At 42.6% G+C, this 41,788-nt stretch carries 31 protein-coding genes and 1 pseudogene; 6 read left to right on the top strand and 26 right to left on the bottom strand.

The window, feature by feature from the left end; all coding sequences use genetic code 11:
- Both F993_RS14060 and F993_RS14065 read right to left on the bottom strand, forming a co-directional pair.
- On the bottom strand, positions 1-8,309 hold an 8,309-nt coding region (locus tag F993_RS14060), incomplete at its 3' end, for a two-partner secretion domain-containing protein (RefSeq protein WP_004653203.1).
- A gap of 58 nt (positions 8,310-8,367) precedes the next feature.
- The gene (locus tag F993_RS14065) at positions 8,368-10,074 is read right to left on the bottom strand and encodes a ShlB/FhaC/HecB family hemolysin secretion/activation protein (RefSeq protein ID WP_004653202.1); all 1,707 of its coding nucleotides are present in this window, start codon (positions 10,072-10,074) and stop codon (positions 8,368-8,370) included.
- A gap of 448 nt (positions 10,075-10,522) precedes the next feature.
- On the opposite strand from F993_RS14065, the gene F993_RS14070 reads away from it, so the two are divergent.
- From F993_RS14070 to F993_RS14080, 3 genes are read left to right on the top strand one after another with little or no spacing between them, the layout of a single operon-like run.
- Positions 10,523-11,914: a GntP family permease gene (locus tag F993_RS14070; RefSeq protein WP_004653200.1), complete on the top strand. Its 1,392-nt coding sequence runs from the start codon at positions 10,523-10,525 to the stop codon at positions 11,912-11,914.
- Between the two features lie 37 nt (positions 11,915-11,951).
- The gene (locus tag F993_RS14075; protein ID WP_004653199.1) at positions 11,952-13,115 is read left to right on the top strand and encodes an iron-containing alcohol dehydrogenase; all 1,164 of its coding nucleotides are present in this window, start codon (positions 11,952-11,954) and stop codon (positions 13,113-13,115) included.
- Positions 13,116-13,151: 36 nt separating this feature from the next.
- On the top strand, positions 13,152-14,648 hold the full coding sequence (locus F993_RS14080) for a CoA-acylating methylmalonate-semialdehyde dehydrogenase (protein ID WP_004653198.1): 1,497 nt from the start codon (positions 13,152-13,154) through the stop codon (positions 14,646-14,648).
- A 43-nt stretch (positions 14,649-14,691) separates the two neighbouring features.
- Here F993_RS14080 and F993_RS14085 read toward each other — a convergent pair whose 3' ends face one another.
- Positions 14,692-15,441, bottom strand: a complete 750-nt coding sequence (locus F993_RS14085; RefSeq protein ID WP_004653197.1) for an IclR family transcriptional regulator — start codon at positions 15,439-15,441, stop codon at positions 14,692-14,694.
- Between the two features lie 272 nt (positions 15,442-15,713).
- Between F993_RS14085 and F993_RS14090 the strand changes: the two genes are divergently transcribed.
- Positions 15,714-17,384 (top strand): FMN-binding glutamate synthase family protein, encoded by a 1,671-nt coding sequence (locus F993_RS14090; protein ID WP_004653196.1) that lies wholly within the window; start codon positions 15,714-15,716, stop codon positions 17,382-17,384.
- A 30-nt stretch (positions 17,385-17,414) separates the two neighbouring features.
- Here F993_RS14090 and F993_RS14095 read toward each other — a convergent pair whose 3' ends face one another.
- From F993_RS14095 to F993_RS14110, 4 genes are read right to left on the bottom strand one after another with little or no spacing between them, the layout of a single operon-like run.
- A complete protein-coding gene (locus F993_RS14095; RefSeq protein ID WP_004653195.1) occupies positions 17,415-18,443 on the bottom strand; it encodes an alpha/beta hydrolase in 1,029 nt (342 codons plus the stop codon).
- On the bottom strand, positions 18,443-19,579 hold the full coding sequence (locus tag F993_RS14100) for a YdcF family protein (protein ID WP_004653194.1): 1,137 nt from the start codon (positions 19,577-19,579) through the stop codon (positions 18,443-18,445). Before F993_RS14100 ends, F993_RS14095 begins: the two co-directional genes overlap by 1 nt.
- Positions 19,580-19,587: 8 nt before the next feature.
- Positions 19,588-20,622 (bottom strand): UDP-N-acetylmuramate dehydrogenase, encoded by a 1,035-nt coding sequence (murB, locus tag F993_RS14105; RefSeq protein ID WP_004653193.1) that lies wholly within the window; start codon positions 20,620-20,622, stop codon positions 19,588-19,590.
- Positions 20,623-20,638: 16 nt separating this feature from the next.
- Positions 20,639-21,151, bottom strand: a complete 513-nt coding sequence (locus F993_RS14110; protein WP_004653192.1) for a low molecular weight protein-tyrosine-phosphatase — start codon at positions 21,149-21,151, stop codon at positions 20,639-20,641.
- A 118-nt stretch (positions 21,152-21,269) separates the two neighbouring features.
- On the opposite strand from F993_RS14110, the gene F993_RS14115 reads away from it, so the two are divergent.
- Positions 21,270-22,430 carry an iron-containing alcohol dehydrogenase gene (locus tag F993_RS14115; RefSeq protein ID WP_004653191.1) on the top strand — a complete coding sequence of 387 codons (1,161 nt, stop codon included), beginning with the start codon at positions 21,270-21,272 and terminating at the stop codon, positions 22,428-22,430.
- Entirely contained in the window at positions 22,427-22,861 is a 435-nt protein-coding gene (locus F993_RS14120; RefSeq protein WP_004653190.1) for an acyl-CoA thioesterase, read from the top strand. The genes F993_RS14115 and F993_RS14120 overlap by 4 nt, the downstream gene beginning before the upstream one ends.
- 76 nt (positions 22,862-22,937) lie before the next feature.
- Here the strand turns inward: F993_RS14120 and F993_RS14125 are convergent, their stop codons facing one another.
- The 19 genes and pseudogenes from F993_RS14125 to F993_RS20665 all read right to left on the bottom strand — a co-directional run.
- Positions 22,938-23,519, bottom strand: coding sequence for a TerD family protein (locus tag F993_RS14125; protein WP_004653188.1), 582 nt, complete (start codon positions 23,517-23,519; stop codon positions 22,938-22,940).
- A 41-nt stretch (positions 23,520-23,560) separates the two neighbouring features.
- The gene (locus F993_RS14130; RefSeq protein ID WP_004653187.1) at positions 23,561-24,280 is read right to left on the bottom strand and encodes a TIGR00266 family protein; all 720 of its coding nucleotides are present in this window, start codon (positions 24,278-24,280) and stop codon (positions 23,561-23,563) included.
- Positions 24,281-24,292: 12 nt separating this feature from the next.
- Positions 24,293-25,591, bottom strand: coding sequence for a VWA domain-containing protein (locus F993_RS14135; protein WP_004653186.1), 1,299 nt, complete (start codon positions 25,589-25,591; stop codon positions 24,293-24,295).
- Between the two features lie 79 nt (positions 25,592-25,670).
- The gene (locus tag F993_RS14140) at positions 25,671-26,246 is read right to left on the bottom strand and encodes a TerD family protein (protein WP_004653185.1); all 576 of its coding nucleotides are present in this window, start codon (positions 26,244-26,246) and stop codon (positions 25,671-25,673) included.
- An 87-nt stretch (positions 26,247-26,333) separates the two neighbouring features.
- Positions 26,334-27,404, bottom strand: a complete 1,071-nt coding sequence (locus F993_RS14145) for a DUF475 domain-containing protein (protein ID WP_004653184.1) — start codon at positions 27,402-27,404, stop codon at positions 26,334-26,336.
- Between the two features lie 59 nt (positions 27,405-27,463).
- Positions 27,464-28,042, bottom strand: a complete 579-nt coding sequence (locus F993_RS14150) for a TerD family protein (protein ID WP_004653183.1) — start codon at positions 28,040-28,042, stop codon at positions 27,464-27,466.
- A 103-nt stretch (positions 28,043-28,145) separates the two neighbouring features.
- The gene (locus tag F993_RS14155; protein WP_004653182.1) at positions 28,146-29,345 is read right to left on the bottom strand and encodes a TerD family protein; all 1,200 of its coding nucleotides are present in this window, start codon (positions 29,343-29,345) and stop codon (positions 28,146-28,148) included.
- Positions 29,346-29,370: 25 nt separating this feature from the next.
- Complete coding sequence (locus tag F993_RS14160; RefSeq protein ID WP_004653181.1) at positions 29,371-30,252, bottom strand: HpcH/HpaI aldolase/citrate lyase family protein; 882 nt, start codon at positions 30,250-30,252, stop codon at positions 29,371-29,373.
- Positions 30,253-30,256: 4 nt separating this feature from the next.
- Positions 30,257-31,408 carry a cysteine protease StiP gene (gene stiP, locus F993_RS14165; protein ID WP_004653180.1) on the bottom strand — a complete coding sequence of 384 codons (1,152 nt, stop codon included), beginning with the start codon at positions 31,406-31,408 and terminating at the stop codon, positions 30,257-30,259.
- The gene (locus F993_RS14170; protein WP_004653179.1) at positions 31,392-32,213 is read right to left on the bottom strand and encodes an HAD family hydrolase; all 822 of its coding nucleotides are present in this window, start codon (positions 32,211-32,213) and stop codon (positions 31,392-31,394) included. The genes stiP and F993_RS14170 overlap by 17 nt, the downstream gene beginning before the upstream one ends.
- On the bottom strand, positions 32,206-33,345 hold the full coding sequence (locus F993_RS14175) for a phosphoribosyltransferase domain-containing protein (protein ID WP_004653177.1): 1,140 nt from the start codon (positions 33,343-33,345) through the stop codon (positions 32,206-32,208). The genes F993_RS14170 and F993_RS14175 overlap by 8 nt, the downstream gene beginning before the upstream one ends.
- A 42-nt stretch (positions 33,346-33,387) precedes the next feature.
- Positions 33,388-34,440: an ATP-grasp domain-containing protein gene (locus F993_RS14180; protein ID WP_004653176.1), complete on the bottom strand. Its 1,053-nt coding sequence runs from the start codon at positions 34,438-34,440 to the stop codon at positions 33,388-33,390.
- Complete coding sequence (locus tag F993_RS14185; protein ID WP_004653175.1) at positions 34,437-35,966, bottom strand: helix-hairpin-helix domain-containing protein; 1,530 nt, start codon at positions 35,964-35,966, stop codon at positions 34,437-34,439. Before F993_RS14185 ends, F993_RS14180 begins: the two co-directional genes overlap by 4 nt.
- Positions 35,959-37,767 carry a PP2C family serine/threonine-protein phosphatase gene (locus F993_RS14190; protein WP_004653174.1) on the bottom strand — a complete coding sequence of 603 codons (1,809 nt, stop codon included), beginning with the start codon at positions 37,765-37,767 and terminating at the stop codon, positions 35,959-35,961. The genes F993_RS14185 and F993_RS14190 overlap by 8 nt, the downstream gene beginning before the upstream one ends.
- 21 nt (positions 37,768-37,788) lie before the next feature.
- Entirely contained in the window at positions 37,789-38,847 is a 1,059-nt protein-coding gene (locus tag F993_RS14195; RefSeq protein ID WP_004653173.1) for a TerY-C metal binding domain-containing protein, read from the bottom strand.
- Between the two features lie 34 nt (positions 38,848-38,881).
- Positions 38,882-39,517, bottom strand: coding sequence for a vWA domain-containing protein (locus F993_RS14200; protein WP_004653172.1), 636 nt, complete (start codon positions 39,515-39,517; stop codon positions 38,882-38,884).
- Between the two features lie 37 nt (positions 39,518-39,554).
- The gene (locus F993_RS14205) at positions 39,555-40,196 is read right to left on the bottom strand and encodes a TerD family protein (RefSeq protein WP_004653171.1); all 642 of its coding nucleotides are present in this window, start codon (positions 40,194-40,196) and stop codon (positions 39,555-39,557) included.
- Positions 40,197-40,230: 34 nt separating this feature from the next.
- Positions 40,231-40,869 (bottom strand): vWA domain-containing protein, encoded by a 639-nt coding sequence (locus F993_RS14210; protein ID WP_004653169.1) that lies wholly within the window; start codon positions 40,867-40,869, stop codon positions 40,231-40,233.
- A gap of 109 nt (positions 40,870-40,978) precedes the next feature.
- Positions 40,979-41,788: pseudogene (locus tag F993_RS20665) on the bottom strand (DNA polymerase III subunit gamma/tau); the annotation flags it as partial.

Genomic DNA, 41,788 nt, shown 5'->3' with positions numbered 1-41,788 from the left:
ATCGTAACCTGACCTTCTACATTCTGCTGTTTGCTCTTATAGCTTGCCTTGTCTTGCAAACTCTCGATATTCAGCGCTTTGGCATCGACTTGTACCGCCTTACCTTGAACTTGACCACCGATAATATTCGTCGCATTACCACTGCTGATACTGGTTAGGCTGTCTTTGGAACCAACATGACTATTAACATAACTGGTTTCAGTCCCATTACCATTTCCCTTACCTAAATTTCCACCCGCAGTTACACCAAGTGCCAAACCATTCGAGCCATAACTTACAGCCACACCCGCGTTCCAGCCTGCGCTCTTGTTGCCAGATTCTTCCTTGCTATTTTGTTCAGCCGCTTTGATATTTACATTCTGATCAGCCGCCAAATGTGTGCCTTTCAAGCCCATCACATCAGAGCCAATAATATTGATATTGGAGTCTTTACCTGCACCAGTGGCTACAATATTGGTCTTGCCACCTGCAGAAACCGTACTCTGATTCGCAGTGTTGCTTTCTGAACGATTAAACTCAGTATTCTTTTGCTCGCCGTAAGTGATACTTACACTCACATTGGCTGATTGTGCCAGATTGGCTGCACTTGTCGCAGCATCTTTGAGTTGTGCTAGTGTTTGACCCGCTTTATAAGCATCAAATCCAGCATTGGCTGCGGCCATCGCATTGACGCGATCATTTTTACTTTGGCCAACCTGTTTACTACTCTCCAATGCTGTTTGAACAGCTGAGACAACTGGTACATTCACAGCAAGGGTTAAACCCTTTTGTTCCATCTCATGTTTATACTGACTGGTACTTTGCTCTTTAGCCGCTTCAATCGTGACTTGCTGCGCCAAGATATTGACATCACCCTGTTGAGAAGAAACCGTACTACCTGTTTGCTGATAATTTTTACCGGCCACAATATTGGTATTACCGTTAAGGCTGCCAACCATTGAGCCACTATTGGTATGCTGGGTTTGTTCCTGTTCAGTTTTCTCTTTTTTAGAACCAATACTGATACCAAAACCACCACCAGAAATCAAACCCGATTTCTTGGTTTGGGTGTTGTGAATATTCAGATAGTTACTGTCTGCACCCTTGATTTCAATATTTTCTTTGGCTTGAATTTGAGTCAACTCATCCGATACCACCTCACTGCCTTGAATCTTGATATTCTTGGCATCAAGAATGACTTGCTTTCCATCTACCGTACTTGCAACAGCTTCATTTGCAACATCTTTAATATAATTTTGTGTGGTCTTTTTCTTTAAGAAACCTTTCTTTTTGGTTTCATCAGCATGCTCATAACTGCTGCTCTTACGACCCTCTTTGATGGTTAAATCTTCGCTGGCACTAACTAAAGTCTTGCCTTGCTCACTACTGAGCTGCGAACCTGTAATATCAATATTTTTGCCAGTTAGCGTCAAATCACCTTTCGATTGAATCTGATTACCCACATCCTGCTTTTGCGTACCAAAATCAAAATTCTTTTTATTGGTATAGCTATTGGTAACACGTTCAGTTTGCAACGTGTTCAGTGAGACATCTCCCTGTGTTTGGATCACACTTGAACCATTACTATTAATGATATCAGCAGCTTTTAGGCTGGTATTTCCACCCACACGGATATTTAGTGTATTTTTCAACGCATCGCTATTCTGACCATTGCCAACATAAATACCCGCTTTACGATCAATCTTGGTAAAGCCAAACTCATTTTGACCTGATTTATTGCTGTTACTGCTCAGGGTGCTGCTATGATTAAAGTTGCCACCAATCTCCATGCTAAGCGCATCTTTGGCAACAATCTGGCTGCCGATATTGTTCAGATCTTTTTTGGTACTGATCCCAATACGGTTCGCCTCTAAACGACCGTTCAGTTGATTGATGCTATTGGCATTGATCTTTAAGGCTTCACGGCCTGCAATGGTGGCACTGTTCAGCACGTCACCTTGCATATCCAACTGCACTTGGTCTGCGGCAATTAAAGTCCCGTCACCTTTTAAATCACCCACCTGAGATTTGACATAGACCTGCGGAACCAACGCTTTAGTCGTACTGCCATCTGGCAAATGAATGGTTTTCTCTTCCAGCCAGACAATATCACTGGTCAACTGCGCGATCTGGGCTGAGGTCAGGGCAATACCCGGTGTGAGATTAAACTGCTTGGCAAAAGTCAGTCCATTGTTCATCAAGGCTTTGTATTGCTCTTCATCATTGCCATAGCCTGACAAGAAACGGCGACCCGTCAATTGCGCAATCTGATCTTGTACCAGACGCTGCTCATAATAACCATCGCCCAGACGTTTTTGTTGTTTCGCAGGGTCAAGGCCGAGTGCATTCAACATATGGTCTGATGACAGCCATTTTTTGTAATTGCTAAAGGCTGGGTCAGTTTCTACCAAAAAGCCTGCCTGACTGTCTTTGGTTTGGATAAATAATGCATTACTCGGCAAGCGAATGCTTTTCTGCTGAACCGTACGGACTTCATAGCCTGTTGAAGTCTCGGTCTGCCCTAGGGTCTGTTGCGATGCATCCTGTTGTTTGGCAGCATCAACATTGTTCGAACCGTTCTGGTTGTCCTGATTGACAGGCTGGCCAGATTTAGCATCAATCTGCTTTTGTTCAGTTTGCTGCTGTTGCAGTTCAACTTTCCCAGCTTGCTGCGAAGCCTGAATATCTGTCTCAGCTTGTGTTGGCTCTACTGCTTTGATTTGGTGGGTCGGTGTACCAATGACCTGATCCCCACCATAGAGACCACTCAGTACAAAAGGTTCTGTTTCATCGGCAGGATTAAATCCGATTTGGGTCTTTCTGCCCGAATCATAGAACCATCTTATTGGATTCTTAAACTTCGTGGTTTTATTGGCCGTGTATGCTTTATTCTCAATACTTGTGCCTTGAACCGTTAAGGTTTTGGCCGCCAAAATCTGACTCTGATCATTCAGCACATGCTCCGCATTGATCAACATATTGCCGCCACTGATAATCTGCCCTGGGGTGCTGCTGATCACTTCTGGCACATAGGTTTCTTTATCGTATTCAAAGATGTTATAGGTTCTTAAGCGACGGCCATCTTTGAGTAACATCCACAAAAAGTTACCTTGTTTCTGGAATTCAACAATATCCTCTGAAACATCAATCCCCGGCTGGCGGTTATCCTCATAACCATGAACCTTGACCGATGACTCTAAAATCGCAGCATCCTTAACTTCAAAGTTTTCATTGATGTTCTCTATGCGTTTGGCATCAAGCTGCATATCCCCTTGAGATTCGATGGTTGCACTACGGTTATTGATCAGGTCGGCTTTGCCCTGTGCCTGATAATTGTCATCCAGTGAGCCGCCTATTTTGAGCTGTCCCATACTCAGAATCCAAGCATTGTCTTTGGAAACAGCATTGACCGCACCGCCAGCCTGATTATTCAGTGTGCCGATCCCGAGGTGCATATCACCACGTGAAGCAATCACGGCGCCTACACCGTCAAGGTTGCTTTTGTTATCGAGTGTTTGTGCCTGTATCGCAACATGGTCACCATAAATCCGTGCCCCATCATTATGAAGCTGCTGTGCCTGAATATGCGTCAGTCCAGCATTGATCAATCCTTGGTTATGGACTTTATTCTGCGCGATAAGATGCAGTTCGGCGCTGTTGATGCTTGCGTCTTTTTGATTCAGGATATTCTGTGCATTCAGATGTAGTTGCTTGCCTGCACTGATTTCAGATTGGTTAATAATGTCTTTTTCGCTACTGAGTTTCAAAGTGCCATTGGCTTTCAGCTCACTGTCTTTATGCTGGGTGTAATTTTGCTTCAAGCTGATCTCGGCATCACCCAGACTGATGATTTTACCTTGGTTAATCAGTTCATTGGCCTGAATGTTGAGTTGTTGCTGCGCCAATAACTCACCCACAGTATTATCAACATTCAGGCTTTGTTCGGCTTGATCGATATTGAGTTGACCAAGACTGGAAATACTGCCTTGCTGGTTATTTAACTGGCTTTGAATGCTTAAATTTGCCTGCTCACTGGCACGGATGGCACCTGCTTGGTTATTCAGTTCTTGGGCATTTAACTGAATATTTTTCGCATCCAGACCACCAATCACATCTTTGACATTGTTATCGCGGTTATCAATACGTTGTGCCTGTATTGCTAGCTGATCACCCGCCACAATATGGCTTGCACTGCCACTGTTATTGACCTGATCCACCTTGATTTGCACATTTTTCAGTGCTTGTATCTGACCTTGGTTGTTCAACACCCCAGCCGGATTTTTCTGTTCAATCAGCAGATCAGTCTGACTGCTCACTTGCCCAGACTGATTTTCGAGCTGTTGCGCCTGTATCGTGGTCTTGCCCGCAGACGCAATTAAACCACTTTGGTTCTGTAACTGCTGAATATTGTTGAGCTGTAATGTGCCCTGACTGAGAATTCCCCCTTTGTCGCCTGAATCCTGATTGATCAAATCATGATTTTGCGTATCAATTTGCAGGGTGCTTTCCGCCTGAATCAAACCCGCCTTGTTATTCACTGCTCCAGTTTGCAAATCCACGTGTTTCGACAGAATACGTCCGCTGGCATTTTCTAAATTTTGTTGTTGGGTATCGACACGCAATTGTTCTTGTGCCAGCATTTGCCCAGCTTGGTTATCCAAGCCTTGCGCCACCACATTTAGCGTTTTCGCCGCTGAGATTTCACCACTGTTATTCTGTACTTGCCCTTGTGCTTGAAGCTGAGTATCGCCTTGTTCGGCACGGATAATGCCAGACTGGTTATTCAGTGCACCGCTACGAATATCCAGCTGATTTTTTGCCGCCAGAATCCCTTGCTGATTATTCAGTTCCGCCTGTGTCTGTACCGTCATGTCAGTTGCGGCATAGATCGTGCCAAACTGGTTATCTACACGGCCTGCCGTCAGGTTAATCTTGTTTTTACTCTGAATCAGACCTGTTTGATTGCCGAGCTGTTGCGCTTTGAGATCGATCGTATCCGCCGCGTAAATCTCGCCAGCTTGGTTTTGTAGCTGTTGCTGAACCGTTAAATTTAATGCGCCTTGTTCTGCACGAATCCGCCCCGAGCTGTTGTCCAGTGTTTGCGCCTTGATTTCGGCTTGCTTGGCAATGATTAGACCCGATTGGTTATTGACTTGTCCCGTAGCATTTAAGCCCAACTGATCTTTGCTATACAGTGTGCCTTGTTCATTATTGAGATCGGTCACACTCAAAGCTACTGACCCGTTACTTAGCACTTTACCAGACTGATTATTCAAGCTGTCTGCCTTGATGCTGCTGTTACCAGCCGCACTGATCTCGCCTTCACGGTTATTGAGCTCTTTGTTCACCGTGAGCTGTAAACGGCCATCTTCGGCGCTTTGTAGCATTTGCCCTTTTTGATGGCTCAAACTGTCGGCACGCAATTCAATATTTTTGGCAGAGGTAGTTGCACGATCAAGATTGGCCGAACCTAATTCAAGTTGCATATTGCCATTGCTTTGGATCTTGCCATCCTGCGCGTGCAGGTCTTGTGCCGTGATCTTGAGTTGCTGATCTCCTGCATGCAGGATCGCACCTGCAACCGAACTCAGATTTTGGGTTTTAATTGTCGTGTTTGCTGCATTGCTGATGATTTGTCCAGCATCGTTATCAATCCTTTCAGCAATATCCAGTACCAAATCGTTCTTGCCCGTATGCTGAATCAGGCCTTTATTGTTATTGAGTTTTGAGGTGTTGAGCTGAATATCGGCCGCACTGTATTGACCTTCCTGATTGTCAGTACTGTTGGTTGCCTTTAAGCTGAGTTGCTGTTCTGCAAGTAACTTCGCCTGACGGGTGGTTAATTCGCTTGTCTCAACCTTGATATTCTTGGCTTGAACTTCACTGCCATTCAGGTCGGCACGGCGACTCGCATTGAGACTCACTTGGGTACCCGCCAAAAGCTTGCCTGCAATCTGCGCCTGCTCCGCGCTAATCTCCAGTGTTGCAGCATCATTATTCAGCTTGCCATCTGGGCTTAAGCCTGCTGCCCAAACACTGTCTGCATTGCTCTGGATCTGCTCGGCTTGAACTTTAACTTGATTCTGTGCCGCAAGCTGGCCATGTTGTTGTAATTGGCTGACCTTCAGTTTCGCCGAGTCACCCGCATAGATTTGTCCTGTATTTTGCAATTGCTGGCTTTGAATCTTCAGGTTTTTGGCGGCAATGATATTGCCTGCCGTATCCTTACGACTGCCGTTGTCAATCTGTGAGGTGTTGAGGTTTAAATCTTTTTGACTTTGAAGCGTGCCGCTTTGATTATTGATCTGTTGAGATTCAATAGTTAACTGTTGCCCTAAAATTTGACCTGCGCTGTTATCAAGTTGATCCGCTTTGATCGCAACATCGTGCTTGGTCGAGGCAATTACACCTTTCTGGTTATTCAGTTGCTCCGATTGCAGCTCGACATTGTTCACTGCCAGTAATTTACCCTCTTGGTTATTGATCGTCTTGCTATCAATCTTCAGTGCCTGTTCACTTTGAATACTGCCCGCTTGGTTATTTAACTGTTGTGAACGAATCTCTAGTGCTTGAACTGCATTTAACTGGCCTTTCTGATTATTGACATTGCTGGCTTGAATATCAATCTGGTTGGCAGAGAGCTTACCCCCTTGGTTCTCAAATACCTGCCCCGTAAATTTCAACTCAGGCAGTTGTAACTCACCGCCAGTATTATTGATCTTGTCCGTAACCTTCAAAGCCGTGTCATTATTGTTGCTGATTTTACCGCTTTGGTTATTCAGTTGATTTTCGACCAGAATAACGCCATCAGCGAATGTCTTTGGAACGATGTCTTTAGGTTGAATGACTTCAACTGTACTGGCATCCTGCGCGCTACTGTTCTGTCCCGGATTTTTAACAGTTGGTGGAGCTGTATTGCCGTTTTCTGAACCATTATTGCCATTTGAACTGTCTTGTAGCGCACGACCGATATGTCCTTGCTGGTTGTCCAGCGTCTTGGCCGTGATGTTGAGTTTTGATCCGCCGACTTGTTCAATTTGGCCCTTTTCATTACTTAAGTTTTTGGCCCTTAACTCCAATCGTCCAGCATTGATCACACCTTGGTTGTTATTGATATTGCCTTGGGCATCGAGCTTGATTTCATCCTGACTAGCAATCAGACCCGCATTTTTAATGTCCGTGGCCTGTAACTGAATCTGATTTTGAGTACTACTGATATTGCCTGTATTTTCAATATTCTGTGCCTTAAGTTCAATCTGATCTTTGGCCGCAACAAGATTACCTTGATTAATCAGATCCCCGTTGGCATTGAGCTTTAGTGTCGATTCGGTACTGCTGATCGAACCTGCATTGCGTACTCCCAGACCACGCTCAGTCCCCACCAAGAAAATCTTGCCTGCATACATGCCGCCCAATTTTCCGACATCCAATGCAAAGCCTGACGAATTACTTGCTGAACCATTCGCAATTGGGTTTGGCGTATATTGTGGTGTGTTTTGGTCTTTGACTTGAATATCATTTTGGCCTAACACGACATTGAGTTCTTTGGCATATAATCCGGCATTCACTTTCAATGCCTGCGCATAGACATCGGTAAATGGGGTCAAACTTCCATTGAGACCTCTGCCCTCAATAGTGACTTGTCCTTCACGCACCCGAAATGACTCAAGATAGCCTTGATTCATTACGGCTTGACCCGTCGTCAAACTAAAGCGATCAGCATTGATCACGCCGCAGCCATCACAGACCAAACCTGACGGATTGGCAATCACCACCTGTGCCGACTTGCCTGCAACCTCAAGGTAGCCCCTAAGCTGGCTTGGGTTACTACTGTTGACCTCATTGAGAATAACTTTAGCTTCACCTCTGGCAAGATTGGCGTTACCTTGCACCCAACCGCCAATCTGAGTTAGCGTGTTATTACGTGCATTATTCAGGATTGCACCTTCCTGCCCCACATCAAATTGCGTGTAGGTATTACGCGATACGCCACCAGCACTTGGGGTCTGAATATTGACCTGTACCGTACCATTAGCAGAATTGAGAATTTGTGGTTGTTGATTATTTGGTGCTGAACGGTCTGCAATAATTTGGGTATTGGCAATACTGCTTAATGGCATGATATAGACCACTGCGCCCAGCATACTGATTACGGCAAAATTCAGAGGATTCAGTTTTTTATAAGAATGGACTGATGGTGTCGCAGGCGCATCGGGTGCGACAGCACCACTTTGACCTGCTGTTTTAGTTCTGCTTTTTACAATTTCTGCAACCGCAATAAATAGACCACGTGCTTGGCTAAAAATAACGCGATATCGATTCTTATTCATACCTAAATACCCAATCTTTATTTATTTAATTAATTCAAAAAACAACCAAAAGTGTGGACTAGTACATCCAGTTCACACTGAAACCTGTCGTAAAATCATCGGTTTTAAAATATTCTGGTTTTTTCAACGGCGCACCGACAAAAGCGTCGTAGCTGACTGACTTAAACACCTGTCCACGCAAGCCCACAACTACACCTAACAAACTAGTGCCAACCAATGGGTTGGGTTGATACGCAGTGGTTCCACTCACTTCACCATAATCAATGCCGCTGTACCACTGCATTGGAAGTTTCGCAATTGAGCCGCTCAGTTCATTGCGAACCAAAAAGCCATTATCAGCCATCAGGGTTTGTTCACCATCAAAACCACGTACTGTGTAACGGTTACCAATCGAGAAGCGGTCTTGCGGTGTCAGTGCTTTGCTGCTGTGTTGCATGCGCCACTCAGCCAAATATTGTAAGTTCTGCTGGCCGACTTGAAATGGCACTTGCAAACTGGCATTGGCCTGTAAAATACCGACACGGGTATATGCTTCGTTAAATTGTTCTTCTGGTGCACGCATCGCACTAAATGCACCCGTACCTCGTTTATAAGTGACATTACCTGTCAGCGTGGCATTGGCTAAATATTCACTATGATCTAAGCTGGCTTTCCAGCCTGCGGTTTTTCGACGCTGCACTTCCACTTCAACATCATTGATAAAGTTCTGCGACTCACGATACCAACCACCAACACTCGCAGAAGTCTTCCGTTTGGCATCTCGGTACAACACACGGGATAGATCAGCGCCAATTAACTTACTTTTACCGCTATAGTTATAACTTTGGTTCGCACCAGCAACCGTCTGGTTATAATTGGATTGGCTATAACTGGTATTCAATAACCAGTATTGATAGGGAATGCTATAACTGAGGTAGAAGCCATCTGTACCTCGTTTACCAGAGTCACCACCACCTAAGTCGTGATTATAACTGCCATAAAACAGGTCATTTGCAGTCAATAGATTATCTAAGGACAAGGTTGCCGTGCCTTGATATTTACCCGTTGAGTCCGATCCTGCATCATCAATACCCAAATGCAAACGATAGGGTTTGGATTGTTGCCAAGCGAGTTCTAAATCACTATAACCAGGTTCAGTACGCTGCTCTGAAGGCTTAATTTTAAAATCAGCTTCAACGGTTGGCACTCGTTTAAAATTTTCCAGACCTTGTTCAATATCACGGACATTCAGAATACCGCCCGATTTAATCGGTAATGCATTAAATTTATGTGCACGTTTTGAAGTGCCTTCAACAAATTGAATTTGATCGACCTTACCTGCAACCACTTTAAGCTGGATCGTACCTGAAGCAATATTCTGTTGGGGCAACAACATTCGTGTCGTGACATAACCGTGGCTGATCAAATCGTTCTGGATCAGATCGAGGGCCTGATTGAGCCCCTGTACCCCGATACAGCGTCCAATCAAATTATATTGGCCCTGTGTCACTGGGCGCATGGCAAAAGTAAACTGACGAGCATCTTCGCCGATCATTACAAATTTTTTGATTTCAAAACAAACTTCTTCACTGTGCGACTTCAAAAACTGAAGTTGTGGTTTGTGTTGTAATTGCTTTTCCAAACCAGTTTGAACGGATGGTTCAGGCTGTATTTGTTTCTGTAAAGCGTCATCGCGTTGTTGCTGGCGCTGCGTAGCATCGGGCTGTATGGCTGCACTCGTTGGTGGTTCAGCAGCATAAATTGATGTTCCAAGTAAACTTAACATAATGAATATTTGGTTTTTTTTCATTTTTTTAGATTCACATTAAACAAATAGTAAAAAATTTTAATTGGATTATTACCAATTGGTTAAGCACTGTAAATAAAAAAATGATTTTTATCTCTTTTTTTATCATTTGAGTGATCAATTTAACAATAAGTACTTGTTAGAAAGTTTTACTCCGTTTTGCTGAAATGCTAGCTTGATTAGATATTGAGACTCATTCAAAAATTATCTTTTCATTAAAGATTTACACTCCTTTATTCAAAAATAATTTTTACTTCTAGAACCCAAGACCTCCCCAATAGCATCAAAATTTCAAATACAAAACAGCATGAGCCATCTTTCAAGTTCGCTCTCCTTTCGATACTTGACTTCAACTCGATTAAATTATATACATTAATAATGATACGTTTCGTATCATTATACAAAACTACAAAAACAGGTGTATAAAATGGTAGGACTAATTGGAATAGTCTTGTCCTTAATATTGTTGATGTATTTAGCATATAAAGGATTTAGCGTAATCGTACTTGCGCCCTTACTGGCATTATTTGCTGTCGCATGGAGCGGTCTCAGCGACCAACTACTTGGGTTTTATTCCCAAGTGTTTATGACAGGTTTAGGCGGTTATATCATCAAATACTTCCCTCTATTTTTACTAGGTGCAGTATTTGGAAAATTAATGGAAGATTCTGGCTCTGCACAAACCATTGCCAATTTCTTTGTTGAAAAGCTTGGTCATCATAGAGCGATGCTTTCGATCGTGCTGTCTTGTGCAATTTTAACCTATGGAGGTGTTTCACTTTTTGTTGTCGGTTTTGCAGTTTTTCCGATTGCTTCGGCATTATTTAAAGAACTTGGCATTCCTAAACGCCTGATCCCCGCAGCGATTATGCTAGGTGCACTCACCTTTACCATGACCGCATTACCAGGCACACCCGCAATTCAGAATGCAATCCCAATGCCTTTTTTTGATACTGATCTCTATGCTGCACCTGGTTTAGGCGTTTTAGCATCCATCTTTATTTTGATCACAGGCATGTGGTGGCTCAATCGGCAAGTTAAAAAAGCGGATTTAAGTCTCGAAGGATATGGCAACCATCTCGAAAGTCATCTTGAGCAAAATCCAACGAGTGCCAAGCCAAGTCTTATGGTCGCGTTTATTCCAATTTTCATCGTGATTGTGAGCAACTTAGTCCTCACTAAACTGATCTTACCTTCACTGGATACCGCCTATTTAGCAACGGATCAATTTGGGAATACCTCACTTAATTCAGTGATTGGATTATGGGCAATTATATGCGCCTTGGTTCTGGCTTGTTTAAGCATCATTGTTCTCAACTGGAAGTCTATTGTTGATATCAAAAACTCAATTCAACAAGGTGTTTCCTCATCCTTTCTACCTATTTTTAATACCGCCTCAGAAGTCGGCTATGGTTCAGTGATTGCGTCTTTGGCGGGCTTTATTATCTTACGAGACTTTCTTGTCAGCATTGCACCCAACAACCCACTTATTTCAGAAGCAATCGTGATCAATGTATTAGCAGGTATCACGGGTTCTGCTTCAGGTGGTTTAAGTATTGCACTGAATACCATGGGAGAAACCTATAAGAATTTGGCCTTCCAACATGGCATTTCATTGGAACTGATGCATCGAGTTGCCTCCATGGCTTCCGGTGCACTGGATTCACTTCCCCACAATGGTGCTGTGATTACCATTATTACCTTGTGTGGTTTAACCCATAAACAATCTTATTACGACATGTTCATTGTCGCCGTCATCATTCCACTGATCGCGCTGAGTGGTGTGATCACACTGGGAACAATATTCGGTTCATTTTAAAAACAATCAATTTTGACGTTAATACGGAGAATTAAAAATGTCATTTTCAACACACCTTCCAAGGATTATGGAAATTGGAAAAAATGCGAGAGCTAAGCTTCCAATGATTCTAGAAAGCTTAGGCACAAGCAAGCCACTCATTATTACCGATAAAATGATGGTTTCACTTGGCTATATCAAGCAAATTCAAGACCTGTTAAAAGCAGCACATATAGACAGTGACTATTTTGATGGAACCATTCCAGAGCCGACCTCTAGCTCCATAGAAGCAGGTGTGAAATATATTCAGGCGCAGCAGTATGATGCGATTATTGCGATTGGTGGTGGCAGCCCAATCGATAGCGCCAAAGCGATCAGTATCTTGAGCAAACACGGCGGTGACATCTCTGATTATAAATTCCCTAGACAAGTCAATGAGCTAGGTCTGCCCATCATTGCCATTCCAACCACCGCAGGAACAGGCTCCGAATGCACGCGTTTTACCATTATTACCAATGACAAAACCAGTGAGAAAATGCTGTGTGCTGGGCTTGGTTTTCTGCCAATCGCGGCAATTATCGACTACGAACTTACCATTTCGCTGCCGCCACGGACCACTGCAGATACAGGTATTGATGCGCTTACCCATGCCATTGAAGCGTATGTCAGTAAGAAAGCCAGTCCATATAGTGATGCGCAAGCGCTTGCAGCGATGAAACTGATTGGCCCAAATTTACAGATCGTTTATCACCAGCCCAACAATGAGCGAGCACGTGAAAAAATGATGCTCGGTTCAACTTTGGCAGGTATCGCTTTTTCAAACGCCTCAGTTGCATTGGTACATGGTATGAGCCGACCCATTGGTGCTTTCTTTCATGTTCCGCATGGCTTATCTAATGCAATGTTACTTCCCCTCATTACAGAGTTTTCTATTCAGGCAGCTCCAGAACGCTATGCCGACTGTGCCAAGGCAATCGGTTGTGCACATGCAGATGATGCGATTGAGGTCGCCAATCAAAAGCTCATAAAAACCTTAATCGCGATTAATCAAGATTTGAAAGTCCCCACATTGGCTGAGTTCGGGGTCGATAAACCATATTTTGATGAGGTCGTTCAGACCATGGCTGAGCAAGCACTGGCCTCGGGCTCACCATCCAATAACCCTATCGTGCCGACGCTTGAGCAAATGGTCAGCTTGTATCAACAACTTTGGTCAGCATAAAAATCTTTCATTTTTTATAACAGAGGATAAATTCACATGGAACTCATTGGACATTTTATTCAGGGTGCAATCAATACAGCACATACACGTACGCAAGCCGTCTATAACCCGTCATTAGGCATACAAACAAAAGAAGTCGCACTTGCCAGTAAAGCAACCGTGGAGGAAGCGATTGCAGCGGCAGAAGCAGCTTTCCCAGAATGGCGTAATACTCCAGTCATCAAACGGGCTCGCGTCATGTTTAAATTTAAGGAATTGCTGGAAAACAATGCGGAAAAAATCTGCCAGCTGATTGGTGAAGAGCATGGCAAAATTGGACATGATGCCGCAGGAGAATTACAACGTGGCATTGAGAATGTTGAGTATGCCTGTAGTGCCCCCGAATTTTTAAAAGGTGAATTTAGTAAGAATGTTGGACCTGCAATCGACTCATGGAGTGAGTTTCAACCTTTAGGGGTTGTTGCAGGAATTACTCCGTTTAACTTTCCAGTTATGGTCCCGCTTTGGATGTTCCCAATGGCCATTGTGTGTGGAAATACATTCGTGCTTAAACCTTCCGAGCGTGATCCATCCTCCACTTTATTTATCGCTCAACTGCTCAAAGAAGCAGGACTGCCTGATGGTGTATTGAATGTAGTGAATGGAGATAAAGAAGCAGTCGATACCCTACTACATGACCCTCGTGTGCAAGCAGTTAGTTTTGTCGGTTCCACACCCATTGCAGAATATATCTATCAAACTGCGACTGCGGCAGGTAAACGCTGTCAGGCACTAGGAGGCGCAAAAAACCATGCCATTGTCATGCCCGATGCGGATTTAAATAATGTGGTCAGCTCTTTATTAGGTGCAGCATTTGGTTCATCGGGCGAACGCTGCATGGCCCTTTCTGTCGCAGTCGCTGTGGGTGATGACATTGCAGATCAAATGATTGCAAAATTATCCAAAGAAATCGATTTGCTCAAATATGGCCCATACTCCAATAAAGACAATGATTTTGGTCCAGTGATTACGGCGCAACATAAAGCGAAAGTGATTCACTATATTGATAGTGCAGAACAACAAGGTGCCAGCGTGATTGTCGATGGTCGAAATGCGGCGCCTGAAGGCTATGAAAATGGTTTTTATGTTGGTGCGACGCTGATTGATCAAGTAACACCGAATATGACCAGCTATAAAGAAGAAATCTTTGGTCCCGTACTGCAAGTCATTCGTGTAAAAACCATGCAAGAAGCCATGGATCTGATCGACAGTCATGAATATGGAAACGGCACCTGTATTTATACCCGTGATGGTGAAGCCGCACGCTATTTTAGCGATAACATTAAAGTGGGAATGGTCGGCATCAATATCCCACTTCCAGTCCCTGTGGCGTATCATAGTTTCGGTGGTTGGAAGCGTTCACTGTTTGGTGATTTACATGCCTACGGGCCAGATGGTGCTCGTTTCTATACCCGTCGTAAAACCATTACTCAACGCTGGCCAAGTACCAATGTCCGTGAAGGCGCGCAATTTTCAATGCCCACACTCAACTGATTTAGTTACCCACTAAAAAGAGTGAGCATTCTGCTCACTCTTTTTACACATCAATCAATTTATTTAAATCATTTGCCGCCTGACGTAACAAAGGCTCATATGACACGAGATCTTCAAGAGACTTTCTTATTGTGGGTGCATGTACATAAAGACAGGCTACAATGGTACCTGCTCTATGAATCGGGACTGAACAAGCCACCATTCCCGAAATAAACTCTTCATTATCAGTTCCAAGTTGATTCAAAAAAATTTGCTCCAGATTTTCCTCAAGTAAACCTGGATCGGTAATGGTATTTTTGGTGAGTTGTACAATCGGGAGATGTTCTAATATATTTTTCCTGCGATGCACAGGCTGAAAACTTAAAAACAGTTTTCCACTCGAAGTACACCACAAAGGCACAGTCGCACCCACTGGTAAATACACCTGTAGCGGCCAATTCGCCTGAACCCTGTCGGTGTAGAGCATTTGATTATCACTGAGTATCGCAATACCACAGGTTTCATTAATCTGATCAGATAATTTTTGCAGGATTGCCAAGCGTTCCATCTTTCGAGGTTCCTGCTCCCAAGCATTCATCAGCAACTTATAGGTGCGATCACCTAAAATATAACCACCATACATATCCGTCTTCACAAACTTTTCTTGTTCTAAAGTTTGCAATAAACGATGGATACTTGGCTTTGGGATATCCAACTCTACTGAAAGGTCTAAAGGTGATGGTGGATGTTTTGCAGTTGAAATTGCCTCAATAATGTCTAAAACTCGAGTAATGGATGAACCTTTTTTATTCATTTTTAAGTCCTAAAACCTGCATGTAGCCAATTTCTTTTCGAATACAGTACATCTATATTTATGAAAGTTACCAATATTCAAGATAGTAATCGTGTTAGGAACATGGATTCAAGTCATTCTTCCGCTATAAACAGGAAAGTTACTTTCCAATAAAGAATCAAATAAGCTGGCTTATAAGAGAATAATTCTCATATCTAACAATTCATTACTTGAGCTTGTGTGAGCTTCTTGGCATCGTTTGTCAGTTGCTTCATTATGGGAATCTCCTGCCGATGGCTAGTCCAGCGCAAGCTATAAGACATAAATTACTTAACACTTTCTTTTCAAGACATTCTGTTTGGTTTCTTTGTATTTTTACTGCTTTAACCATTACTTGGTTTAAATTTACCTATACCCCACATACCATTTATTATTTTATATCCGATACGCTTTTAAACGGTCTTTGGTTAGTCACTGGATTACTCAGCGTTGTTGGTTTACGCGATTTACTGCAAAAGAAACATGCCATTTTAAGAAACTATCCAATTTTGGGACATTTTCGTTTTCTGTTTGAAGATGTTCGCCCTGAAATTCGTCAATATTTCATAGAATCAGATCAAGATGCCCTGCCTTTTTCACGTATGCAGCGTAGCCTTGTTTATCAACGTGCAAAAAATGAAAATGCAGATAAGCCCTTTGGTTCAATCATTGATGTCTATGATCCAAACTATCGCTTTATTGTGCATTCAATTGCGCCTTGCCCACCTGCGAACCCAGAATCTTTCCGCGTCCTAATTGGTAATGCGCAATGTAGCCAGCCCTATAGTGCATCGATCATGAATATCTCTGCCATGAGTTTTGGTAGCCTGAGTGCCAACGCAATCCGTGCATTGAACAAGGGTGCACATTTAGGCAACTTCTACCACGATACAGGTGAAGGTAGTCTAAGTCCCTACCATTTAGAGCATGGTGGCGATATTGTCTGGCAAATTGCCAGTGGCTATTTTGGTTGCCGTACCGCTGAAGGCTTATTTGATCCAGACAAGTTTGCACAGCAAGCCAAAAATCCGAATATTAAAATGATTGAGGTCAAGCTTTCCCAAGGCGCGAAACCAGGTCACGGCGGTATTTTACCCAAGCATAAAATCACTGAAGAAATTGCTCGTATTCGTGGTATTTCCAGAGACCATGACTGTGTTTCCCCTTCTAAGCACCCAAGTTTTAACACCCCAATTGAAATGATGCATTTCATCCAAAAACTCAGAGAGCTTTCAGGCGGTAAACCTGTTGGCTTTAAACTATGTATTGGCCAACCATGGCAATTTATGAGCATTGTCAAAGCCATGCTCGAAACCAAAATTGTGCCTGACTTTGTGGTGGTTGATGGTTCCGAAGGCGGAACTGGTGCAGCGCCAATCGAGTTTAGTGACTATATTGGTACGCCACTCAGAGAAGGTTTACGCTTTGTACACAATACACTGGTGGGTGCAGGTCTTCGCAGTCAAGTTAAAATTGGTGCCAGCGGTAAAATGATCAGCGCCTTTGATATTGCCAGCACCTTTGCCTTAGGTGCGGATTGGGTCAATTCCGCACGTGGCTTTATGTTTGCAGTAGGTTGTATCCAAGCCCAAAGCTGTCATACCAACCAATGCCCTGTTGGTGTTGCGACGCAGGATAAAGATCGCCAAAAAGCGATTGATGTGCCAAGTAAGGCTGAACGTGTGTTTAACTTCCATAAAAACACGCTCCATGCCTTATCTGAAATGATTGCAGCTGCAGGTTTACATCATCCATCCGACATTAAAGCGCATCATTTGGCGCAGCGTATGAATGACCGTGAAATCAAAAATTATGCACAGATCCATTTCTTCTTAAAAGAAAATGAATTGCTGCACAGCGATTTAAACGATGATGAGAATTTCTACTATCGTATGTGGAAAATGGCGGATGCCAATCAGTTTTAATATAAACGTTTAAGCCAATAAAAATCACCACTAGTAATAGTGGTGATTTGGTTTCGCATGTAAGAAAGCAGGAATTAAACCCGTCAGTGCAGCACGAATATCGGCACGTTCATTAATTAATTGGTGTGAGCCTTCTTCCAGCATCAATAAAGTCTGCAACCTAAACTTACGGCGAATATATTCAATGTTATAACGCCAATCTACGGTTTGATCTAAAGCGCCTTGTGCAAGCCATACAGGAATACGACAAGCTGGTCGTTGTTCCATTTCCAGCATCCATTTGGACATGGCCAAAATCCAGTCCATGCCCATCATACGAGGTTGCAAAGGATCTTTTAAACGAACAAAGCGTAGAAATTCAGGGTTATGGTTATTACGGCGGAAATGTCGAGGTACTTGGCTTTTAATCCGACGAATAATGCCCAGACCAACTGAATTATGCCACCAAGCGGTTTTTGCAGGTCTGATTAATGGCGACAACAGCAATACTCGGTCAACAATAGGATCTTCTCTACGTTCGGCATATTCAAGTAAATGATGCATCCAAATTGCACCACCCGTACTCTGTCCAATCCCTAACCACGGTTTCGGTAATTGTTTCGCACCTCGAACTGCATCATAAACTGCGTGCAAAACTTGCTGGTAGTGATCAAAATTCTGAATACTGGCTGGTGAGCCATTGCTTAAACCGTGTCCAGGCAGATCGTAAGTGACAATGCTAAAGCCTTGATCTAAAATCTCTTTAATAATCGGCTGGTAAATGCCACTATGTTCCAAATAGCCATGTAACAAACACACAGTACCTTGGATTTTTTGTTGTTTCGGCTGAAATACTTGGACATGTAAGCGAAACAATGGCATTTCTACATACCCCTGCCAATGCTCACAATCCAATAAATGTAAACCGTATAGCTTACGATACGCCTGCAATGGTTTTGAGATCTCTGTGACACGAGATAAATCCAAAGGCTCTAGCACCTGAGGTGTGGTCTCTCGATTTGGGACAGGTAAATCTAGTTGTTTTAAAATTGTCGGATTTAGAAATGGAATATCGGACATTAGGGTATCTCTCGACAATCACTTGAACCAAATAACATATCACGAATCGTAGCCAGCATTTCATAGTTGGCACGGCGGCTATGATCATAGTTTTGTTCACTTGGACGCCATTGTGTTAACGTCGTTGGCATTGGCGCCATGACAGGCACTGTCTCAATTCCATTCAAAGCAAATAAACGTCGTGTTCTTGGCATGTGGTATTCATCAGTAATCAAAATGACGGTCGGCGCACCGCCTTTCTTTTGTAGTAATAAAGAACTGAATCGAGAGTTTTCGCAGGTATTCATACTGCGGTTTTCTAACAATTTAGCATCCACACCGCGCTCTTTTAACCATGCCTGCATATAAGGTGCTTCAACACCACTCAGTACGATTGGTAAAGCATATTTCTTCTCCACTTGTAAAGTTTTTTCCAAGCGTAAGCGTGTATAATTATTCACCACAATATCTTTACCATTGGCCCCAAGCGTCAGTCCGCCACCGAGAACGACAATTGCATTCGGCTGTGAAGTATTTTGCGGCTCAACCATGTTCTCTTTATTATTTTTCAATTCGATCAGGTCTTTATTGGTCTGATCTTTATCCACTTCATTCACAGGTAATGCAATAGGATAGGTTTCTAAAAAAGCAATATATTTACCCATCAATGCTTGATTATCAGGTGTATTCCACTGTAAAAAATCCAATGGTGTATTCATCACAACAGCTGAACTTTCTTGATCCTGCTCAGGTTGTTGTTCACTCATCAATGGAATACTAGGTTTCTTTTTCTCATCTTGGCTTTCTTTTTCCTGCTCTTCAGCAATCAACTCTTGCAGCAACTTATAGCGTGCTTGAATTAACCTTAAATCTTCTGATTGTTCCGATTGAAAGGTTCTCTCCATGAGTTTCAAATAAGCCTGTCGAGCAATCCATAGATTAGAACCTGGTTCTAAAGTTTCGTGCTCACTCAACGCTGCAGGGCGCTGACTTTGCGCCGCAACCTGATTAACATCAACAGGAACAAAACGGTTCAGACCTTTCACTACCAGTTGCGAATAAAAAGGCGAATATAAAAAAAGCACAAAGCAGCCCAATAGCACAAATAATATGGTAATTACCCGTACTAAACTGACCATCCAATGCACTTTCGCCATAGATTTCTTCATCCAAGATGAGCTTGAATCAACCCTTGTTCACTATATAACACAGGTTCAGGTTCTAACTGAATACTAAACTTTTGTTTTACATCACTTTGTACTGTTTGATAGGTGTTTTGTACATCCGCTAGCGTAGCCTCAGCATAATTCACCAACACCAATGCCTGTTTATGAAACATCCCGACAGAGCCGAGTTGCTTACCTTTCCAACCTGCTTGGTCAATTAGCCAACCAGCTGCCACTTTAACATTGCTATTTGCTTGCGGATAATGCGGTATGTTTGGAAATTGTTGAGTAATTTTGTCAAATTCAGCTTGTGACAAAATTGGATTCTTAAAGAAACTGCCGACATTCGGAAATTCTTTAGGATTCGGTAGCTTACTTTGTCGAATATGAATCACCTGATTTTGTAAATTCTCAGCAGTGAGTTCATCACCGACAGCTTGCTTGAGATCACCATAATTCAATTTCAGCTCAGCTGTTTTCAACAGCTTAAACGTCACACTGACAATGATGTAACGATTCGGATGATCTTTGAAAATACTATGTCGATAAGCAAAATGACAATCTTCCGCAGCAATCGAAGTAAAATGTTTTAATTCACGATCATAAACTTGCACAGATTCGATAAACTCACCTGCCTCAACACCATATGCACCGATATTCTGAACAGGTGACGCGCCCACCAATCCTGGAATTAAGGCAAGATTTTGCAACCCAAACCATTGTTGTTGCGTGCTATACAACACAAAGTCATGCCAGACTTGGCCAGCGCCTACTTTAACCCGAACCTTAGTTTCATCTTCAGTGAGAAGATCAATCCCTTGGATATTCAAATGCAAAACCAAAGCTTGAATGTGCTGAGGCAACAGTACATTACTGCCACCCGAAAGCACTAAGACATTTAAATGCTGCTGTTCAGCAAATGCCAAGGCCTCAACAACCTCATTTGGGTGATTGATTTGAACATAATATGAAGCAATGGCATTCAAATTTAATGTATTTAAGCTTTTAAGCTGAACCTGTGCTTGTACCTGCATATTAAATTAAATCCTATTACCCTGCTTTTATTTGCTTTTTAAAAATTTCGACCCATGCCTGACTGCTGGATTCACATTGATCCAGTACGCGATCAAACCCATCTGCACCACCATAATAAGGATCTGGTACGGCTTGTTGTCCAAAATCCGGATCATGTTCACTCATCAGCGCCAATTTGGCACGAATCTGATCACCACCAAATTGTTGAACAGCTTGAAACATCAACGCTTGAATATCATCAAAATTGTCATGGTCCATTGCCAAGATCAAATCGAACTCGACAAAGTCTTGTAAAACAATCTGTCTAGCACGCAAATTAGATAAGTCATAACCACGTTTTACTGCATGTTTTTGACTACGTGCATCTGGTGCTTTATTCGGATGATAATTACTGGTTCCTGCGGAGTCGACTGTCACATTTAAGCCATGCGCATCACAATAGTGTCTGAGAATGGCCTCAGCGGTTGGGGAACGACAAATATTTCCTAAACAGACACATAACACCTTATACGGCGTTTGGGACGGCATAATCACCTCAAAGTTACACTTTTTAAGAGCGTCTTATGTTAATTTATTTAGACAGTGAAACCTATAGTCACTTAATATAAAAATGTTGTATTTATTATGAAAAAATAAGGATGTATGTATGAACCCGTTTCAATTTCAAACTGTTCCCAACATCATCGCGGGGCTAGGTTCGATACAAGAACTTAAAAATGTTTTAACGCAACAAAATTATCACAAGGCATTGATCGTGACCGATGCTGGCATGATACAGCATCAATTGCATCAGCCCATTTTAGAGATTCTGACTCAGATTGGCCTTGAATACATTATTTATTCCGATATCCAAGCTGATCCGCCTGAGCATATTGTATTGGAAGCTGTTGATTTTGCAAAACAAGAACAGATTGATGTGATTATCGGCTTTGGTGGTGGTAGCTCCATGGATGTGGCTAAAATCATTGCCTTGCTGGCACATCCTAAACAGCAACAGAATCTCAGTGAAATCTATGGTGTTAACCAAGCCAAAGCCCCTCGTTTACCCCTCATTCTCATCCCAACCACAGCAGGGACAGGTTCAGAAGTCACTCCTATTTCGATTGTGACTACAGGTGCAACCACCAAAATGGGAGTAGTCTCCCCCTTTTTATATGCCGATGTTGCGATTTTAGATGCGACTTTCACTCAAGGTTTACCTGCTCATATTACCGCGGCGACAGGCATCGATGCCATGGTGCATGCTATAGAAGCTTATACCTCAAATATTAAAAAGAATTTTTATGCCGATATGCTGGCTAAAAATGCATTGAAATTACTCAATCATAATTTAGCTAAAGTCTTGAAAAATGGGGCTGATTTAGAAGCACGCCAAAACATGTTAGTGGGCTCTATGTTAGCTGGCCAAGCCTTTGCCAATGCACCCGTTGGCGCAGTGCATGCGCTTGCTTATCCATTAGGTGGACATTTTCATCTTTCGCATGGACATACCAATGCGTTGGTACTGGTTGAAGTTTTAAAATTTAATGCACCCAAAGCCAAACAGCACTATGCAGAATTGATGCAATTACTCGACCCTCGAAGTACGGGCTGTACCGATGGCCTCTGTGACCTGTTTATTGACCATATGCAGAATCATCTGGACCAAAGTGGCTTAACCTTGAGGTTAAAAGAACTCGATATTGCTGAAGCGAAATTACCGCAACTCGCCAAAGATGCCATGCTGCAAACTCGACTTTTACAGAACAATCCAAGAGAAATGACCGAGCAAGACGCACTACAGATCTATCAGGCGATTTATGCATGAGCAAACCAACTTTAAAACAACGCGAACAATTTAAGTTCTTTTTTCCAATCCAAACCCGTTGGGCCGATAATGATATTTACGGCCACGTTAATAACGTGACTTATTATAGCTATTTTGATACTGCAGCCAATTCATTACTGATTCAGAAAACAGGTTTCGATATTCATCACAGTGACATTATTGGTCTAGTGGTTGATTCAGCTTGTAGCTTCCAACAGGAACTATCATTTCCAGAAATCATTGAAGTGGGTGTGGCGATTGGCAAAATAGGAAATTCATCTCTTAGATATGAACTGGCGATTTTTAAACAAGGTCAGCAGCAAGCCGCAGCACAAGGTCATTTTATTCATGTGTTTGTAGACCGAGAGAATCGAAAAAGCACCAACATTCCAGAAGCAATGCGGGATGTTCTAAATCACTATTTATTATAATTTCAGATCGCAGAAATAAACATGCCACAACATTGTCTTGAACGATGTTGTGGCAGCCCATGATCAACCTAAATCATTAGATATGTGGTAAAGCATAAGGTACGATATCTTGGAAGGTACGACCATGCACATTTTCACCAATCGCGTGCATTTTCCATGCATCATTGTGGCGATAAATTTTTGCAATAATCAAACCAGTATGTGCGCCTTGTGAAGACAGCTTATAGCTTGCAATTTCCTGATTGCTGGATTGATCCACCAAACGGCAGAATGCATTTTCAACTTTCTCAAAGGTCTGTCCACGGAAACTGCTCACCGTAAATACCAACGATTTTACTTGTGCCGGAATCTGGTTCAAATTAACACGAATGACTTCATCATCGCCATCGCCCTCTCCGGTTAAGTTATCGCCCGAATGGTGGATACTGCCATCCTTACTTTGCAATTGACCAAAGTAAACGACGTCCAATACTTGTTTGTTTTCATCAAATAAAATGACAGAAGCATCAAGGTCAATATTCCCACCGCCACCACCAAAGCCGAAAAAGCCTTTGCTTTTCGCAACGTCCCAGCCCACACCTAAAAAGATTTGTTGTAAGCTGCTGCCATCTGCTTTTTGCAAGCTGATTTTTTGGCCTTTTTCTAAATTAATTCCCATGTACTTTTACTCCTCTGGATAGAACGATAAAAATGATTGTTTTAATTTGATTGATTACGATTTAAGTTTAACTTCGAGGTTAACCACTGCAGGAAATTGTTGCGGTTTCGAGAACAAATCACCACCTTGCCTTGACCGGAAAAACGCAATACCATCCCTTCGCCACTGGTCACACTATTAACTAAATTGCCAAGAAAACCACTACTCTGTGAAGTAGAAACGGATAAATTATAATTTAGACGTGAATCCCAACAGACCACATGTCCATTATCAATAATGACTTCTTTGTTTGGTTCAACCTCAAGCTCAAACAAGGTACCACACCCAGAGACCACCACTTGGCCTTGCCCGCTGGTTTCCATCACTAGAAAACCGCCGGTATTACCAAAAAATGCACCGCCAAGGCTACTGTTTAAACGCGCTTTGACTTCAACTGAGTCATGCGCTGCCACGAAAGCTCCGTCACTGAGCAAGTACTGCGTCGTACCGACATCCAGAATCTGCATATCACCATCCAATGCGGCAGATAACAGACAATCTCCATCACCGCGTACCGCTTCGATATGCTGCTGAAACAGCGATTCATCATTGGCGAAACGGCGTAATAGGGATTGCATTAAACCACCTTGCAAACGCCCTTTTAACTCCAAAGGTGCTTCCATCATCACCATAGCGTTACTTTCGCAATAGATTTTGTCGCCACGACGCATGGATACATGCAGGAACGGTTCTGGTGAACCAACTAAGCTAAACTGTGCCATTATTTATTCCTTTTAATTTCTAACAATCTTATGTTGCTTCGCAGCGTTTAACCAATCAGGGAATTCTTGTAATAACAATTCATATAGGCGTTCATCTGAAACACTATCAATGCGGTCCAAACTAAAGAAATTACAGTTATCGACAATTCGACCTGACATTTCATCCAGCTTTTCTAGTGCGCCATAATCTCGCCCGCCAATCCCGACAAATTGCCAGAAAATAGGCAGTTTGGCCGCTTGGGATAATATTTTCTGCATTTGTCGACGGCTGCCCACGCCACCATCCGAAATAAATAAAACATAAGTCGGGATTTGATCTTTGAATTTTTGGAAATAGTTAATCACAGCTTCAATTGCTGGAATTTCCTCATTATAACGCGCCCCCACTTGCCAATTCTTCCAGCCACGCTGGGTGGTATTAATGAAATCATTGACATTGTTGAGGGTAACATCATCCAGTTGTGTGGTTTTAGCAGCAAAAGCCCAACACTCAAAACTGCCATCATCATCAAAATGAATGGCCAGTGGCATTAGGCGATTCACCACCTTTTGTACATCACCGCGACGATATTGCCCATCCATTGATCCTGAAGCATCCAAGACCAAGGCTACGCGAGCGGTCACGCCCAGCAAGTTTTTCTTTTCCAGTTGGACCAGTGATTTTTTGGTCAGATCGATAATGGATGCATTGCCCGTTTTTTCGGCCTTTTGCAAAGATAATTTTTTCTTTAAATCGATATTCGATTGTGGTGCTGTAGGTGTCGTTTGTTGTAGTGTCGGCTCTTCTGCGACTTCTCCACCAAAATGTTGAATTAAAGCAGCGAGACCTGCATTAAAGCCTTGTCCAATGGCTGCTAAACGCCAAATACTGTCTTTTCGATAAATCTCGATCAGCATGGTGGCACGTTCTTGATCGAAGATGCTGCCATCTAACTTCAGTTCAGCAATCGGCTGTAACTGTACATTAAGAATTTGAATCGTGGCTTGCTGTAATTGTGACATGACATTCTGACCATCAATTGCAGCGGTCAAAACCAGATGTTGAATACTTGCTGGTAGTTTTGCAGAATCAACTAAAAAACGACTGCATTTATTCTGGTTTTCAATCAAACGAACAGCTTGGCATGGCGTTTCAGGCTGATTGTAAAAAGTCATATATCGCTCATCACTTAAACGATATTGCGGATCAAGTCCAAAACTTGCGATATCTAAATCAAAAGCTGCTTGGTATTGAATCTGGATATAAAAAGAGGATTGCCCCTGTAAAACATCAGTTAATTTTATTTTTTGTCCGCGAACTAAATTCAACATATTAAGGAATAACCTATTTTTATCATTTATAAATATCGAAAAAGAAGATAGTGCCTAAACACTATCTTCCACAGGCATCTTAAACAGAAACACCATAAGAAGCCGCTAATGGCCCTAAGCCACCAGCAAAACCTTGACCGATTGCGCGGAATTTCCACTCGCTACCGTGTTTATAAAGTTCACCAAAGATCATTGCAGTTTCAGTGCTGCTGTCTTCAGACAAGTCATAACGTGCAATTTCAGTACCACCCGCATCGTTAATTACACGAATATAGGCATTCGCAACTTGACCAAAGTTTTGGTTACGGGTTTGACCATCATAAATCGTAACCGCAAAGATTACTTTTGCAACGTCAGCAGGAACTTTGCTTAAATCGATACTTAAGGTTTCGTCATCACCATCGCCTTCACCTGTACGGTTATCGCCATTGTGAACTACAGAACCATCAGATGACTTTAAGTTATTAAAGAAAATAAAGTCATTGTCAGCACGAACCTTACCACCTTCATTGACTAAAAATGCAATCGCATCAAGGTCAAATGCAGCACCATCAGTCACGCGTGGATTCCAACCTAAACCAACAGTTGTTTTTGTAATGCCAGGCGCTTCTTTGGTTAAGCTAACGTTGCCGCCTTTGGTTAAACTAATTGCCATTCGAGTTTCTCCTTATTAAATATCAACTCATTGTTTATTTCATTTGGATCATGGACATCATATAAATGATGTATCCATGCATTTTTATCAAGCTTGTGTTTGTTGTTTACTGTAAGCAATCGAAGATAATACAGCCCAAATGATGAATGCAATACCAATCAAGCCCGTTACAACTTCAGGCACATGACCACCTGTTCCTGTATAAAGCATAATTGCAGCTAAAGCACCAATCGCATAATGTGCGCCATGCTCGAGATAGATAAATGCTTCTAGTGTGCCTTTCTCAACTAAATAAATCGTCATAGAACGGACAAACATTGCACCAATGGCCAGACCGAGCATAATCACAACCACATCACTTGTGATCGCAAATGCACCAATCACACCATCGAAACTAAACGAAGCATCTAATACTTCGAGGTAAAGGAAACCACCAATACCTGCTTTGACGATATTACTTGAAGTACCTGTAACTGGTTTTTCATCGGCATCATCATCTTCGCTGCTGCCTTCAAGCAAATGACCCAGTACCTGTACACCGATATAAACCACGATGCCCCAGATCCCTGCGACAATCACGATCAGTTTTTGTTGCTCAGGCACAAAAGCAGCCATGGTCAATAAAGCAATCAGGGATACGAATACTGACATCGCAGGAATATTGGCTAGATTCGATAAATGGGTTTCCAACCAATGGAACCAGTGCGTATCTTTACCATCATCAAACAAGAAGTTTAAGAACACCAACAGCAGGAACATCCCACCAAAGGCTGCAATTTCAGCATGGTGTGCAAGTAACTTTTCTGAATAAGTTTTTGGGTCATTCAGTGCCAGTTTCGCAACTTCAATCATTCCCATGTCAGCGGTTACACCAACAATTAACAACGGGAAGATTAAACGCATACCAAATACAGCAACTAAAATCCCGACGGTAAGGAATAGTTTTTTCCAGAACTCATCCCAGTTTCTGAGTACTGATGCATTGACAACAGCATTATCAAAAGACAGAGATACTTCCATGACCGCCAGTACAGTCGTAATCAATAAAACTTTAAGCATCATCGAGAAACCAGCATTTGGGCCATGCGTAAAGCCCCACCATGCTGATAACCCTAGACAGATTACGGTAAAAATAATTGAGAAACGAAAATGTTTCATTTTTTTCCTTTTCTAAACAGCTTTTAGCTATTCATCATTTATGTGTTGAAATGAGAAGCTTAGCCGACCTGAATACCATATTGTTGGCACATCGCAGCAAGCCCGCCAGAATAACCTTGACCAACGGCTTTAAATTTCCATTCGCCATTGTGGCGATAAACTTCGCCAAACACCATGGCAGTTTCAGTTGAATAATCTTCTGCCAAATCAAAACGAACCACTTCGACATTAGTGTCTTGATTCACGACACGAATAAAAGCATTGGCAATCTGACCAAAATTCTGGCCACGTGCTTGTGCATCATGAATGGTCACGGTAATCGCAATTTTTTCAATTTCAGGCGAGACTTTTGACAGATCGACCAATAAGGTTTCATCATCGCCATCACCTTGACCTGAACGGTTGTCACCCGTGTGTTCTACTGAACCATCTTGAGATCTGAGTTGGTTGTAGAAAATAAAGTCGTGATCGCCACGTACTTTACCCGTCGCGGTTAATAAGAATGCACTCGCATCCAAGTCAAATGCTGCGCCATCAGTCGCACGCTCATCCCAGCCCAATCCAATTAAAATGCGAACTAAATTTGGATCTGTTTTACTTAGGGATAAATTTCCACCTTTATTTAAACTAATTGCCATTTTGTTTTTTCTCCTCGTTTGAACACTTAAAATTCAATGGTCTCAATAATGTCCACATAGATATCGAAATTGTTGTTATCTAATACATGATTAAATATCAACTTTATTTACTGCCTGCAACCCAGCGCAGACCAAAACCAAAGGCTTGGTCCAACTCCCGATGTCCAGGTACATAACGCACATGACGTTGTACTTGGATACTGCCGCCTTGATTCACTAACTCTACAATTCCACACATCCCCAAAGGTTGCCCTTCAGTTAAACGGATTTCAATCGGTGGTTGATCTGGAACATAAATCGTAACCACAGCATCTGTTTCAGCCCAGTTCGGGACACCTTCATAAATAAAGGCAAACAACACCACACGGCGAATCTGCGACCAGTGCTGTCCATTAATCCTAAGCCACTCACCCTCTGTTAATGCACCAGTTCGGTCATCCGCAGAAAGCTGGATAAAGGGAAAATTGTTAAAATCACCAAATCGATCACCTAAAGCCTGAATCACCGATTTGCTACCATCTTGCATCTCGAATAGGCACCCCAAATCCAGATCAATACCTTGATTTTGGTTGAGTAACTTTTTAAAGAAACCACCCGTCTGAGCTTGTTGAGTCCGTTGATTCCAATTCAGATTAATTTTAATCTCACCAAAACCGTGAGCCTGTTTCTGTAAATTAATCTGGTTATTACGTTTATCTAAGGTAATTTTGCTTAAATTAATTTTAGGTTGTGGTGCTGGCGCAGGTATAGGTTGAGGCGCAGGCTCAGGCGTTGTCGCTTGCTCACTAATTTCTACCCCAAAATGTTCGGCTAACGGTTGTAAACCACCATTAAAACCCTGATTGACGAAGCGGAATTTCCACTGGTCTTTATGACGATAAACTTCGGCCAAAATCAGAGCTTTTTCAGTCTTTTCAGCACTTTTTACCGTTGCTGTTGCCGTGAGCTGTCCGTTTTCCCATAATTCAATCTGAATATCTTGAATCGCATTGATTGTACCTTGCCCATCAATCGTTGCACACATCGCAAGCTTGCTGATATCCGCATCGAACAATTGAGTATTCAGATTAAATTGCGCGATATACGGTGCTTTTGTTGTCGCCTCGACTAATTCCACACTACGGTTCGGTGTCTGCTTTTGCCCATAAAAGATCATATCCGCATCACCACGAACCTTCGCCTGCGCATTCAAGACATAAGCGGTGACATCTAAACCGATATGCGCCGCTAATGTAGTTTTAATTTTCACTTGGCACTGTGACTGGCTCAATGCCAAATTGGCTCCTGTAATAAGTTGTTGCATCGATTATTCCTATAATTTTTTGATTTTATACTTTTAGCCCAAACACTTTTGCCCGTTCTAAAATCCGTTCCGCCCAACGACGATGAGTTGCGGGTTCAAGCATACTGCCATGACAGGCAAATACAGCCTTACTGCCATCCTGTAAAATACCCTGCGCTTGTTTTAACTCGATTTCATTGACCTGATAAGCCTGATGCACAATCGAGATCTGTGCAGGATGAATTACTGTTTTACCCGATAAGCCATGCTGTAAATCCAGATATAACTCATCCTGCAACAATTTCACCTGACTAAAATGCTCACAGACAGGTGCACTCAGCGCAAAACCATAAGGTAAAAACTGACCTGCTAGATTTGCAATGAGTGTGCCGATTGGTGTTTGGTATAAGGTCATATCACTTGGGCGGCGCAAAGCCAAACAATTGAGTAAGTCATTGCCTCCGACCCGAAGCACCAATACTTTATGAAATTCTGGCAAGGCTTGTCTCAGCTCTTTCATTTGCCCCATATCAAAACTGTCGGCTGTTTCAAGCGTAGGCATATAGTGAAGTTCTGGTGGAAGAACCCTAAGCCATTGCTCAATACTGGCTAAACCAAATTTCGGCAACACCATGCCATCCAAAGCGGTGATTTCTTGCCATTCTGCTAACTCAGCGGCCATTGCAATATGACGAGGGCGAATAAACACTTTAGGATGCTGTTCAAGGCGTTGTTGCTGCTGAATTTGCTGTAACAATAGTTTGAGATTTTGTTTGGCAAACTCAATTTCTTGTTCAGTGATGGCATCTTCCAGACAGATCACCAAAGAGCGTAACTCTGGATATTTTTCACCCTTCACCACAGCCCATAAATCTGGGCGCGTGGCAGGCATATATAATGTTGCCCCTAAAGATAATGCAGATAACATAAAATTATCCTTTCCCCAATTTTTGAATCAATGTAATCGCTCTATACGGCGCAATTTGATCACCGACTACTTGTACAGGTGTCTCTGTGACTTGCGTTAAATAACGTAATAAACGGGTATCGGCATCATCAGCATCGCGAAGCAAGACCAGATCAGGTACTCGTCTTAAAATCGCTCGGGTTGCTTCAGCAATACTCGGTTTTATCCGATTAATATTTTGAATGTCGTATTCTTGAGCCAGTTTCTGTACCACCTGCTGGCTTTGATCTTGTTGTGCCTGTTGTTGAGTTTCCGCCCAGACTGCATTGGGTTGTGGATTAAGCTGGGTGCGAATCTGGTTGATGCGCTGAATAAACTGCTGCGAAATATCAAATTCTTTTAAATGGCTATATTCGATACAGCGATGCCATTGATCGATATTCTCGGCATTGATTTCCTCGGCACTCAAGGTTTCACCTTCACAAATACTGCGGGAAATAAGACCCGAAATAGTCGAACCCAAAATACCAGATGGAATCAGCCAATCATCACCACTGGCCGCCAACCATGCGCACCCTGCAATATCCGACAAGACTACCAACGGTAAAGGTCGCCCTGCAAAACGAGCATCATCGCCTAAACTACGTTGTAATTCTTGGCGAATCGCGCCTTTCCCCGTCCAACCATCCACAAATACAATCGATTCGTGTCCATGTTTAGCAATAATGGTTTCCAAGGCAGCAAAATCGATGCCACGGTCTCGAATAATACTGATGCCATAATGTACACAGTCACAGCCTAAATCCTGTATCGCATGATAAAGCAGTACACCTAAGGGTACGCCCGCACGTACAAAGCTCACCAATACAATTGGCTCCTTAAATTGTGCAACCAAGCTTTGTGCCAACTGCTGAACTTCTTGGGCCAAACGCTGTTGCCCTTGCTGCATGGCCTGTTCAAACAGCTGTAAATGGCGTTCGGTCGGTGCACTCTCCAAACTGATCATTTGCGAATAATGCTTTTCGCCCGATTGAATCAGGCGTTCTTTTTCGATGGTATCGGTTGGTTCAATATGCGTCCGTTTAAGTAAAAAAGTCACTTGTTCCGATTGGTAACTACCACTAAACCCTTGTTTTAAAATTAATTCACTTGCTTTATCTTTATTGATAATCGCCATAATATCCTTCTTGTTTATATTGCTGCGTCAAATTATGTTTTACCCAACGATTCAATTGACTGTGGTTCGGCATGCCCCACCAATGACAGAGATTTAAAAACTCTACATCGGACAAACTATCGCCAAAACCGAGAATCGGACGTTGTTGAGACGCAAACTGTTGCAATAAAAAACGGGCTGCATTGGCTTTACTCACAGGTTCTGGAATCAAAGCCAAGTTATTGCCATTTAAATGGAAATAGAACCCATCCAAAACTGCTGGGCTTAAGCTATTTAATAGTTCTGGTAAAAAATTCGGTGCATAGGGATTATCATTTTCGGTATTTTGCTTGGCAACCACGTATAAGCCCAAACCTTGCTCTTCGACCACCCAAGTACGGATAGAACCAAAATGGGTCGCCTGCTGCTGTACCACCTCAATCAAAGCCTGTTGCCGCGCTTGATAAGGAGCCAATGCATCTTGCATCTGCGCATGCCAATCCAGATTTACACTGAAATCTGCATTCAGTACCGTGCCGCCATGAGAACAAACTGCCCCATACTGAAAAGGTAAATGGACCCGAGACAATGCCTCTGCACTTCGTGCTGTGACGGGAATCAAATGTGTACTATGCAACAACCACTGCACAAAGTGCTGCTGAATCGGGTTCATATACGCTAATGCTTGTCCCTGTTTGTCTGTGGTGACCATTTTAAAGTCAGCTTGGGGAACAATACGGCGATGGGTCTGGAATAAAGTATCATCCAGATCAACCAACATGAGCGGCGTTGCAATATTTTGCGCATCAAATAAGAAATTAGTCATTAGCACTACACAGATTAAAAGTTTGATGTGGAAATTCTACTGCACTGATGACTTCAGCATTTGGAATCGCATCTAATAAACTATTGGCGACTGACTCAGCACAGGTTTCCACTGTAATGAGGATTCGGTCATACTCTAATGGATTAATATTGTAGACAAAGTTCTGAATGCCCAAACCATAGTTATCTGAAAAAGCCAATGCAGATTGAATTGCATGGCCTACTGCGATTGGTGAGCGGGTAATCGCACTAAATTTTACCTCTGCACCCTGTCGCTGCAAATCCTCAGCCAATAAGAATGAAGACCAGACATATTCACCACTTCCCAACACTAAAATCCGTTGCTGAGGTTCGACCTGCAAACGAATATAGGCTGAAGTATCCTGAATCGGTAAGCGTCCCCAAGTCGGTTCAGACAAGGTCGCGTACTCACCAAATGCCACGGTATCGACTTTAGGCATGTTGATCTGTGGCGGATTTTCGGCATCCTGCCACTGCCATTTACCTGTCATCAATGCCACGGACTGACAATCTAATCCAGCAATATGAATACCTGATGACCAATCCGCCAAAGTGGCCGTCACAATATGGGAAATTTGATCAAAACCAGCCGCCTGTAGTGCAGATACTAAATTGATAAAAGTTTTCCCTGTAGAAGCTTCATCATCAACCAATACGATACTTTTGCTGGCTAAAATTTTCTTTTGGATATCAGCATCCGGAGATCCATACAGCAATTGATCTTGTGCATGGCTATGTTCTTCTAAAAAGCGAGCCAATAACGGTGCGCCTTCAACAGGATGACGAGTCGTCGTGACATACAGCGCATCTGGATAGCGTTCTTGCAGGACTTGATGTACGCCTGCACCAAGTCCCACCGCAGTTTCTGCCATCCCAATCACCAAGATTGGCTCTGGCAAATCACTCGGAATCAGTTGGGCTAAATCAGTAAACGCATGGCGCATCACCTGAGGACTGACTGGAATATGTCTCCCCAAGACTTTTGAGACAAATAAAAAAGCTCTCTTCGGATTTATTCGTTCAGCAAAACCGAGTAAATCCTGCCATTTCCAATGGCTATTTTCATCGGGCTGTAAATCCAATTTGCCACGTTGTAATTCAATCTCAATCATATAATTCTTAAATCTAAGTTAAAATAATATACATAATGGTCTTTATATTACACAAATACTCTGACTTATGCTGCGTACAGTGACCGAACTTTCCATCTTTTCAGGTTGATAATTGAGCTGTAGTACTTGAGCAATCGCCAAATGGACCAAATTCACACCGCTCATAAAGGTATGTGCAATACCACCCGATGGTCGAGAGTTCACCTCCAAGATATATAAATGCTGTTGATCATTATATCGAGCCTGCATATTCACTAGCCCATCACAACCAAATAATGCAGCCACCTGATTGGCCAACTCAATCGCAGGATCTTCGAATGTCAAACTCTGGCAACCATTATTTTGTTTATAACGCGCAATCGCACCATGTACCTGACCATGTACGCACAACATATCCACTGAGCACTCTAGCCCAGCAAGAAATGGCATGACCAAATACACAGGGGGGTGTTCTAACTGGCGATAACTCTCAATAAAACTTCCAGGATGCGCCTTGAATCTCATGCTATTGGCAAACACATCAAAAGCATCCGCATTAGGATCTAAATGCCAAAACCCTGAAGCAAACACCCCTTTGGCAGGCTTGACGCACACATCGCCTTTTTGCAGCCAGTCATGATATGCATCCTCTAATTGCTCGGCATTTTCAACAATGGTTGCCGGTGCAACCGCCAAATCATGAGTCACACAGATTTGAGTGAACAGGGATTTGTCATTCAGTTGCTCGATCTGCTCAACCGTATCACAGCCCGCCATCAGTCGAATACCCAATTGCTCGAAGCGATGTTTTTGAGCCAGATACATTGCAGCATGATGCCCAGCAATGATCAATTTGACGTTTAAGCGTTGTGCTTGCTGTAAAACCCACTCGACTCGCTCTGACAAAGGTGGTTCTTGTAAAGCAATATCGGCAACAGACGTAATTTCAGGACGATCGTCGGCATGTGATGCCACCACATGCATTCGGGTATCAAATGGCGCAGTTTTTGCGGCCAAAATTAAATCACGTTGACAAGAATGCGCTTGGGTAAACCAAATCCCGATCGAGTTGTCTGCAATACCTATCTGAGTAAGATCATTCACTATTTGTGTCATACACATTCCACCATTTGCACCACCACTAAGCGACCGCCATCCTGACGTGAAAGTAAAATTTGTTTTCCATCTAGCAATTCAACTTTTTCGCCAATTGGAATCGTTGTTTTGGTTGCCACATCCATGAGGTCAGGCAGATTTTCATTGACCAGCCACCACTGATTTTGGTGAAAAACAAAATAGCCGACACGTTTGGTTTGCTCTGCTGTTAGACGCTCATTCGGTGCAATCAAATTATTGGCATGCCACGGGTAAAGTGACTGCCCTGTCCAGACCATTAAACGGTGATTATCGGGTCTAAAGCTGCCTTCTCGACGTGCCGAATAGAGGTTCAGTACAGGTAGCTTGCCTTTAAAGGCTGTGCCACAAAATGGACATACTGGTTTTGTTGTATTATCGAATACATACCATTTTTGACCGCAATCACTATTTAAGCATGGCTGAATCAAATCCACCGTTTTAACCAAAGCGGTTTCCCAATCATTGGCAGATGGTCGTTGTTGTGGCTGGTGCAAACCCGTCACAAAGCTTTGTAAAAACAGTTCTTTTAAATAAGGACCTGTCACGGTGAATGGAATTTTTTCTGGATCGGCCCACGGTAAAGCACTTGGACGTACCTGACTGACTTTTACACGATTGCTTGGGTCTGTTGGATGCTCAATAAATAAAGCATTTTCACCCATTGCCAGATTTTCATCGCGCTGCGGATCATTCACATCATGGACCTTGCCACCACGCAATGGATGTCGATACAGCAAATACATATAAATCAATACCGCCAAGGCATGGCGATCAGTCATGATATTCGGGAGACTTCGCTGCGGATCATCCTTTTTAAAGTGATTGGTTTTCACCACTTCAGGCGCAATGAAATCAGGTGTCCCCACCACATCGGGTGGGTATTTGCCTGGCACGACCAAACCATCAACATCAATTACACAGGCACGCCCAGTTACAGGATCAATCAAAATATTCTTATAGGATAAATCTGAATGCGCCAAACCTGCTGCATGCATACGACGCACAGCACGGGCAATCAAAATACAAATTCTTAGATAATTCGACCAATTGCCTTTTTCTTTTTCATCTAAAAACCGATTTTGGTTATTGGCACTGGCAAACCATTTCCCTTCTTTTTCCTTACCTTTAATGCCTAAAAAATCATTATTTTTAGAACCATGCTCAAAGAAAAACTGTTTTTGGTACGTCGGGGCTGTAATCCCCAATAAACCATTATATTCAATCAAACCATCGGGCCAACAAAAGACATTTTTCCAATAATCCCCACCTGCACTGTTGAAAATACCTTGCCATTTATTGCCAACAATTTCCTTTAAGCGGTCCTTCTGTCTTTCCAGCTCAGCATGTGACTGATAAAAATGGTTTTTTTCTTTGCTAAAAAAACACACCACATAAGATTTATCAGGCGAAAAATAGACATCTTTCATTGCTCCTGAGCCAATGACTTCATCAACGAATGCGACTGGCCGACCATCTAAAGTTTGACATTGGATAATCTTAGTCATGGACAACACCCTCCACATCCACACTCACAGGCTTATTCCATAAAATCGCCAAAGTACGATCATCGTGATGTCCAGCACTAAAGAACTTTGACCACTCTAATAAAGCCTGATCTGGATGTGGCTGCTGTAACTGTGGTTCAATTTCTTGCCATAACGCCTGCCATTTTTCGTGGTTCGCGAGTCCAGCATCCGTTTCAAAGCGTGGATCGGAAATACCATCTGTCATTAAAATCACAGCTTCACAATCATCGTAATAGCCAATATTGACACGACTAGCAAACTGCTGTGCAAAACTGCGATCTAAGAAACGGGTTTGTCCAGCAAACTCTCCACCATCAGGTTTACCCATTAAACGCACTTTATCTTTGGCATATACAGCAATGGCACCATCACCCATCCAGAAGGTGCTAATAAAGGTTTTTTGCTCGCATTGTTTAACCACAGCCACCAATAAAGTCGTGGCATAAGCCTTGGCTGCAACCTGCTTTAACTCAGCTTCCTGCTCAATGGTCTCAATCGCCACTTGGGCTGTCTTATAGAAAGTATCGTGAAAATCTTTATAAATCTGCTGAGCAACAGACTTGGTCATTTCGTCGTCACTGCCAACTTGCCATTGCTGCAATAAGAGATCCAGATGCGGATGATGCTGTTCGAGGTAATCCATCAGCGTTTTTGCTGCACTTTGCACCGCAAGTAAAGAACCTTGCCGAGAATAACTAGCACTACCAGCACCGTCTGCAACAATCAACACTGACCAATCAGTCTCTGCAACACGTGCAATCAGAAAATCATCATCACGGAAAGTACCTGCGTGTTCATGTGAACGTCCGCGCTGACTACAGGCTGCAAGGTTAAAATGCTCAGTCTGAATCAATTGGTGGTCACTATGTGCTTTTTGATAAGGTTCATTGCTATCAGGCTCATTGACCTGCCATAAACTACGCGGGTCAGCAGTAATAATAAAGGTCACCTCACCCGAAGACCATGCTTGTACGGCTTCGTTGTTTTTATACTGAAAGGCCAGTTTAAACTCACCTGCTTGCAACGGAATACCCTGTAATTGTTGGGCTTGATCATCAAATACGATGCCTAAGGCTTCTGGAATCTTGATTGATTCAGAACAAATCAGCACGTCTTCTTTGACCGGATATTGCATTTGAATACGCGCTTGATAGTCTTGCCCAACACGTGCATTGGGTATCTGAAAATGAGGCATTTTTTTCACCATTTTCACCTCATGATTTGGTTTCCCTGAGGCATTGTTCTGCTTGTGGTCGGTATTATTTGAGTCGATATTTGCAGTTGAACTAAGTAACAATGACGTTGTCGTAAGTGGTGTAGCGACAAAGCAATCATTTATAAAACAAGGCTCATTTTCTGCATCAACTGGAGGAGACAAGTAAAGCTCGTCTAGAAAATCAAGCTGGTCAATTGACTCCAATGCATCATTCTCAGTGTTTGGATTCTGCATCATTTGGGTATGATCGAATAGCGGTTGGCTTGATTCAGCACTATTGATATTTTCAACATTAGAGATGTAAATCGGCAAGCGCCCCTGCTCAAGGATGCGCTGTAATAAAGAATACTGAAACGCTGCTGACTGTTCTAATTGAAAACCCATTAGCTCATAAATCTGTTCAGCCAAATCATAGTAGGCATTATAAATTTTTTTACTTTTCAGTAATTGATCAACAGAATCGCCATCCAGTAACAGAGGGTTCTGTTGAGTTTGATCTTGTAATAACTGCTCCAATGTATTCAAAAAGGCAGTCTGAACGTCAGGAGTTAATGTTTGCGACATGGCTTTTCCTAGATCCAATTTTTAACCACGCCCTCGTTGCACATCGAAGCCGTCCATTCCACCATAACCGAAACTGACTTGGCGACGACACCATGGGCAAGTCACGTCCTCGCTAAAACCGTCATAACACATCAATTGGCCACAACCACACATGGCAAAAGCCGTTTCAGCCAAACAATGCGGACATTCTGGAGTACCCTGTAATAGCGTGGTATTGACCTGCTGCTGATGTTGGGTTTGGTCAGACCAGGTAAAATAATCCTCATCAATTTTGCAGCATTCGGTCAATTGAAAATGATATAAATTCAGGTTGATATTTAAATCTTGAGGCGCTTGATACTGAATTTCACGTTCAAATTTCATTAAATAAGGTCGATTCAGCTTGCCACAGCGTCCCACAAAAGTGACACAGTTTTCATCCACCAAGGTTTTCTTGGCTGGCAAATCCTTGACCAAACGCATATAACGCTCATCAATTGGCGGTAAATGATCTTGCTGCTGCCCATCCCCAATACTTTTACTTTGTGCAACCACAGAAGCACTAATCCATTGGAAAAACTTTTTAAAGTCTTGTTCATTCAACTCATCAAAAGCAATACAGTGCTCAGTTAATTGCTTGAGCGTTGCATAATCAACGTTTTTACCCATTCCTAAGGCAATCAGCGTACAGCGTCGTGCATATTTCTTTTGCCAACGGTAAATCGCATCTTTACATTCATCAGTCGGACGACCATCTGTAAACAAATAGACGATTGGCTTCCAATCCCCTTTGGTTTGTTCCGTTGTTTTAATCAAATGACGATCAAATTCATTCATCAAATGTTCTAAGGCTTTACCTAAATGTGTTCCGCCACCCAAAGGTAATTTCGCGGGATAATAAGCAAACACTTCAACTAACGGAACTAAGGTTCGAACAATCCCTGCAAAGGCAATAACAGAAACATAGACGGTTTCCAAGGCATATGGATCTTGACGTAATTGTTGCATAATCAACTGGATGCCTTGTTGCATCTGTTGAATATTTTGCCCCGCCATCGACTCAGAACAATCCAATACGAAAAAAACAGGTAAACGGCGCATCTTCTGATTATCCTTAATGTATTCTTTATTTTATTTACAACACCAACTGCACTTCCGGCGGCGGTGGTGGCAATGAAACAGAGCCTGAAATCCCTGCACTACTGCTTCCCACCACGACACTGGCAGATACCCACTTAAAGAATCCTGCAAAAGAGGCCGCATCCATGGTATCCAATACCACGACTTTATCGGTCAGTTGTAGGAGATGATCCTGTTTGGCTTTTGGCCCAGCAGCACAGGCAACAATACTGGCAAAATTTAACTGTTGTATGACAGGAATCGCTTGTTGGTAAGCATAGACATCAGACGGTGAACCGTCAGTCATCACAAACAATAGTGGACGCCAATCCCCTTTGACCTCATCGGTACTTTTCTGTAATTGCTGAGTAACTTGCTCAGCCAACAACTCAAGTGCAGCGCCCATAAAAGTTGCGCCTGCACTCGGCACATCGATATCGGCAAGCTGTACTTGATCCAAGGGCGTTAAAGGTAAATAAACCTTAGCCTCCAAATCAAAGGTAATAATACTTAAATGCACACTCTCTAATGCATAAGGGTCTTGGCGCAATGCACTCAACATGGACTGCAAGCCGACGTTCACCGAATGAATTGGCTCACCTCGCATCGATCCTGAAGTATCTAATAAAATATAAACGGGTAAACGGCGCATGTTGTTCTAAACCTTTCTTTAGCCGAAAATCAAATTTTTAAGCGTATTGTTTTAACCATTCCACAAATGAATCAGATTGGGATGCCTGTCCGACTGCATTAAATTTCCATCCAGCTGATTCACGGACAAGTTCAGCAAACAGTAATGAACGCTGTTGATCATATTGCCCCGTGCCCGACAAATCGAAACGGACCATTTCCTTGCCTGTGGTATCAACAGCACGGATAAATGCATTTTTAACTTGCCCAAAATGTTGGTTATTTTCTGCGGCTTTATAAATTTGCACCACAAAAACCACTTTTTGGTATTGTTGATTCAGGTCATTGAGCTTCACGATAATTTGTTCATCATCGCCATCACCCGCACCTGTACGGTTATCACCGGTTAACCAGATATGTCCAGAAGAATGCCTTTGATTATTAAAAAAGATAACATCACTATTTTCTAAGGTGACATTTCCCTGAGCATCTCGTCCCAGATTATTGACCTTGCCATTGCTCCCCACAAGGAAGGCAATCACATCCAAATCATATTCAGCGCTATTGCCCCCAAATAATCCACCAAGAAAACCTTTTTTCTGTTCCTGAATATCCCAACCTAAACCAATCGTTACTTGAGACAAATTATTTTCAGTTTTACTTAAACTAATTCCTTGACCTTTATTTAAACTCACAGCCATGGTTTTACCCTCTTATTTAAACTTTGTTTTACTTTTATAGTACGATGTTGACTTCAGGTGGTGGTGGTGGCAAATCGCCCAAACCGGTAACTTCTTTTTGTCCTGCATCCACTTTCTGACTGCCTGTTGAAATACTGGCAGAAACCCATTTAAAGAATGCTTTAATCGTATTTGAATCTGCCGTTGCCAATTCAACAACAACTTCTGTGATTTGTTTTAAAATTGAAGTATCGGCGCCATGTCCCGCTGCGCAGGCCACGATTACCCCTGTTTTGACTTGTTGTAAACGTTGCAACCCTTTACGCCAATCATCTGTTGGCACACCATCAGTCATAATGAAAATTAAAGGTTTCCAGTCACCTTTGACCTCTGCAGTGGTTTTTGCCACTTCATGTTCAATTTTATCGGCTAACAGCGCTAAAGCATCGCCCAAGGCTGTGGTTCCTGTGACCTGCAAATCAGGCGCTTGGAAAACAGCCAATTCAGTTAAAGGGACTAACTGTTTGGCTTGGCTATCAAAACTAATTAAAGATAAATAGGCCGTTTCCAACGCATATGGATCTTGACGCAAAGTTGAAAGTAAAATTTGCACCCCATTTTTTACAGCTTCTATGGGTTCACCATGCATAGAGCCTGAAGTATCAAGTAATAAATAAACTGGTAAACGACGCATTATTTTTTACCCTTATTTCGTTATGATTTAAATTTTAAGCATAGATTACACTTTTAGCTTATCTAAATCATTACAATGTAAAAAATAAATACTCTTCTGTCTATTTTGGCTAAGGATTGAGCTTAATATTGACTAATTCGGCATCAAAAGTATCGACCAAACTCTTAATTGTCGGCTCTTGGTGTAATAACTCAACCGCACGGTTAAATGCTCGCTCTTTACGCTCATTCTGCATCATTAAAGGCGTATTGGAGTCAACAGCACCATATTGCACGCTGAACAGCGTTTTTGGCCATTGTGCTTTTAATGCCTCCTCCAAACCATGCTGCAATTGCGATAACATGCCTTCATATTCTTGAGGAATCTGAAAAACAGATGTACCGTTAATCTGTCCTTGCATCACACCATGTTGGGCTAACTCTTGAACAGCCGGAGAAAGCTGGCTGGTTCTAAACCAATATTCCCACTTCTCTAAATTCCACTCGCCTTCTAAAACCTGCTCACGCAGTTTTAAAATATCTTGAGGCATCAGATCCGTTTGTTCATGATTTTGCTGCTGTATTACAGGTGCAACGGGCTTGTCTGCAACAACACTCGGCTCCAAAACAACGGCTTCAGCTACTGACTCTGATACGAGATCAAGTACTTGCTCAACTTTGGGTTGCTCCAGCTGTACTTGAGGATTTTGCTCAACAGGAAAAACCAGCACCTCATCCGCCTCAACAATATTCGACTGAATCGTATGTTGTTGCACTGATACATCCAATCCAATTAACTGGCCGTCCTCGGCATCAAACACCATGACATGAGGATCTTGATTGCGCGGTTCAGGTTCAGGTTCAGGTTCAGGTTCAGGTTCAGGTTCAGGTTCAGGTTCAGGTTCAGGTTCAGGTTCAGGTTCAGGTTCAGGTTCAGGTTC

The organism is Acinetobacter proteolyticus, assembly GCF_000367945.1.
Taxonomy (GTDB): domain Bacteria; phylum Pseudomonadota; class Gammaproteobacteria; order Pseudomonadales; family Moraxellaceae; genus Acinetobacter; species Acinetobacter proteolyticus.
This window is presented reverse-complemented; position numbering and strand designations above follow the sequence as displayed.

Coding starts and splice junctions, on each gene's coding strand:
- F993_RS14065 (WP_004653202.1), bottom strand. CDS start 10,074: ATGTTAAGTTTACTTGGAACATCAATTTATGCTGCTGAACCACCAACG.
- F993_RS14070 (WP_004653200.1), top strand. CDS start 10,523: ATGGTAGGACTAATTGGAATAGTCTTGTCCTTAATATTGTTGATGTAT.
- F993_RS14075 (WP_004653199.1), top strand. CDS start 11,952: ATGTCATTTTCAACACACCTTCCAAGGATTATGGAAATTGGAAAAAAT.
- F993_RS14080 (WP_004653198.1), top strand. CDS start 13,152: ATGGAACTCATTGGACATTTTATTCAGGGTGCAATCAATACAGCACAT.
- F993_RS14085 (WP_004653197.1), bottom strand. CDS start 15,441: ATGAATAAAAAAGGTTCATCCATTACTCGAGTTTTAGACATTATTGAG.
- F993_RS14090 (WP_004653196.1), top strand. CDS start 15,714: ATGGCTAGTCCAGCGCAAGCTATAAGACATAAATTACTTAACACTTTC.
- F993_RS14095 (WP_004653195.1), bottom strand. CDS start 18,443: ATGTCCGATATTCCATTTCTAAATCCGACAATTTTAAAACAACTAGAT.
- F993_RS14100 (WP_004653194.1), bottom strand. CDS start 19,579: ATGGCGAAAGTGCATTGGATGGTCAGTTTAGTACGGGTAATTACCATA.
- murB (WP_004653193.1), bottom strand. CDS start 20,622: ATGCAGGTACAAGCACAGGTTCAGCTTAAAAGCTTAAATACATTAAAT.
- F993_RS14110 (WP_004653192.1), bottom strand. CDS start 21,151: ATGCCGTCCCAAACGCCGTATAAGGTGTTATGTGTCTGTTTAGGAAAT.
- F993_RS14115 (WP_004653191.1), top strand. CDS start 21,270: ATGAACCCGTTTCAATTTCAAACTGTTCCCAACATCATCGCGGGGCTA.
- F993_RS14120 (WP_004653190.1), top strand. CDS start 22,427: ATGAGCAAACCAACTTTAAAACAACGCGAACAATTTAAGTTCTTTTTT.
- F993_RS14125 (WP_004653188.1), bottom strand. CDS start 23,519: ATGGGAATTAATTTAGAAAAAGGCCAAAAAATCAGCTTGCAAAAAGCA.
- F993_RS14130 (WP_004653187.1), bottom strand. CDS start 24,280: ATGGCACAGTTTAGCTTAGTTGGTTCACCAGAACCGTTCCTGCATGTA.
- F993_RS14135 (WP_004653186.1), bottom strand. CDS start 25,591: ATGTTGAATTTAGTTCGCGGACAAAAAATAAAATTAACTGATGTTTTA.
- F993_RS14140 (WP_004653185.1), bottom strand. CDS start 26,246: ATGGCAATTAGTTTAACCAAAGGCGGCAACGTTAGCTTAACCAAAGAA.
- F993_RS14145 (WP_004653184.1), bottom strand. CDS start 27,404: ATGAAACATTTTCGTTTCTCAATTATTTTTACCGTAATCTGTCTAGGG.
- F993_RS14150 (WP_004653183.1), bottom strand. CDS start 28,042: ATGGCAATTAGTTTAAATAAAGGTGGAAATTTATCCCTAAGTAAAACA.
- F993_RS14155 (WP_004653182.1), bottom strand. CDS start 29,345: ATGCAACAACTTATTACAGGAGCCAATTTGGCATTGAGCCAGTCACAG.
- F993_RS14160 (WP_004653181.1), bottom strand. CDS start 30,252: ATGTTATCTGCATTATCTTTAGGGGCAACATTATATATGCCTGCCACG.
- stiP (WP_004653180.1), bottom strand. CDS start 31,408: ATGGCGATTATCAATAAAGATAAAGCAAGTGAATTAATTTTAAAACAA.
- F993_RS14170 (WP_004653179.1), bottom strand. CDS start 32,213: ATGACTAATTTCTTATTTGATGCGCAAAATATTGCAACGCCGCTCATG.
- F993_RS14175 (WP_004653177.1), bottom strand. CDS start 33,345: ATGATTGAGATTGAATTACAACGTGGCAAATTGGATTTACAGCCCGAT.
- F993_RS14180 (WP_004653176.1), bottom strand. CDS start 34,440: ATGACACAAATAGTGAATGATCTTACTCAGATAGGTATTGCAGACAAC.
- F993_RS14185 (WP_004653175.1), bottom strand. CDS start 35,966: ATGACTAAGATTATCCAATGTCAAACTTTAGATGGTCGGCCAGTCGCA.
- F993_RS14190 (WP_004653174.1), bottom strand. CDS start 37,767: ATGTCGCAAACATTAACTCCTGACGTTCAGACTGCCTTTTTGAATACA.
- F993_RS14195 (WP_004653173.1), bottom strand. CDS start 38,847: ATGCGCCGTTTACCTGTTTTTTTCGTATTGGATTGTTCTGAGTCGATG.
- F993_RS14200 (WP_004653172.1), bottom strand. CDS start 39,517: ATGCGCCGTTTACCCGTTTATATTTTATTAGATACTTCAGGATCGATG.
- F993_RS14205 (WP_004653171.1), bottom strand. CDS start 40,196: ATGGCTGTGAGTTTAAATAAAGGTCAAGGAATTAGTTTAAGTAAAACT.
- F993_RS14210 (WP_004653169.1), bottom strand. CDS start 40,869: ATGCGTCGTTTACCAGTTTATTTATTACTTGATACTTCAGGCTCTATG.